Here is a 45224-nt window from a genome sequence, read left to right on the forward strand (position 1 = left end):
CCCTGGCCCTGGTGGCCACCCTGCTGGGCACCAGCGCCGGCATCGCCCTGCAGCAGACCGCCCTGGCGGGTCTGCCGGGGGGGCTCGCCGTGGCCCTGCTGTCGACGGCGCCGGTGATGGCCCTGCCCCTGGCGGCCCTGGAGGGGGACCGGCCCGGTTGGCGGGGGTTGGTGGCCGCCGCCGCCGCCCTGGCCGGGGTCAGCCTGGTGGCGGGCCTGGTGGGGGTGCCGGGGACCTGACGCGGCGGTCCGCCTCCTGGGTGGCCCAGTGGACCAGGTCAGCGAGATCGAGGGCCAGGGGCTCCCGGTGGGTGGCGGCGGCGATGGCCGCCAACTGCTCACCCACCCGGCCCATCTGGTTCAGGAAGGCGCGTGCGAAGTCGGGGTCGTCCTGGATCACCGGCTGCTGGAGGGCCCAGGCCTCAATCGCCCCGGCCGCCGGCAGCCCGCCGCTGGTGTGGCCGGCGATGGCCTGCAGGGTTCGCAGGCCATGGGCCAGGAGCCGCAGGTGGTGGCGCTCCAGGGTGGGGAGCAGGGTGGCCTCCAGCTCCTGCAGCTCGTCAGGAGTGAGCACGGCTCAGGGGCCCGGGGCGGGGCTGACGGCCAGGGGGGAGATGCGGAAGCCGCAGCTGTGGCCCCCCTCCAGGCGCCAGTGCACCCGCTCGACGGCGCAGTCGGGGAAGGTGTGGCGGATCAGGCGCAGCTCCTGGTCGCAGACCACCGGGTACTGCTCGGCGATGCGCACCACTGAACAGTGGAACTCGCTGATCACCCAGGCGGCGGTGTCGCTGGCGGCGGTGGGGTCGTCCTCGCGGCGGCATTCGGCCACGTAGCCCTCCTTGCGCCGCAGTTCCACCAGCTGTTCAAGCCGCTGGCCGAGGGGTCCGCTGCCGATCTGACGGCGGTAGTCGGCCGCCTTCTCCTCGGCCTGCTGGCGCAGCACCAGCTCCAGGGTGTCGGCTGGCAGGCTTTTGGTGAGGGTGTGGAGCAGGCCGAGGGCGAAGTTCTCGCTGCCATCGGGGAAACGGCCCTGGCCCTGGTCGGTGAGTCGCCAGCGGTTGCTGGGCCGGCCGGGGCCTTCATGGGAAGGGCTGGCTTCCACCAGACCGTCGTCCTCCAGGCTGCGCAGGTGACGGCGCATCGCCTGCACCGACACCCCCAGGGACCCCGCCAGCTGGGCTGCCGTTGCTTCGCCTTCCCGCAGCAGCACCGACAGGGCCGCTTCCCGGGTGGGATGGGCCCCATCGACAGGGCCGGCCGCGGGGGCGGGTGACTGGGCGGGGGCTCTCATGACGGGCGTCTGACCAAAACACCATGCCACGCCTGTCTGGGGAATGGGGGCTTGGCCGTGGTGTCCGCCGGGGCGTCACAATGGCCTTTCCACGCCGTCAACGGACCGCCGCGCCTTTGCCTTAGGCTCCCGCAGTAACGAAACCAAAGTGTTTCGTTATTCGATCCACCGGTGCGCGCAACCGACGCTCTGCCCATGACCGACGCCTCCACCACCACGACCCCTGCAGCCGGCGCCGACAGCCTGGAGGTGATCCGCCGTTTCGCGGAAACCTACGCCCAGCGCACCGGCACCTACTTCTGCAGCGATCCTGGGGTCACCGCCGTGGTGCTGGAGGGTCTGGCCCGGCACAAGGACGAATTGGGCGGTGCCCTCTGCCCCTGCCGCCACTACGAAGACAAAGAGGCCGAGGTGGCCCAGGCCTTCTGGAACTGCCCCTGCGTGCCGATGCGCGAACGCAAGGAATGCCACTGCATGCTCTTCCTCACCGAAGACAACCCCTTCCGAGGCGAGGAGCAGACCATCAGCCTCGAAGACATCCAGACCCTCACTGCCGGCTGAACCGGCCCCCCTTTCCCATGGCGAGCAGCGCAACCGTCGGCGATCTGGTGAGCCAGCCGTACAAATACGGCTTCGTCACCGACATCGAAACCGAGAAGATCGCCAAGGGGCTCAGTGAAGACGTGGTGCGGCTGATCTCCGCCAAGAAGAACGAGCCTCCCTTCCTGCTCGACTTCCGCCTGCGCTCGTTCCGCCAGTGGCTGCAGATGGAGGAGCCCGACTGGGCGACCCTGGGCCATCCGCCGATCGACTACCAGGAAATCATCTATTACGCGGCACCCAAGCAACAGGAGAAGAAGGCCAGCCTCGATGAGGTGGACCCGAAACTGCTGGAAACCTTCGAGAAGCTCGGCATCCCGCTGAGTGAGCAGAAGCGCCTCTCCAACGTGGCCGTGGATGCGGTGTTCGACAGCGTCTCGATCGCCACCACCTACCGGGAGAAGCTGGCCGAGCACGGCGTGATCTTCTGCTCGATCAGCGAGGCGGTGAAAGACCACGCTGATCTGATCGAGAAATACCTCGGCACGGTGGTGCCCGGCAACGACAACTACTTCGCCGCCCTCAATTCCGCCGTCTTCAGTGACGGCTCCTTCGTGTTCATCCCGAAGGGGGTGGCCTGCCCGATGGAGCTTTCCACCTACTTCCGCATCAACTCCGGCGACACCGGCCAGTTCGAGCGCACCCTGATCGTGGCCGAGGAAGGGGCTTCGGTGAGCTATCTGGAGGGCTGCACGGCGCCGATGTTCGACACCAACCAGCTGCATGCGGCGGTGGTGGAACTGGTGGCCCTCGATGATGCCTCGATCAAGTACTCCACCGTCCAGAACTGGTACGCCGGCGATGAGAACGGCAAGGGGGGCATCTACAACTTCGTCACCAAGCGGGGCCAGTGCCGCGGCGATCGCAGCTACATCAGCTGGACCCAGGTGGAAACCGGTTCGGCGATCACCTGGAAGTACCCCAGCTGCGTGCTGCAGGGGGCCGATTCGGTGGGCGAGTTCTACTCGGTGGCCCTCACCAACAACCGCCAGCAGGCCGACACCGGCACCAAGATGATCCACGTGGGGCCCCGCACCCGCTCCACGATCGTGAGCAAGGGGATCAGCGCCGGCCACTCTTCCAACAGCTACCGGGGGCTGGTGCAGCTGGGGCCCAAGGCCGTCGGCGCCCGCAACTACAGCCAGTGCGATTCGATGCTGATCGGCGACCAGGCCGCCGCCAACACCTACCCCTACATCCGCTCCCAGCAGCCGGACGCCAGCATCGAGCACGAGGCCAGCACCTGCCGCATTTCCGCCGACCAGCTCTTCTATCTGCAGAGCCGGGGAATCGCCTTCGAGGAGGCGGTGTCGATGATGGTGAGCGGCTTCTGCCGTGATGTGTTCAACCAGCTGCCGATGGAGTTCGCCGCTGAAGCCGACAAGCTCCTGGCCCTCAAGCTGGAGGGTTCGGTCGGCTGATCCCGGCCCACGGCCACCCCGGCCGGCCCACCGCTTCTTTCCCCGCCCCTTCCCTGCCCTTTTCTCCCCCGCCGTGATCCGCCCCGACGCTCCCGTACTGCTCGAGATCCGTGATCTCACGGCCCGCGTGGAGGACCAGCCCATCCTCAAGGGGGTGTCCCTGACGATCCGCGCCGGCGAGATCCATGCGGTGATGGGCCGTAACGGCAGCGGCAAGAGCACCCTCTCCAAGGTGCTGGCGGGCCACCCGGCCTACACCGTCACCGGCGGCTCTGTGCACTATCGGGGCGAGGACCTGCTGGGCCTGGAACCGGAGCTGCGGGCCCGCGCCGGCCTGTTCCTCGGCTTCCAGTACCCGGTGGAGATCCCCGGGGTGAGCAATCTCGAATTCCTGCGGGTGGCCACCAACGCTCGCCGTGCCGGCAAGGGGGAGGAGGAGCTCGACACCTTCGCCTTCGAGGATCTGGTGCGCGAGCGGCTGCTGGTGGTGCAGATGGATCCGGCCTTCCTGGAGCGCAGCGTCAACGAGGGCTTCTCCGGCGGCGAGAAGAAGCGCAACGAGATCCTGCAGATGGCCCTGCTCGAACCCCTGGTGGCGGTGCTCGATGAAACCGACTCCGGCCTCGACATCGATGCCCTGCGCATCGTGGCCGGCGGCGTGAACCACCTGGCCGGCCCCGACAACGCCACCCTGCTGATCACCCACTACCAGCGGCTGCTGGATGTGATCACCCCCGATTACGTGCACGTGATGGCGGCGGGCCGGATCCTGCGCACCGGCGGCAAGGAGCTGGCCCTGGAGCTGGAGGAGCGCGGTTACGACTGGGTCGACGCCGAACTGGCGGCGCTGGAGCGCACCCCCGCGGAGGTGGGCTGAGATGGTGGCCGCTTCGCTTTCCACCCCCACGGCCGCGGCCGGCGCCGCCCCCGGTGGCTGGATCGCCGCCCTGCTGGCGGAGGCCTCCGGTGGTGCCGATGCCCTGGCGGCCAGCCGCGAGCGGGCGGCCCAGGCCCTTGCGCAGACCCCGCTGCCGTCGCGTCGCGACGAGGCCTGGCGCTTCACCGATCTGGCGCCGCTGACTGCCCTGACGCCCACCCTGCTCAGCCCCGCCGCGGCCGCTCAGCCGCCTGTGGCAGACGGCAGCCTGCGGCTTGTGCTCGATGGCCAAAGCGATCCCCTGGCCGGGATCACCCTGCCCGCGGGCCTGGAGCCCATCAGCGGCGACGAACTGGACGCGACCCTGGGCCAGGTGCTGGCCGCCACCGGCAGCGCCGCGCTTTGGCCGGTGCTGCTCAACGGCGCCACGGCCCGTGCCGTGCTGGCCCTGCGGGTGCGCGGCACGGTTGCCACCACCCTGGAGCTGGTGAGTGACGCCGGCGACGGTGAGGGGATCCTGCCCCTGCGGCTGCTGCTGGTGCTGGAGCCCGGAGCTTCTGTAGAGGTGCTGCAGGTGCACCGCAGCAGCGGGGCCAACCTCACCAGCCTGGTGTTGGAGGCCCGCCTGGGTGAGGGCGCCGAGCTGCGCCACGGCCTGCTGGCCCCCGGCGCCGAGACAGGGTGCCTGCTGGCCACCGTGGCGGTGGAACAGGCCACGGGCAGCCGTTACAGCGGCGTGAGCGCCCATGGGGGCTGGGCCCTGGGGCGGCTGGAGCCTCGGCTGGTGCAGCGGGAGGGGGCCGCCCACAGCGCCCTGAAAGCCCTGCAGCTGGCGGATGGTCGCCAGATCAGCGACACCCACAGCCAGATGGTGTTCGCTGGCCCGGACGGGCGGCTGGAGCAATTGCACAAGGCGGTGGCCGACGGCCAGGGCCGCAGCGTGTTCAACGGCGCCGTGCAGGTGCCCCGGCTGGCCCAGCGCACCGATGCGGCCCAGCTGAGCCGCAACCTGCTGCTCTCGGATCGGGCCCGCATCGACACCAAGCCCGAGCTGGAGATCGTCGCCGACGACGTGCGCTGCGCCCATGGCGCCACCGTGAGTCGGCTGCAGCAGGACGAACTCTTCTACCTGCAGAGCCGCGGCATCGCCGCCGACCAGGCGGCCCGGCTGCTGCTGCGGGGCTTCTGCGAGGAGGTGCTGCAGGCGCTGCCCGCCGCCGCCGTGGCCTGGCAGCCCCTGGTCAGCCTGCTGGGGAAGGAGGGCCGATGACGCCGACCTCCACCAACTCCCCGATGATCGCGGCCCCACCGATGGGCGGCGCACCGGTGGTGGCCGACCTGGCGGTGCAGACGCGCCCCGATTTCCCCCTGCTGAGCCAGACGGCCTGCCTGGGGCAGCCGCTGATCTACCTGGATTACGCCGCCACCAGCCAGAAGCCCCGTCAGGTGCTGGAGGCGCTGCAGCAGTACTACAGCCTCGATAACGCCAACGTCCACCGCGGCGCTCACCAGCTGAGCGCCCGCGCCACCGACCATTTCGAGGCGGCCCGGGGCAAGGCGGCTGCCTTCATCGGTGCCGCCAGCGCCCGGGAGATCGTGTTCACCCGCAACGCCACCGAGGCGATCAACCTGGTGGCCCGCAGCTGGGGTGACGCCAACCTGCGGGAGGGTGATGAGGTGCTGCTGTCGGTGATGGAGCACCACAGCAACCTGGTGCCCTGGCAGCTGCTGGCGGCCCGCACCGGCTGCGTGCTGCGCCATGCGGGCGTCACCGCGAGCGGCGAGCTGGATCTGGAGGATCTGAAGGCCAAGCTCAGCGATCGCACCAAGCTGGTGAGCCTGGTGCATGTGAGCAACACCCTGGGCTGCCTCAATCCGATCGAGGCGGTGGCCGCGCTGGCCCATGGGGCTGGCGCCCTGCTGCTGGTGGACGCCTGCCAGAGCCTGCCCCACAAGCCGGTGGACGTGGCCGCCCTGGGGGCCGATTTCCTGGTGGGCTCGTCCCACAAACTGTGCGGCCCGACGGGCATGGGCTTCCTCTGGGCCCACGAAGCGCTGCTGGAGGCGATGCCGCCGTTCCTGGGGGGCGGCGAGATGATCCACGACGTGTACCTGGATCACAGCACCTGGGCCGATCTGCCCCACAAGTTCGAAGCCGGCACACCGGCCATCGGTGAGGCGATCGGCATGGGCGCGGCCCTCGATTACCTGCAGAACCTGGGCATGGAGCGCATCCACGCCTGGGAGCAGCAGCTCACCCGGCGCCTGTTCGAGCGGCTGCAGGCCATCGACGGGGTGCGCATCCTCGGACCCACCCCAGACCAGCAACCCGATCGGGCCGCGTTAGCGGCGTTCAGCGTGGACGGCCTGCACGCCAACGACATCGCCGCCCTGCTGGATTCGGCCGGGATCTGCATCCGCAGCGGCCACCACTGCACCCAACCCCTGCACCGCCACTACGGCCTGTCCAGTTCCGCCCGCGCCAGCCTGGGCTTCACCACCACCCCCGAAGAGATCGACCGCTTCGCCGAAGAGCTGGAGGGCACGATCGGGTTTTTGCGGGAGCACAGCTGAGGGAAGGGCGTGAGCCTGGCCCTGGCGGCCCTTCAGGTGGTGGCGGCGATCGTGATCAACCTGGTGGGAACGCACGGCTAAACGCCGTCCAGCGCGCTCGGCCGTGTGGCTTTCTCTCCTCCAGCCCTCATGCCTTTGAGGAGACGTCTTGCCGTCTTGGCTGAGTTGATCAAGGAGTTGCTGGCTCACGGGTGTTGACCAAGGCCAGTCTGAGAAGTTAAAATCCCCTGAATTTTATTTTTTGGCGGCACTGGTTAAATGATTCGTGGGGGAAGCTGGCCTGGCGTTGGGCGCATTGCGATTGGATGTTTGTTGCTCTCCCTGTTGGGAGAAGGTCCAAATGCTGCCGCTCAGGATCGTGGGAATTTGATTCAGAATGGGGGTTTTGAAACCCAGGTACCTTCCCTCCCTATCCCGCCGGATCCTCCGGGTCCGCCTACGGGGTCCTACTTCAGGCAGATTGATGCTTCACAAGTTCCCCCTTGGAGCACATCAGCTTCGGATAACAAGATAGAGCTCTGGTCTTCAGGCTTTAGTGCTTCATCTGGCGGACCTGTCTTTTCCATCGCGCCAGCTCAGGCCACTGCGGCAGGCGATGTGTTTTTCCCCGTCGGCGGCGGCAACTTCTTTGCTGAACTTAATGCCACTCGCCCAAGCACCCTTTCTCAAACAGTAACGTTGGGGAGAACAGGAGTTTTATCCTATTCCTTCTGGCATCGTGGACGGGCTGGATCCGATACGATGAAACTAGATGTGCAAGTCATGAAGAATGGAGTATGGACGACCGTGCGTTCTGATAGCTATCAGACCGGCCAGGCCTGGACGAACTACGTGCAGAAAAATATATTGATAGGTGAAGCTGGTCAGCAATTTCGTTTTGCCTACACCGCCGAGTCTACGGCGACTGGAAATCTCAGCATTGGCAACTTCATTGATAATGCAGCCTTTGGCTTGCTGGAGTTTCCCCAACCTGAGCCAGAGTTACCTGATCCCTTTGAGCCTCCCATCACTGGCGAGTTAATGCCGGATGCGGTCGTCGAGGACTTGTCCAATTCGTTCGCCGCCACTCTTTCCCCTCAAGCCATCGTTTCGGGCTTCTTCCCTCGCAACACCGATGCGGCTCCGGCGGGCATTCAGAAGATGCTCAACGATTCTGCAATGGCTGTGCTGAACAGTACATTGGATGTTGAACCTCTTCAAATTCCACTGTGTAAAGGCTCAGAGCCCAATCCACAGCGATATGTGGATTCGGAGAAAGCGATGGCCCAAGCCAAGGCTGAATGCTTAAAGCAACCGGGCCCAAAGTCTGTTCACGCCTCTGACAAGCGGTTCACATTTGCCGATCAACCGAACAACTTCTACGGAGAACGCAGGAGGCTCAGGGCCTGGGTACGGGGTTTCAGTACATCCATGACGAATATCGACAATCCAGGCCTGGGAAACTGGGTCAATCGTGCTGACAGCCGTGGTGGTGCATCACTATTTGGGCTTGAAAAGTCACTGTCTCCCAGCACTCAAATGGGTGTCTATGGTTCGGTTGGATCGTTGTCCGTCATTCAGACGGGAAATGGCGGAGGTAACTGGTCTCCCACGGCCTATGGAGTAGGCCTTTATGGCAGGTGGTCACCGAGCCCCTACTTCATCGGTGCGTTAGCAGGCTACGGCACTTTCAGTGGCAGCCAGACGCGAGGCATTCAACTGGACAGTTCTGCGCTCTCAGCATCCGGTCAAAAATCGGCAGAAAGCTTCACTGCTGCCTTGGTCACTGGAAGACGAATCAACCTGAGCCGAAACACGCTGCTGACGCCTTCTCTCAATCTGAGCTGGAGTGGGATTAACGAGCAAGGCTTTGTCGAAAGTGGTGGCGAACTCAATGCTGGCAACACGAATATCAACGTCTTCAATTTAAATTATCTTCCCAACAATACAAGTTGGACCAACCTTGATCTAGGCGTCTCAATTGCGCAAACCGTCCGTCAAGGTACAACTTTAATTGTGCCCAGTGCACGGCTGAGTTGGTTTGGGACATGGAAGACAGGTGGTCATGACCAGGCGGTGGACTACCCATTTTCCTCTCGACAAGTGGATGTCCCTGGGGCGTGGCTCAATCGCAGTGGTTTTAGAGTTGCATTGGGCCTGAATGTGGCCACCCGCAACAACCTGGCCATTTACCTCCGAGGCGTGGCCGATTTCGGCTACGACAGTCGCGAGAATGGAGCCTTGGCTGATTACGGGCTCAATGGAGGTCTGACCATCCAATTCTGAAAGGCCGGATCGATTGGTCCCGCGAAGCGCTGCTGGAGGCGATGCCCCCGTTCCTGGGGGGCGGCGAGATGATCCACGACGTGTACCTGGACCACAGCACCTGGGCCGATCTGCCCCACACGTTCGAAGCCGGCACACCGGCGATCGGTGAGGCGATCGGCATGGGCGCCGCCCTTGATGGCCTCCAGAACCTGGGCCTGGAGCGCATCCACGCCTGGGAGCAGCAGCTCGGCCGGGCCGCCCTGGCCGCGTTTTTGGTGGAGGGCCTGCATGCCAACGCCAACCCTGCACCCAGCCTCCTGCAGCTGAACAGTAGAAGAACACGTCTGCAGGTTCTGAAGCCCCCGATTCCGTGCGTTGGCGCTGACTCTTGCCGAAGGATGTCTCAGACTCACGGAATTGGATCCGTATCATTGCGAACACGTGGTTATTGGACCCGTGAACCACGGCTATCGTTGGTGAGCACTCAACAGGCGAGACCTGCATTGCAATGCTTTGGGGGGAAGTCGGTTTGAGGCCTCAGCTGGGTTCACGGAATGGAGAGGAAGATGCCCCGTGGTTCACAGAACCTCCGAATGAGTAGTTGATTTGTCCGCGTTTTTACGGTTGGCTGGGCTGCGTAAGATGTTTACGCGGCAAACTAACTTCGCGCTGGAGCCGACACCGCCTGCTAGACGAACGCCGTTCGGTAGAACGGCGGTGCGGCTCAGCGCCTAGTTAGGCCTCGTATGAATGACTTATCGCAATCAGCAGTCTGTGAACGTTTCGGAGCAGCTTATGAACCTCCGGGTGAAGATGAGCGATTGGGGATTGCTCTGGGTAGTCTCGGCAAGCTACCAGTTAACGCACTTCGCCACAAGCCAAAGGGTGGAACCTGCGGCTGGTACGTTTGGGGTGGAGAAGTATCCTCGGAAGTTGACTTTTTTGACTCACTACACATGTATCACATTTCTAGGTATCTTCCTGAGTTCATTCCCTACTTGGCTCTCGCGCCGGGATGGAGAGTGCAGTTGGCGCCAGGCCACCTTGATGTATGGTACGACCCAAGTCTTTTGGACTGAGGAACCGAGACCTAACGATGCAATCAAGCAGGCCGCGGATCTCACTCTTCGCTCAAACTAGCTTCAGCTCCGCAGCGGCTTAATGCGGGGTTGAGGTGTTGACATCCACCTAAAGTGGATAAGCTCAATAGAGGAACTGAAGTTGGCACGAGAAGGATCTTTCCGAGTCGGCAACCGAACTCTCACTTATCTTGAAATTGGTGACGATGGCGGACCACTTGTCATCCATAACCACGGTGGGCCAACGACCTCCTGGCATTGGCCGATTCCTTCGGTGCACAGCACTTCGCGGTCACCGGCTGGTCGGAAGGGGGTCCGTGGGCCCTTGCCGCCGCCGCCTACTTGGACCCTGCTCGTCTTGCCAATGTCACCAACATCGCGGGTGCCAGCTACGGAACGTTCGGAGCCAACTGGGCCGTGACGTACCAAAGCAGCGTTGATGCGCTTGGGGGGCGCTTGGCCTTGCATTTCCATCCTGGCTTCAGGCTCATGTATGAACTGCTTGGCTTGAGTGCGACCCGCTTTGAGACCAGCTATTTACAGGCTCTGAAGCAGTCGATAGGCGTCTCTGATCAAGAGGTCTTGTCAGATGAGAAGGTCTGTCAATCTTTTCTGGATGCATCACGGGAATGCTTTCGACAGGGCGCTGAGGGACTTGTCGCTGATGCCACGATGCTCTACGAAGCTTGGCCCTTCGATATGATTAGAGTGACGCGACCGGTCCACTTCTGGCAGGGAAGTGATGACAAACTGGTGCCTGAACCCATCAACAAGACTGTGGCGGACAAGACCCCCGGTGCCATTTGGCATTCCATCAGCGGCGGAGGCCACTTCATCGCCCTCAGCAATGCGAATGAGATCCTGGCTCAAGTGGCCAGCGATCTTGCCAATGTGTAAACCTGACACCACACAACCGATGGCCCATCTCGATGGGCCTTGGCATTGATCGGGCCACCATGACGCCTCGAGTACCCACAATCCCTCCAGCGCCAAGATCCATTCAGAAGGGCACGCCTCTGAAGCTCCTGCTGGGCCAAGAGGCCATTGAGTGTCTGGCGAACAATCTTCAGACTGTTGATGCAGGCTTTCCAGCCAGCCGATTCTGTGAATCCGCACGGACAGGCCTTGAACAGTTGGCCATCATGCAGCGAGGTCTGCATATCGCCAAGGCGCTTCATGCATTCCTGCCAGGGAACTACGAGGAGGCTGTGCAAGTGCTCATGGCGTCTTTGACGCCGGAGAAATCAGACACAGAAGAGTTGGGATTGGCTGGCTTTTTCTATCTTCCACACAGCTTCTTTGTCTCTGAGTATGGGCAAGATGAACAACACAACAGCGGCAATGACCCTTTTGAGACGTCGATGCTGGCTCTGCATGCCTTGACCACGCGGTTCACCTCGGAGTTTGCCATCCGCACGTTTCTGATCAAGCAGCAAGTGCGCACGTTGGAGAAGCTTGATCAGTGGATCACGGACCCGAACCCGCAGGTGAGGCGCCTCTGCGTCGAGGGGACGCGCCCAAGGCTCCCCTGGGGCAAACGCATTGCCTCGTTTGTTGCCGATCCGAAGCCAACACTTCCCATCCTGGAATTGCTGAAAGACGATCCATCCCTGTATGTTCGCCGCAGCGTTGCCAACCACCTGGGGGACATCGCCAAAGACCATCCAGCACTCGTGTATGCCACCTGTGAGCGTTGGATGCGGTCGGGTGCCTCCTCAGACCTGCGGTGGCTGATCCGCCATGCGGTTCGCTATCCAGCCAAAAATGGAGATGCACGTGCACTGAAGATACGTGCAGCAGCAAAGAGCAGCGCGTTGTAAGGAGTTCCATCATGGCCTGACCCATCATCCCAGCTATGCCATCCGAGCGATGACGTCCCTTTACTTTCTCGTCCCTCTGGTCGTTCACTACGCGTTGGTCGTGCTGCCACTCGGCGTTGGGCTTCTGGCCTTTGCACGGACACGCCCTGGCCGCAGGCGCCAGCGTTGGATCGTGGTGGCTGGCTTCTTGGCAGTCCTGGGTTGCGCACTGGTGCTGCTCCAGGGCAAAGCGGCTTTGCTGGGTGCTGCAGACGACGGCACCTGGTTCGTCGTGGTGATGGGACTGCTGCCGATCGCCCTGGGGGGCGTCAGCCTGCTGCGCTGGTCGCGGATCTGAACCTCCGAACCAGCCAGGCTGGTGACATCAGGGCCAGGTGATGCCGCAGACGATCCTTTCGACCCTCTCCCGCGCTGAACGGCTGTCGATCGCCGGCACCTACACCCTGACGCTGCTGGAGAACCTCTGCATGCTCGCCTACCCGGCGATCACCGGCTGGGCGGTCGACGGGCTGCTGAAGGGCAGCTACCGGGGCCTTTCGGCGCTGATCGCCGTGTGGCTGGTGCACCTGGTCACGGCCTTCGTGCGGCAGCGCTTCGACACCCGGGTCTTCATGGGCCTCTATGCCCGTCTCGCCGTGCTCACCGTGGCCGAGCAGAAGCGCCTCGGCCACGGCACGAGCATCGTGTCGGCGCGGGTCGAGATGATGCGCGACATGGTCGGCTTCTTTGAAGCCGACGTGCCGGCGATGTTCTCCCAGGTGGTGACCGTGGTCGGCTCGCTGGTGATGCTGTTCACCTACGACCTCCAGGCGGGCTTCATCGCGATGGCAGTGCTGCTGCCGATGGGGCTCGTCAACGCCTGGTACTGGCGGCGCGCCCTGCGCCTGCACCGCGGCCTCAACGACCAGATCGAGCGCGAAATCGCGGACATCGAGGCGGCGCGCCCGCTGCGCCTGCGGCGCCACTTCGGCCGGGTGCGTCGCTGGCAGGTGCAGCTCTCCGACAGCGAGTCGTGGACCTGGACCGTGACGGAGCTCGCCACGATTGTCGCGCTCGTGGTGCTCCTGATCGACTTCACCCGTTCGGCGGCCTTCAGCGCCGGCGCCATCTATGCCGTGCTCGCCTATGTGTTCGATTATCTCGAGGGCCTCGACAGCGCTCCGGCGCTGGTGAACAACGTCGCCCGGCTCCGCGACATCCGGGTGCGGCTCGGCAACGCAGAGGCAGCTGATTGAGCGGACTCGGCAACGCGTCTACCGTCGAGCTACTGCTCCGCTGGCTCTGGCGTGATGGACACCACCCTGCGACCACTGCTGGCGGCCCTGTTGCTGTCGGCGTCCACCGCCGCATCGGCCGGGGAGTTTCCCGTGCAGGGTGGCTACGGCTTCGATGCCCTCAAGCCGACGACCACCACATGCCATCGCATCTCGCCGCAGGAGGCGGCGAGGTTCACCCGCTGTGAGTTCTCCGCGGCTGGCTATGCCTTCGGGCTTGCCTCCCAGTACCACAAATGCGACGCCTTGCCCCGCGGTGAGGTGTTCATCTACCAGTCTCCGGCGAAGTGTCAGGCTTCTCTAGAGATCATGCAGTCCAACGGCCCCTGAACCATGGTTGTCGTCTCTGAGATCGCCCCCGACCTGTTCCGGCTGTCGATCCATGTGCCGGACTTCGATTTGCAGTTCAATCACTTCCTCGTGCGCGACGAGGAGCCGCTGCTGTTTCATGCGGGGCTCAAGGCCATGTTCCCGCTCCTGCGGGACGCCGTTGCCACGCTGATCGATCCCACCCAGCTGCGCCACATCGCCTGGAGCCATTTCGAAGCCGATGAGATCGGTGGCCTCAACCACTGGCTGGAGCAGGCGCCCCAGGCCCAGCCGGTCTGCACCCTCGTCGGCAAGCTGGTGAGCGTGGATGATTTCGCCCTCCGCCCCTCCCGTGGCATGGCGGAGGGCGACGTGCTCAGCACCGGCCAGTACCGCTTCCGTTTCCACCGCACCCCCCACCTCCCCCATGGCTGGGACGCCGGCCTGCTGTTCGAGGAGACCCGCCGCACCCTGTTCTGCTCCGATCTCTTCCACCAGTTCGGTGATGTCGCCGACGTCACCTCCTCTGATCTGATCGGGCCGGCGCGGCAGGCGATGCAGCAGATGCAGAGCGGCCCCCTGGCGGATTACATGCCCTACACCAGCCAGTCGGCCGGCCTGCTGCAGGGGCTGGCCGCGCTGCAGCCGCAGACGCTGGCCGTCATGCACGGCTCCTCGTTCGCCGGCAGTAGCGAGCAGATGATGAACGATCTGGCGGGGGTGATCCAGGAGGGCTTTGAGGGGGCCTAGGGGGTCGCTGGGGTGAGCACCGCCAGGGCCTCGGCCCGGTGCTGACCGCGCCAGGCCCAGTGCCACTGCCACCCTGCCGCCTCCGCCTCCCACACGATTGCCTCCGGGTCGGCCGGATGGTCCCACTGGCTGAGGTGCGCGATCACCTCCTGTTGCCGCTGCGGCTCCAGCGGGCTCCAGCCGTGGACGCGGGCGCTGTAGCGCCCCACGTAGGTGTCGCGGCTTTCGCCCGGGGCGCGGAACACATCGGCCCAGAGCAGCAGGCCGTCCGGGGCAATGCGGCGGCGGCAGCCCCGCAGGAAGCGCCGTTTGCCCTCCTCCTGGAGGTGGTGCACGGCGAAGCTGCTGAGGATCAGATCCACCGGAGGACCCTCCGGCTCCGCTTCGGCCCAGGCCAGCAGATCCCCCTCCAGGAACCGGCAGGGGTAGGGCACCGGGCCCAGGGCTTCGGCGGCCAGGGGCAGCACCGCCCCGTTCAGGTCGAGGCCCGTGAACGAGGCCAGCGGCAGGCGCCGCAGCAGCGGCGGCAGCAGGGACAGGTCGCCGCAGCCCAGGTCCACAGCGTGGGGGGGCGGCGCCGCTGGGCCACGCTGGGCCCGCCAGGCCTCGACGGTGTCGGCGAGGGCCGCCGTCAGGGCCCCGTGCTCCATCAGGTCGTGCTCCAGCACCTGGCGGTAGGTGCTCCAGTGGCGGGAGAAGAACGTCAGCGGAAGAAGAACGTCAGGTAAGGGATTCTGGCCGGGCAGTCGCCGCCGCTACCCGCCCAGTCGTTGGCCGAAGGCCATCGCTAGGGTCCGAACCTGGGTACCACCACAGGCAGGAGTCTCAGTTGACGGAACGGCGGATGCATCTGGTGCGCTGGGGGCTCACCACCGGCTGGCTGCTGATCATTGCTTCGCTTCTGTACGACCCGTTCACGCCCCGGTTCACCGAGCCCGACCACCCCTGGAGCCCCCTGCGCCTGCCGGACGCCTGCGTGCCGGTGCAGGGCGCCTGCCTCACAGAGGCCCCCTATCCCCTTGGCACCACGCTGTTCTGGGGCCTGGTGGTGCCGTCGGGGATCTTCATCCTGCTTGTCTTCGGCCATGAGCTGTGGCGGCGGATCTGCCCCCTCTCCTTCCTCTCCCAGATCCCCCGTGCCCTGGGGCTGCAGCGCCAGATCGCCAAGGTGAACCCCAAAACCGGCGAGAAGCGCCTGCAGCTGGCCAAGGTGCCGGCCGATTCCTGGCTGGGGAAGCATTACTCCCGGCTGCAGTTCGGCTGGCTGTTTGTGGGCCTCTGCGGCCGCATCCTCTTCTTCAACGCCGACCGCCTGGTGCTGTTCGCCTGGCTCAGCTTCACCATCGTCTGTGCGATCGCCGTGGGCTGGTTCTATGGCGGCAAGAGCTGGTGCCAGTACTTCTGCCCGATGGCGCCGGTGCAGAGCGTCTTCTCCACCCCCACCGGCCTGCTGGGCAGCAAGGCCCACATGGCCAGCACGCCGATCACCCAGTCGATGTGCCGCAGCGTGCAGCCCGATGGCAGCGAGCAGAGCGCCTGCGTGGCCTGCCAGCAGCCCTGCATCGACATCGATGCCGAGCGCACCTACTGGGCCAAGCTGCCCAGCCCCGCCTTCGCCTTCGAGCGCTACGGCTACGTGGGCCTGGTGGTGGGGTACTTCGTCTACTACTACCTCTATGCCGGCAACTGGGAGTACTACTTCTCCGGCGTCTGGCTGCGCCAGGAGGACCAGCTGGCCCAGCTGCTGCGGCCGGGCTTCTTCCTGTTCGGCCAGCCGATCGATGTGCCCAAGCTGGTGGCGGTGCCCCTGGTCCTGGGGCTGTGCACCTGGCTGGGAACGGTCGCGGGCCGGGCGGTCGAGTCGGCCCTGCGCACCCGGGTGCGGCGCCGCGGCGCCGAGCCCGACCGCGAGCGGATCCGCCACCGGGTGTTCGTGGTGGCCACCTTCCTGGTGTTCAACTTCTTCTTCCTGTTCGCCGGCCGCCCCCTGCTGCTGCTCGCACCGGCCTGGGCGCAGTACCTGTTCGACGTGACCCTGGTGGCCGTCAGCACCCTCTGGCTCTACCGGGCCTGGAGCCGCTCCCCCGAGCTCTACGGCCGCGAGAACCTGGCCGAGCGCTTCCGCAAGCAGCTCACCCGCCTCGATCTCGATGTGGGCCGCTACCTCGATGGCCGCTCCCTCGCCGACCTGGGCACCGAGGAGGTGTATGTGCTGGCCAAGGTGCTGCCCGGCTTCACCGGCCAGAAGCGGCATGAGGCCTACAAGGGCGTGGTGCGGGAGGCCCTCGAGGAGGGTTTCGTCAATGCCGCCAGCAGCCTGGAGGTGCTCAAGCAGATGCGCCTCTCCCTCGGCATCAGCGACAGCGAGCACCGCACGCTGCTTGAAGAACTCGGCGTGGAGGATCCCGGGCTGCTGGATCCAGACAGCCGCCGCAGCCTGGAGGACCAGATCCGCCTCAGCGGCTACCGCAAGTCGCTGGAGCGGCTGATGCTGGTGCAGCGCCTCGGCGAAGGCCCCGACGCCGGTCAGTCCGGGGCGGATGGCGAGGCTCTGCAGGCGCTGCGGCGCGAGTACGGCATCTCCTCGCGTGAAGAGGAGAAGGTGCTGGACGACCTCTCCCCCACGGCTGCGGCGATCCACAAGGTGGAGCTGCTGCTGGGGCGGCTGCCGGCCCTCACCGACGGCTACCGGGCCCTGCACCAGAGCGCCCTGCGTCACCAGTCCGCCGTGCTGGCCCTGCTCGACGACCGCCTGCAGCTGCGCAAGGAACTGACCCTGCGGGCGATTCTCGACGGCCTGGCCACCCTCCAGGAGGATCCGGCGGTGCCGGGCCTGGTGAAGCGCCTGCAGGCCATCGCCCCCCTGGAGCTGCCGGAGCTGCTGCGCCGGGAGGGCTGGGAGCGCCGCCTGCCGGCGGCCGTCGCCCAGACCCTCGCCCATCCCGGTGGCGAGGCCCCCTCCTGTTCCCTGGAGGTGCCCGTGGACGACACCCTCAGCTTCCTGGCCAGCCTGGCCGCCGACCCCAGCCCGACGCTCTCGTCGGCCTCCCTCTTCCTGACGGCCTGCCTCGATGGCGGCCGGGCCCGGGCCCTGGCGGCCGAGCTGGCTGTGCCCGGGGCCCCACCCCTGCTGCGCCAGACCGCCGGGACCGTGGAGGGTCTCCACGGTCCGCCGCAGTTGGCTGAATTCCCGGAGCTGGAGAAGCGCGTGTTCCTGGCCACCAGCGATTTCTTCCGCCGCAGTGATGCCGACACCCTCGATGCCCTGGCGGCCCAGGCCGATGTGCGCAGCTTCGCCAGAGGGGAGCTGATCACCGAGGCGGGCGACACCTGCCGCGAACTGCTGCTGCTGATCGAGGGCCGGGCCCGGGTCCAGCACCGGGACGGGCAGCGGACCTGGGTGGAGGATCTCCAGCCCGGACGGGTGCTCGATGAGCTCCAGGTGCTGACCCACAGCGCCTCCGAGAGCACGATCGTGGCCGAGGCCGACGGCACCCGCCTGCTGGCCGTGCCGGTGGATTCCTTCGATGCGGTGCTGGAGCGGGATCCCGATTTCGCCCGCCGGGTGCTGGAACTGGAGAGTGGCCAGCTGCAGCGGCTGATGCGTGCCGGCAGCGTCTGAAACCGGCCGGGGGAGCCTCGCTTAAGTTCCCAGCACCGCAATCCGATCCTCCCGGAGGTGCCCTTGGCGTTCACAGGCCCCGCGTCCGAGCTTCGCTTCGATTCCCCTGGCCCCGGCTTCTGGGAACTCGATCCCGTTCACTTCCCCCGGCCGGCCACCTGCTACTGGAGCGCCATCCACCCGCCGGCCTTCCAGCGCGGCACGAGCGAGTTCGCCCGTTCCTACGGAATGGTGATCGAGGCGCTCGAGATGGCGTACGTGAACGGCTTCGCCTACAAGCGGGTGACGCCGCTCGATCCTGCCGACGCCCCCGGGCGGTTCGCCCGGGCCGAGGCGGTGTTCGCCCAGAAGTATTGGCGCGAGCAGCTGCGCGACTGGAACGGGACGTTCAAGCCGGCGGCGATCCAGGCGCACCGCGCCCTGCAGGCCATCGATCCGGAGGCTCTCTCCGATGACGCCCTGGTGGCCCACCTGGGCCGTTGCCGCGACCACCACGCCCAGATGCTCTATCAGCACATGCGGTTCACGGCGGCCGCGATCGTGCCCACCGGCGACTTCCTCGCCCATGTCGGCGATTGGACCGGCCTGCCGGCGGCCCAGCTGCTCGGCCTGATGCGGGGCAGCTCACCGGTGTCGGCGGGGGCGTCGGCCGAGCTCGGAGTGCTGATTGGGGCCATCCGCCGAGATCCGCGGGCCAAGGAGCTGCTGGAGGCCCCCGGGGAGGCGGGCGCGATGCTTGCCCAGCTGCGCGGCCTGGAGGGGGGCACCGGCGAAGCGGCTAGCGCCTACCTCGATCTGGTGGGCTACCGGCTGCTGGATGGGTTCGACATCTCCAACCCCTGTGCCCTTGAGCTGCCCGACGCCCTGTGCCGCGCCATCCGGGCCGCCGTGGCCGAGCAGGCCGTTCCTTCCGATCTGCAGGACCGCATCGCCACCGTGCGCGCCGCGGTGCCGGAGGCGCACCGCAGCCAGTTCGATGAGCTGCTCGAAGAGGCCAGGCTCACCTACCCGATCCGCGATGAACGGGGGGTGTTCAGCGACATCTGGGCGTCGGGGCTGATGCGGCGGGCGACCCTGGCCGCCGGCCGGCGCCTGGCGGACCGGGGCCGTCTCCACGATCCGCTCCATCTCCTCGATGCCGACCTCGACGAGATGGCCGCCCTGCTGGGCGGCAGCGCCGACCCCGGCGCCGATGCCCTCGCCGCCCGCGCCGCCCACAGTTCCCGGGAGGCACCGGCCACGATCGGCACCCCGCCGCCCATGCCGGACCTGGCCGCTCTGCCCGCCGCCGCCGCCCGCATGATGCGTGCCACCGGCCTGGCCCTCGACGCCCTCTTCGGCAGTTCGGTGGCCCCCCACGAAGCCGATCGGCTGCGCGGTCTGGCGGCCAGCCAGGGGGTCGTTGAGGGGCCTGCCCGTCTGGTGTCCCAGGCTTCCGAGTTCGGCCGGATCCAGCGCGGCGACATCCTGGTCACCGCCTCGACCACCGAGGCCTTCAACATCCTGCTGCCCCTGCTGGGCGGCATCGTGACCGACAGCGGCGGCCTGCTCTCCCACGCGGCAATCGTGGCCCGGGAGTACGGCATCCCCGGCGTGGTGGGCACCCGCGAGGCCACCCAGCGCATCGCCGATGGGCAGCGCCTGCGGGTGGACGGCAGTGCCGGTGAGGTGACGGTGTTGGTATGAGCCGGGTCGTTCCCCTCGAAGCGGCCCTCGAGCTCTCGCGCTTTGGTGCCAAGGCCGTGGGCCTGGGGCAGGCCCTTCGCGACGGCCTGCCGGTGCCCAGTGGATTCGCCCTCGCCGCCGATCTGGTGGAGGCGGTGGCCGGCGGCGACGATGACGCCATCGCTGAGGTGCTGGTGGCGGTGGGCGGCCTGGACGGTCCCCTGGCGGTCCGCTCCTCCGCCATCGATGAGGACGGCGTCGCCGCCAGCTTCGCCGGCCAGCACCTGACCCTGCTCAACGTCCCCTCGCTGGAGGCGCTGGCCGAGGCGCTGCGGGCTGTGTGGTGGTCGGCGAACTCCGATGCCGCCATCAGCTACCGCAAGCGGGTCGGCCTGTTCAGCCGCCCCAGCGTCGGCGTCGTCGTCCAGACGCTGCTCTCCCCTGTCAGTGCCGGGGTGATGTTCACGCGCCATCCCGTGACCGGTGCGGACGAGCGGGTGATCGAGGCGAGCTGGGGCCTGGGGGAGGCGGTGGTGGCGGGCCTGGTGATCCCCGACCACATCTGCCTCGATCGGGCCGGGCAGGTGCGGGAGTGCCGGCCGGGCTACAAGGCCGTGGCGATCCGTCCGCTGGCCGGTGGCGGCACCCAGGAGGAAAAACTTCCGCCCGAGCTGGTGGAGCAGCTCTGCCTCGATGAGGCCCAGCTGCTGGCCCTGAACCGCCTCGCCCTGCGCTGCGAAGAGGTCTACGGCCCCGGACGTGACTTGGAGTGGGCGTTTGCCGATGGCACCTTGGTTCTGCTTCAGTGCCGAGCCATCACGAAGGCCGGACCCTGATGCGCGGTGCCCCCGTCGAAGTGCTGCAGCGCGTGCCGCTGTTCGCCGATCTGAGCCTCGAGGAGCTGCAGCAGATCGCCCTGCTGTTCAAGGAACGGGACTTTGAGGCCGGCGAAACGATCATCCAGGAGGGCTCCGGTGGCTCCGCCTTCTATGTGATCGAAGCGGGCGAAGCGACGGTTTCGATCCATGGCACACCCCACTCCACGCTCGGCGCCGGTGACTTCTTCGGCGAGATCGCCCTGATCGACGACGGCACCCGCATGGCCACGATCACCGCCGCCAGCCGCCTCGATTGCTATGGCCTCACCTACTGGGACTTCCGCCCCCTGGTGGAGGCCAACGGCGTGATCGGCTGGAAGTTGCTGCAGCGCATGGCGATGATGCTGCGTGATGCCCGGGGGGGCTAGTCAGCCTGCTCCCCTGAGCGCGCACCTTTGACCTCACTGGTGGGCTTCCTCGATGGCCTTGTCGCGCTGATCCTGGGCGGCATTGACCTGATCCACGGCCTGTCTGGCCTTGTTCATTGGAGCCAGCAGCGGCGATTCCGCCGGAGCAGGCGCCACGACCTTCGCGGGCGGAGCGGAACCGCAGGCGCCCAGCAGACCGACCAGAAGGCTGAGTCCAACAAGGGCAGGCCGTGACTTCACCAGGTACGGCCAACGATGTGGGGAAAATCTATCGCCCTGGTTCGGCCCTTCCCTGCCGGCAGGGATGATCGGAACCATCGTTCTGCTTCTTCCACGACCATGAACATCGACGGCAGGCCCTGGCGCACCATCTGGCTGGAGGACGGTGGCCGCTCGGTCGGCGTGATCGACCAGACCCTGCTGCCGCACCGCTTCGTCACCCGCTCGCTCACCACCGTCGAGGAGGCGGCCGAGGCGATCGTCACCATGGTGGTGCGGGGTGCGCCCCTGATCGGCGTCACCGGGGCCTACGGCCTGATGCTGGCCCTGCAGGCCGATCCCTCCGACGGCGCCCTGGCCGCGGCCTTCGATCGCCTCGATGCCACCCGTCCCACCGCCATCAACCTGCGCTGGGCCCTGGAGCGGGTGCTGCAGCGGGTCCTGCCCCTGGCGCCGGAGCAGCGCGCCGAGGCGGCGCAGGCCGAGGCGGCCGCCATCGCCGAGGAGGACGTGGCCATGTGCGAGGCGATCGGCGACCACGGCCTGCGCCTGTTTCAGGAGATCGCGGCCCGGCGCCCCGAGGAACGACGCGGCCAGCCCCTGAACGTGCTCACCCACTGCAATGCCGGTTGGCTGGCCACGGTCGACTGGGGCACGGCCCTGGCGCCGATCTACAAGGCCCACCGCGCCGGCCTGCCGATCCATGTGTGGGTCGATGAGACCCGGCCCCGCAACCAGGGGGCCAGCCTGACGGCCTTCGAGCTGGGCCGCGAAGGGGTGCCCCACACCGTGATCGTCGACAACGCCGGCGGGCATCTCATGCAGCACGGCCTGGTGGATGCGGTGATCGTCGGCACCGACCGCACCACCCGCTCAGGCGATGTCTGCAACAAGATCGGCACCTACCTCAAGGCCCTGGCCGCCCACGACAACGGCGTGCCCTTCTACGTGGCCCTGCCGGCCTCCACCATCGACTGGACCATCGCCGACGGGGTGAACGAGATCCCGATCGAGGCCCGCTCCCCCCTGGAGGTGACCCGCATCGCCGGCAAGCCCGCGGCAGGGGAGCCCACCAGCGTGCAGCTGGTGCCCGACGGCAGCGAGGGCTTCAACCCGGCCTTTGATGTCACCCCCGCCCGGCTGGTGACGGCCCTGATCACGGAGCGGGGCGTGGCCCCGGCCAGCGAGGAGGGGCTCAAAGCCCTTTACGCCCACCCCGTGGCCCCGCGCTGAGCACGGTTCAGAGCGAGGGCCGCAGCAGGCTGATCGGTCCGCCGGCGCCGTCCGGCCGGACCGTCAGGGTGGTGTAGGTCCAGGTGCCGGCGCTCTGGCGGGCCTCCACGTAGAGGGTGCCGCTGCCTTTGGACCCCTGCAGGGGGATGGCCAGATTGGCCTGGCCCGTGCCACCGGAGAGATTGACGCTGCCGGACACCAGCAAGCCCCCGTTGATCGGCGTGCCCAGCCGGCTGATGACCACGGGATCCTTCTGGGCCTTGGCCAGGGCCTGCTGGTACGGCGTGGACGACTTGATCAGGCCGAACACGAGGCCCACGATCAGGGCGATGAAGCCGGCCAGGCCGGCCACCCCCGTGAGACAGCCGGCCGGCACCAGCCATTTCCAGTTGCGGGCCCACCAATTGGGGGCCGGCTTGCTGTCCATGGGGTGACTCTGGTCCGCGACCCCTCAGAGCCCTTCGAAGCGGACGTTGAGGTTGAGCTGGTTGGGGCCGATGGCGGTGGCCTGCAGCACCAGGGCGGCGGACTTGCCGTCGGCGGTGCCATCCACCTTGGTGCCGGAGGGAGGATCCAGCACCAGGTTGAAGCCCCAGGGGCCCACCACGGTGTTGATCTTGCGCTCGCTATAGCCCTGCTTGGCCAGTGACGCCTTCACCTTGGCGAGCAGCTCCTCGGGTTTGCCGGGCAGCTGGGTGTTGAGGCTGGTCTGGCCGATCGCATTGGCGGCGAACAGGCTGGCGGCAGGCTTGGGCAGCGGCAGCGCCAGGCCCTTGAGCAGCGATCCGGCCGGGGTGGCCAGGGCGGCTCCGCCGACCAGGGCGCCGGCCCCCACCAGCACAGAGGTGGAGAGGGCCAGCAGACGGGGACGCCAGTGCATGGCTTGTTCTTCGCGGCAGCAGGGCAACCGTACCCCGATTCTGGAAGCACATCCCGACGTGGCTGAACACACAGGGCCCTAGCGGGGCCATCCTTTAAACATCGGTATATCGGTCGCCTTTGCGTTCAATGTTCCCGCAGACCTCCCGCCCCGCCCGGCGCCTGCTGCTCTCGGTCGCGGCAGGAGCCGCCACCGCCACGGCCATCACCACCAGCTTCGCCCTCGGCAATGCCTCGATCTCCCAGGCCCTGGCTGCCCCTGCTGCGCCGGCCAGCACGGGGGTGACAACCCTGGCTCCGGGGGGCACCAGCTTCCAGGTGTTCTCGCCTGAGGAGGCCGCTGCCGCCGCCAGCTCGGGCCGCTGGAAGGTGCTTGACGTGCGCCCGGTGCCGCCCCTCTCTTACATCGGTGGCCATGTGCCCGGCGCCGTCCATCTCTCGGAGCAGGCCTTCCGCGGACCCAACGGCCGCCTGCCCTTCCAGATCTGGACCCCCACCAAGCTGGCCAGCCTGCTGAGCCAGGCGGGCATCTCCAACAGGGATTCAGTGCTCGTCTATTCCGACGGCACTGACGTGCTGGGCACTTCTCTGGTCTCCTACATCCTCGAGAAGAGCGGCGTGCGCCAGGTGGCGATCGTCAATGGCGGCCTGAGTGGGTACAAGGCGGCCTCCCAGCCCACCACCAAGGCCTTCCCCACGTTCCAATTCGGCAGCTTCCGGCCCACCACGGTCAAGGGTCTGGCCATTCCCCTGAACGAGCTGGCGCCCCTGATCGGCAAGAGCAACGTGGTGATCATCGACCCACGGCCCAAGGCCCAGTTCGAGGGCACCGACCAGACCTTCATCCGCAACGGCCACATCCCCGGCGCCAAGAACATCCCCTGGCAGACGTTCACCGAAGCCAACAACGCCGATGAGGCCAGAAAGAATCCCCACAAGCTCAAGTCCGTTGAAGAGATCAAGGCCCTGCTGGTCAGCCGTGGCATCACTCCCGACAAGGAGGTGATCGTCTCCTGCAGTACCGGTCGGGAAGCCAGCCTCCAGTTCCTCACCCTGAAGCATCTGCTCAAGTACCCCAAGGTGCGGATCTATGAAGGCTCCTGGACCGAATACAGCGCCTCCACGCTGCCGATCGCCGTGGGGCCTGAGGGCAGCCCAGCCCAGATCAGCAGCCGCTGAATTCCCTTCCCCCACCCATCGCCATGCTGATTTTCAACAGGCGCTTCTGGGCGCTCACCAGCCTGCTGCTGCTATTGCTCGCCCCAGCCGCCGCCCTGGCCTGTGACACCGGCAGCGACACCCCTGCCCCCGCCGCCAAGTCGAAGAAGCGTTGAAACAGCCGCTTTCCACAGCTCTGGTTGTGGCCCCGGCCGAGGCGGTCGGGGTGGTCCTGGTGGCCCGGCAACCGGCTTCGGCCCTTGTCTGGGGCCTGGGATGCGGCCTCGGCCATGGGCTGGTCCGCTCCAATTTCGGTTTCGCCTCCGGCTACCGCCGGCTGCTGGAGCGGCGGGATCCCGGTCCGGTCTTCGCCCAGTTGCTGCTGGTGGCGCTGCTGGTGATCGCCATGGCCCTGGTGCTCGCCTTCGAGCCCCTCACCGGCCTGCGGCCGAAGCTGCTGGCCACCCCCCTCTCCCTGCCGTTCCTGGCCGGGGCCTTCCTGTTCGGCATCGGCATGGAGCGGGCCCGGGGCTGCGGCTGCGGCACCCTGGCAGCGGCCTCCCGGGGCGGGGGCGGTGTGCTGGCCGCCCTGGTCGGTCTGGTGATCGGTGCCTTCCTGGGCACCCTGCACGCCCCTCAGCTGGCCGCCCTTGGCCTGCCCCGCCTCCCCTCACCCTCCGGTCTCGAGCTGTTCGGTCTGACGGGGTCTGTGGTGCTGCAGCTGGCCTGGATCGCCCTGATCGCCGTCCTGCTTTGGCGCTGGAGCGGCCAGGTCCCGTGGAGCGGCGAAAGCCGCGCGCTCTACGGCGGCGCCGTGGCCGTGGCTTTGCTGGCCACGGGCCTGTTGCTGGTCACAGCGGAGCCCTGGAAGGTGCTCTGGGGCCTGGCCCTCAGTGGCGCCCACGTGGCCCAGGCCCTGGGCTGGGATCCCCAGACCAGCCTGTTCTGGTCGAGCCCCCGGGGCCAGGCGCTGCTGGTGGGGCCGGACGCCTGGCTGTTCAACGACGCCGTGCTGGTTGATCTGGGCCTGCTCTACGGCGCCGTGGCCACCGCCATCGGCCAGGGCCGCTTCCGCTGGCGGGGGGAGGGGCCCCAGGCCGGGCCGGAACTCGCCCGGCGCGGCTTCGGCGGCCTGTTGATGGGCTACGGCGGGCTGCTGGCCTCGGGTTGCAACGTCAACGCCTTCCTGGGCGGGGTGATGAGCTTCAGCCTGCACGGCTGGATCTGGCTGGCGGTGGCCTTGGCGGGCTTCGCCGCCTCGTTGCGGCTGCGCCTGGCGCCCTGGGCCGAACCGCGTCCAGACTGAGTCGCCGCCGCCGCTCCGCCGCCATGGCCCAGGCCCAGCCCGCCGCCGCCCCGCCCCCCAACTGGGTGGCCTCGCGCCATCCCCTCGGCTGGCTGATCGACCGGCTGCTGGCCGTCGAGCCGCTGCGGCTGCTGCTGTTTCTGCAGGCCCGTCAGCTGATCATCCGCACCGCCGAGCGCCGCGGCATCGCCTGGCGGGCCCGGCGCGAGGAGCTCCTGCAGCAGGCCGAGCCGCTGCTGGCCAGAAGCACCGATGCGGCCACCGACACGCCGCCCTACTACCGGGCCCGGTTCCACGCCTACCAGCAGGGGAACCTCTGCTGGCAGGCGGCGGGCGAGGCGGAGCAGGCCACTGATGCCATGGCGCTGCGGGTGTGGCCAGAGGAATCCCTCCAGCCCCAGCAGGCCCAGGCGCGGTTGCGGGCGGCGATCTTCGCGGCGATCGAACCGAGCCTCAGCGGCCCGGTCCACAGCGCCCTCGACATCGGCTGCTCGGTGGGTGTCGGCACCCTGGCCCTCAAGGACTGGCTGGAGCGGCGCGAGGGCACCGACGTGGCCGTCGACGGCCTCGACCTGTCCCCCCAGATGCTGGCGGTGGCCAGGGTCCGGGATCCCGAGGGCCGCATCCGGCGCTGGCACCACGCCGCCGCCGAGGCCACCGGCCTGCCGGCGGCCAGCATCGACCTGATCACCCTCCAGTTCGTCTGCCACGAGCTGCCTGCCGAGGCCACCCGGGCGGTGCTTCGGGAGGCGGCCCGGCTGCTGCGGCCCGGCGGGGTGGTGGCCCTGGTGGATCAGGACCCCGATTCGGACGTGATCCGCCGGCTGCCGGCGCCGATCGCCACCCTGCTCAAGAGCACCGAGCCCTACCTGGAGGCGTACTTCAGCCTCGATCTGCCGGAAGCCCTCGAGCAGGCCGGCTTCAAAGAGGTGCTCAGCCAGGCCTGCGACCCCCGCCACCGGGTGCTGGTGGCCGTGCGCTAAGGGCCCGCGGGGGGTCCCGGCGCCGCCTCAGGCTCAGCCCCAGCCGGCCAGGGCCAGCTTGCCGATTGTGCTCCCGGCCGCCAGCTGGGCGTGGGCGATCGCCAGGTTGGCGGCGTTGATGGGGCTGAGGGTCCTGCTCAGCGTGGGGCGCAGCTCCCCCCGATCGAAATGGTCGGCGAGCCGGTCCAGGATCCGCCCCTGTTCCCCCATGTCGGGGGTCTGGAACTGGGAGCGGGTGAACATGAACTCCCAGGCGAAGCGCACGCTCTTGGCCTTGAGGATGTTGAGGTCGAGGGGCCGGCGGTTGCCCACGATCGCCACGATCGATCCCAGCGGGGCGATGAGCGCCGCCATCACCTCCCAGTAGGCGTCGGTGTCGCTGAAATTGGCGATCAGATCCACCGCCTCGAAGCCCAGGGCGGCCAGCTGGGGGGCCAGGGGCCGGTGGTGGTCGACGACGTGGTCGGCCCCCAGTTCCCGCACCCAGGCGGCACTCTCGGGGCGCGAGGCGCTGGCAATCACCACCGCCCCGGCCCGGCGGGCCAGCTGGATGGCGATCGAGCCCACCCCGCCGGCGCCGCCGAGGATCAGCAAGCTGCGGCCCCGCCCCCGTTCACCGCTCGGGTCGAGATCGAGGCGCTCGAACAGGGCCTCCCAGGCCGTCAGGCCCGTCAGCGGCACGGCGGCCGCCTCGGCCCAGGAGAGGCGCGCCGGTTTGCGGCCCACCAGGCGCTCGTCCACCAGCACGGCTTCGGCGTTGCAGCCAGAGCGGCCCACGTCGCCGGCGAACATCACCGGATCCCCCACCCGGAAGCGGCTCACCCGCTCCCCGGTCGCCGCCACCACCCCGGCGGCGTCCCAGCCCAGCTGCCGGGGTGGATCCCCTGTGCCCACGCCGGCCCGCAGCTTGGTGTCGATCGGGTTCACCGCCACCGCCTCGATCCGCACCAGCAGGTCGTGGGGGCCGGGGATGGGCACCGGCAACTCCCTGTCGACCAAAGCGGGGGTGGCGAGAATCGCTCTCATGGCGGCGGGTTCAGTAGCGGCAGTAGCCCACGTCTCCCTTCAGGGGCGGTTTGCAGGGGAAGCGCAGCGGCACGAAGATCCGGTTGCCGTTGGCCTCGTTGGTGAGGGTGATGTTGCCCTGGACGAACAGCTCCCGGCGCCAGAGTCCCCCCAGCCGGTCGCGCAGCAGGTCGCTGCCATTGGCGTCCTTGCCCTTGCCGGACACCTCGCGGTAGGTCATCGACTGGCCGTCCTTCCAGCGGATCTTCAGGCCGCCGGGGATCTGCGCATCCACGCAGGCCAGGGGCTTGTCGTTGTACGCGCAGTCCTTCCACCCATCGCGGGGGATCTGGGGTGGGACCGTCTGGGCCGGGGCGGGGACCGCCACCCCGACCCCCACCGCCAGGATCAGGGTTAGCCACGCCAGGCAGGCCCACGGCTTCAAGTCCTCGCGGCGGCAATGGATGGGCACAGGCAGTCCCTGGGAGATCGCTCCCCGTAGTCTCCCCCCAGAGACCCGTTTCGCCCCATGGCCGTGCAACACCGCTGGTCGGACGCCGCCGCCCGTGAAGCGATCGCCCGCTACGGCGAGCAGGGGGTGAATGAAGACCTGGCCCTGCGCACCTACTCGGCCCGGCTGCTGGGGGCCGACCCGGAGCTGGTGCTGCACGGCGGCGGCAACACCTCGGTGAAAACCACCGTTCACGGGTTGCTCGGGGAAGCGATCCGGGTGCTGTGCGTCAAGGGATCGGGCTGGGACCTGGGCTCGATCGAGCCGCCGGGCCATCCGGCGGTGCGGCTCGAGCCCCTGCAGGCTCTGCGGGTCCTGGAGTCCCTCAGCGACGAGGCGATGGTGGCGGCCCAGCGCCAGAACCTGATCGATCCGGCCGCCCCCAACCCCTCGGTGGAGGCGCTGCTGCATGCCTTCCTGCCCCACACCTTCGTCGATCACACCCATTCGATCGCCCTGCTGGCCCTGGCCGACCAGCCCGATGCGGCCGAGGTCTGCCGCGAGGTCTACGGCGATCGGGTGGCCCTGGTGCCCTACGTGATGCCCGGTTTCGCCCTGGCCAAGGCGGCGGCCCTGGCCTACGAGGCCGCGGCGGCCGGCGGCAGCGAACCCGAGGGCATGGTCCTGCTGCAGCACGGCCTGTTCTCCTTCGGCGCCAGCGCCGAACAGAGCTACGACCGGATGATCGACCTGGTGCGGCGGGCCGAGGAGCGCCTGGCCCGGGGCGAACGCACGTTGCACGCCGTGGCCGTGCCGGAGCGCCCCGCCCCTGCAGCGGCGGTGCTGCCGGTGCTGCGGGGCGCCCTGGGCCGGGCCGCCGTCGCCGCCGGCGTTCGTCCCCACTGGATCCTGGCGCTGCGCGACACCCCCCTGGCCCGCGCCGTCAGCGACGACGCCCGGCTGCCGGACTGGGCCGGCCGGGGCGTCGCCACCCCCGACCACGTCATCCGCACCAAGGCCCGGCCCCTGGTGCTGCCGCCCCTGCCGTCCGGCGGCGACGGCCACGCCCTGGCCGCCTGGGGCCAGGCCCTTGAGCAGGCCCTGGAGGCCTACGCCACCGACTACCGCGCCTACGTCCAGCGCCAGAACGCCGCCGCCGGGGGCGTCAAGAAGGCGCTCGATCCCCTGCCGCGGGTGGCGGCGATCCCCGGCCTGGGGCTGGTGGGGATCGGCAAGTCGGCCGCCGAGGCGGCCACCGTGGCCGACATCGCCGAAGCCTGGGCCCAGACCCTGCTGGCGGCCGAAGCGATCGGCCGCTTCGCGCCGGTGGGCGAGGCCGACACCTTTGCCATGGAGTACTGGAGCCTGGAGCAGGCCAAGCTCGGCAAGGCGGCCGAGAAGCCCCTGGCCCGCCAGGTGGTGCTGGTCACCGGTGCTGCTGGTGCCATCGGGGCGGCGACCGCCCGGGCCTTCGCCGCCGCCGGGGCCGACGTGGCGGTGCTCGATCTGGAGCAGGAGGCCGCGGCGGTGGTGGCCGCCGCCTGCGGCAAGTGGGCCCTGGCCGTGGCCTGTGACGTCACCGACCCGGCGGCGGTGCAGGCCGCCGTCGCGGCGGTGGCGGCCCACTTCGGCGGCCTCGACATCGTGGTCAGTAATGCCGGTGCCGCCTGGACCGGACCGATGGCCACCCTGGCCGACGCCGACCTGCGGGCCAGCTTCGAGCTCAACTTCTTCGCCCACCAGAGCGTCGCCCAGGCGACCCTTGCGGTGTTCCGCGCCCAAGGCCTGGGCGGCCAGCTGCTGTTCAACGTCAGCAAGCAGGCCCTCAACCCCGGCCCCAACTTCGGCGCCTACGGCATCAGCAAGGCGGCCCTGCTGGCCCTTGTGCGCCAGTACGCCCTCGAGGAAGGCGAGGCGGGCGTGCGGGTGAACGCCATCAACGCCGACCGCATCCGCTCCGGCCTGCTCGACGACACGATGATCAAGGAGCGCTCCGCCGCCCGCGGCCTCAGCGAGGAGCTCTACATGGCCGGCAACCTGCTGGGCGCCGAGGTGCGCGCCAGCGATGTGGCCGACGCCTTCGTCGCCCTGGCCCTGATGCAGCGCACCACCGGCGCCGTGCTCACCGTCGATGGCGGCAACGTGGCAGCGATGGTGCGCTGAGCGCGCCTCCCGGCGCGACGGTCCGGTGGGTGCCCGATTTCGGGAAGGTTGGCCCGATGCGTTCAGGGGATGTTGCGTTTCTCCCCTCGGCGGTTTGGTCTGGGAATTCATGCCAGATTCAAACCAGCTTCATCGGTGTAATCGAGCGGAATTAGTCCAAGCCCGTCAACCGAACTGGTGGGTTTTTGCGTCTTTATTGGGTCTCCCCTTTCCCAGCGCTCCCCATGACGGATTCCTTCCAGCGGATTGTGCGCCGGGTGATTCCAACCACCCCGGTTCGCCGGGCTTCCCCTAGGGAAGGGTTCGACACCTTCCAGCTCGGACCGCTGCTGGAGCGGCTTGCACCCAGGAAAGAGGTGGAGCTGCGGGTCAGGGTGCGCCGTCCCGATGACCATCTCGTCTTTGATCTGCTCTTCGACAACCTGCGCATCGTGCCGGGGGCCGGTGAGGCAGGCGCTGAACTGGTTCGTCTCGATCCGGCACGGCGTGGCCTGCTGATCGTCGAGTTCCCTTCCCAGAGCTTCGGCGAAGAGGCCTACCTAGAGAAGGCTGCTGTTGATGGCACTTTGGCCGACGACCTTCCACGCAATAGGGATGGGTCAAAACCGAATGGCCCCACCGTCGTCAAGAACAGACCACCTCCCCCGTTACCAGAGCCTGCAGACCCTTTGCGGCCCTTGCCCACGGCAAAGGTGCGAATGGCCGGTCCCAGCCGGCTTGCCTATGTGATGCCTGCGGAGCTTCGGGCGCTTCCGTTCACCCTAGAGGCGGTGCTCAAGGCGATGCGGGAATGGCCCCTCAACCTCGACATCAATGCCAGGCCCGATGAGGCCTATGGCTTCTCCCAGCTTCCCAAGGATGCCCGCGCTCTCCAGAGCGCGCTGGTGGCCAGGGTGGCCAACGAGCGGCGGTCAGCGGTCGATCGCGCCCTCACCAGCAGCGCCCGGCGTGTGGCGGCACTAGGGGCCGGCGGGCTAGGACTGGATCAGGACAACGGCGGTTCCAGTGCGTTGGGCACGGCTGTCTGGGAAGCGATCCGCACCGAATCGGTTGCCCTGGCCGCCCAGCATCCCGAACTGGGCGACGGTGATCTGCACGCCGCCACCCTGGGAACGCTGGCGCTGCGATCGGCGGCCGAACTCGCCCAGCTGAACCAGGGACTGTTGGGCGGCCGGGACGGTGCCGCTCTGGTCACCGACCTGCCCTATGTATCCCTGCTGCTGGGCCAACCCCATCCCCTGGCACGCACCACCACAGCTCTGGAGCTGCCCTATCGGTTGATGCTCTCCCCGATTGGCACAGCCCGCTGGCAGCATGCCCTCCAGCCAGCCACCCAGCGCGGCCGTACCGAGCTCTGGCACACCCGCCTGGGCGACCCCGTTCCCGAAGGGGGTCGAGATACCCCGTCCCGCATTCGGGCGCTCTGGTCCCCCGATTTTGATTCGGTCGGCCAGGTGGATCCGCCGCGGCCGTTCCGTATGAGCCTCGATGCCCAGGACCGCCAATTCCTGGTGAAGTTGATGGGGGAGTGGAACCAGAAGCGGGCCGATGGCGCCGGAGCCTATCTGCCCCGTTCCAGCGAGGCGAAACGCCTGCATCTCTCCTCCCTGGGCGCCCTGCTGGACGCCGGCGGTGACTGGGATCCCCGACCCAATGGAGTGGATCTTGAGCAATGGCGGCACCTCGCCACCCTGGGCCGCGACCACTACGTGCGTGTGGTCTATTCGGGTTTTCTGATGTGGTGCGGCCATGCCGCCTCGCTTGTGAAGGTGACTGAGCGCAAGTTTGAGTCATTGACGAAGGACAGCAACAATCGGGTAGCCGTGTTGCGCCAGCGGTTTTTCATCATCGTGCGCGAACGAGTGCGTCACTACGACGGCAGTCGCCACCGGTTCAAGGGCCGCAACTTCCCCTTCCAAACGGTTGAGGTGCTGACGCAAGTCACGCCGAATCTGAACAAACCGACGAAGCTCGAAACGGCTGAGGGAAAGAAGATCTATGACAAGTCCAATGGGGTTGACATCACAGAGCGGATGGCCTTCTTCCCCATGATTGGTGGTCTGACTGGCACAAAGTTCCGTTTTGAGATCGTGGCTACCGATCGTGATGGCCAGCGGGTTGGCTTTTCCATGCCGCTGTTGTTTGTCAGTGAGGTCGTCAACACCGACCGCAGCACGCTCCTGCTCGATGCCTACAATGCTGAAGACAGGGATTCGGTGCGTCGGGCCGAGCTCAACGGCGCCAGTGTGGGGTTCGACGCCATCAATCCGCGGGAGACCCAACTGGCGACGCGCTCAATGAGTTTCCGCGTCGGCGCACTGGCGCCGACAGACAAACTCTTGGCGACAGCGCCCAACTTTTCACCGGAGATGGAGCGGGCCGATGTCTGTGTGCCAGCCCTTCAGAAACTTCTGGGCCGCGACGATGCCATCGCCATGCGCTACCCGGAGGTGGTGCGTGACGCCCTCAGCAACCCCGGCGAACTGTTCCTTTCGGTGGCGGACTCGCCCTACCCCCTCGATTTTGGTGGCGCCGGCAAATCGCAGACCGATGCCATCGGTGGCCTGGCCGCACCGACGATGGCGGTGCTCGGGCTCTCGAAGCGATCCGGCCCAGTTTCTGCGCAGCTCCAGCCAGGTGGCCCCCCGGAGCAGCAGATTGCGAACGCACTCACCAACGCCATCGCTAATCGCTTCGATCCCAAGGATTTCTTCCCCAAGGAAGCCACCTTAATCGGTGGGATCACCCTGAATGAACTGATCACTGGGGTGGTTCCCCTCAACCACCCGACGGCGCCCCGGTTTATCACCCGCACTCTGCCTGCGGAGGGGGCCCCTCCCGAGGCTCCCCCCAGTCGGCTGGAGGCGTCGTTCAGCTGGGTCAGCCCTGTGCCCGAGCCGGTCACGCCCCAACTGTTGGTCCCGAATGCTGATGGCATCAGCGGCACCCGATTGATGCTGTCAGGCAGCACCACCGTCCCCTTGGATGGCTCGATGGCGCCATCACGCGCAGCCAGGGCGGAACTCAACAACTTCAAACTCAATCTGTTCGGTTGCATCATTCTCTGGTTCGATCAGCTGAGCTTCGACAGCCGGCCGGGTCAGAAGCCTGATGTGTCGGTGCGGATGCATGAGAAGAAGCCAGGTGATCAGTTTGAGCCTGTGATGTTCGGCGGACCTCTGGAGTTCGTCAACGATCTGCGTCGCTTCATCCCCAGCAACGGCTTCTCCGATCCGCCCGCTCTCAGCGTTACCCCCAGTGGCATCTCTGCCAGCTATTCCCTGGGCCTGCCGAGCATCTCGTTGGGGATCTTCAGCCTCAGCAACATTTCGATCGGAGCTGGATTCAGCCTCCCCTTCGACAACCGTCCCGTCTCGGTGCGCTTCAACTTCGCTGAGCGGCAGCGGCCCTTCAGCCTTACCGTCTCGCTGCTGGGTGGTGGTGGCTTTTTTGCTATCGCGGTGGGAGCCAAGGGGGTGCAGGAAATCGAGGCTGCGCTCGAATTCGGTGCTGCCATCGCCCTCTCCCTGGTGGTGGCCTCGGGGATGGTGGAGATCAAGGCCGGTGTCTACTTCAGCTGGAAGGACGATGGCGCCAGTCCGAAACGCGTTGTCCTGGCGGGCTATGTGCGCATCCACGGCGAGCTCACGATCGTCGCCATCTTCTCTGCTTCGCTCACTTTCAACCTGCAGCTGGCCTACGAGAAGCAGGGTGACCAATCGATCGTCTATGGAGAAGCGGAGCTGATCGTTGAAGTGGAAGTGCTCTTCCTGAGCTTTGATGTGGCCGTGCGTTGTCGCCGCGAGTTTGGCGGTGGCACGGCCGATCCGAAGTTTCTTGACCTGATCCCCGACCAGCCCTCCTGGGATCTCTATTGCGGGGCCTTCGCCTCGGAGGTGGCGTGATGGTGAAACAGACCCTGCTCTGGACCTGCCTGCCGAACGGGATCAGCGATGCTGGCCTGCGTGTCTCTGTGCTGGTGACCCCGCGGCTGGATGCGGACCTTGCTCCACCCACGCTGGCCAGTTTCAGCGACTGGTCCGACTGGCCCGCCGCCCTGGCTCAGTTGACGTTTGTCTTTTACGCCGATGGTCAGCCAGTCGCGAAGACCTCCGTTCTTGATGCCGCCAATGTTTCGCGTCTGGACAACAGCCTGGGGGCGCCGAATTCAGCCGACTGGCAGGCCCTGTTACGCTCCAATTCTGTCGTGGAACGCTATGCAGCCAATACGGATCTTCAAGAGAGTGAGGTGCTGGCCTACAGCGCCACTGATGTCCATGATCGGATCAAGGATCTCTATGTTGATCTGGCAAGGCGTTGCAGCGATGCCCTGCCCAGGATCGGCCGAGATCTGCTCGATGATCCTCTCTGGCAAACATTCATCGATGCGGTGGAGCAGGTCGACCGCTGGGGTACTAAAACCCAGCGGGAAGACATCCTGCCGTTCGAGAGAGAAAGGGATACCCAGATCGAGAATCGCCTGGCGGGGGTCAACCCACTGATGGCTGGAAGCCGAGCCGGTTCTTCAGCGTTCTCCAGGGATCAGATCATCCGACATCTGGCCCGTTTTGAGCTGTTCCACACACCGCCGCTGCAGCCCAAACCATTGGAGTCCAGGGATCGGCAAGACGACCGACGGATCAGCTCTGTCACTCAGGAGTTTGAGCGGCCTCCTGTCCCCACGGCCAAGGAGCTGGCGCGCACCATGCATTTCCACCGGGTCGTGGCCGCGATGAACGCCTACCCCACCCTCCAGCGTCGCCTTGGCCTGGTGACGGATTTCGTGCTGGATCGCCGGGCCTTTCCTATCAACGCCGATTTCAGATTGCATGTTGAAGTGGACGACTCAGTCGGGGTGCTGGTGGGCCGGCAGAGGGACATCTCGCCACGCACCCAGGTGACCCTTACGGAGCGCGACTTCTTCGCCCGCTCCCGTGTCCTTCCCCCCCCCAATGACACCGAGATTCGTCTCGACCGGGGCCTGCTCGATCTCTACAGCCAGCCGGATCGCTATGCCGTTTTGCAGGCCGATGTGGACGGCGCCGGTCTGAAGCTGATGAACTTCGCCCGCACCCTGGCGGGATACCGCAGCCAGAAGAAGGGGGATTCGCTCCTGCTCCAGGATGATGTGTCGCGCCAGGAAAAGCGGGCGGGGGCGCCGGCCCTACGCACCGCGGGTTTGATGTTGGTGCGCAAGGACCGTGCCCAGACACTGAAGGGCAGACTCGCGGCTGGCAAGCAGCTACAGATGGACGCCGATGGCCCGGGCTTCGCTGAACTGTGGGCGGAAGATCTGGTGCGTGGCTATCGCATCGATGTCTGGGATCAGCAGACCGGGATCTGGCGCTCCCTCTGCGAACGCACTGCCACTTATACCCTCGCTGGGGAACAGCCGGTGGCTCCGAAGGCAGGCAAGGAGGAAGCCACCGTGCAGTTGGCCGCCACCCGCTCCCCCGACCCCGCGTACAACCAGAAGCTGCTCTATTTGCACGAAACCCTGATCACCTGGACAGGCTGGAGCCTGGCGGCCCCAGCGCCGGGCCTGGCGATCGGCGTCGATGTGGGGACCCCGGCGGGCGGCAAGCCCGCGTTCACAGAACAGGCGGGGGAGCTGCCTGGGTTGGAGTTTCGTTCCCTTTTCAATGCAGTCCCAGGCTCCCTGCCGCGGCTTCGCTATGGCCGCAGCTACGCCCTGCGTGCCCGGGCAGTGGACCTGGCGGGCCAGTCCCTGCTCCCTCAGGAGAACAACATCGGGCCGGAGCGACCGGTTGATGAGGCCAGACCCTTCCTCCGGTTTGAGCCGGTGGCGGCACCGGCCCTGGCCCTGTTTCGCCCCGCTCAGGGCAGCACCGAGCGCCCGGCGGAGGGGGAGTCGATGGCGCGGCTCGCCATCCGCAGTTTCAACGACGTCTTTGACGACCCAGCCCCATCGGGTGAGCTGGCACGCCGTCACGCCGTGCCGCCCCAGTCCACCGTGCGAGAAGCGGAACTGCATGGAGTGCTCGATCAGGGAGGCCTTGTCGATGCCGCCACGTTCCAGATGCTGGCCGTTGAGATGGATCGGGATGCCAGCGATCCGGCTGCGGCCCTAGTGGAAGAAACATTCGCTCTCAAAGGGGCCCTGGACACCACCGCCGTCGACACGACGTTTTCGGTGTGGCGGGAGGGCGCAAGCCTGAGCTATCTGCCCGATCCGATGGCTTTCAGGGTGTCGGCCTGGTTTCTCGGCCATCCCACGATCCCGCCGGAGACCACGATTCGAATCCCCCTGTATCCGCCTGGAACACGCTGGCCCCAGGCTCAGACCTTCCGCATCGAGCTCGTTGACGTTGGGGCCGACGCTCTGGCCCAGCCAGCGTTCGATGCGACCACCCGGGTGCTGCGGATCCCTTTGGCGAAGGGGGAGAGGGCCACCCTGCGTCTGGCGATGGCGCCGCGCAAGCGTGATCTGTTTGAGCGGATGGGGCTTTGGCAATGGCTTGATCCGGCCACGCAGCAGCAGATCGAGGAAACCGCGATCGACGGACGTTGTTGGTTGTTCTCGCCCTGGCAGGACATCGACCTGGTGCACGCGGTCCAGCGGCCCTTGATCCGGCCCATCATCTTGCGGCTCGAGGTGAGCCGATCCACCGGCGAAACCAGAGTTCTGCCCAGGATCCTGACAACCTGCAGCCTCAAGAGCACCGACCGACTCGATCTGCTGGCTCAGTGGCACGAGCCCCAGGACGATCCAGCCAGTCCCGCACCCCTGGATCTCCTGCGCGACGACCTGGCTTTCCAGGTCAAGGTGACGGATTCCGAGGATTACGTCCCCCGCTCCCAGCCCCCGCCGGACCACAGCCTCCCTGCCGATGAGCACAAAGGACCGGACGTGATCGGGCTCAACGCAAATGTGGACCTGTTCGCCAGCAAACACCACGAGTTCAACGACACCCGCTACCGCCGCATCGAGTACCGCCTCAAGGCCACCTCGCGGTTCCGCGAATACCTGCCCCCCCGCCTCCTGCTCGAGCCGGATCCTGCCCTCGCTCCCGACGGACCCTTTCAGCAAGTGGAGCAGAACCTGCTGGTGGAGGGCCCAACATCGGTCACCTGGATCCCCAGTTCGGCGCCACCGCCCCCACCCCAGATTCTCTATGTGGTGCCCACCTTCGGTTGGGTCCGTGGCCGCGACGGGGACGGAACCATCCGTAGTTGGCGCCGAGGCGGGGGCCTGCGGATCTATCTCGACCGCCCGTGGAACGTCAGTGGCTATGGAGAAATGCTGGCGGTCGTGCTGCCACCCGCCGAGTTTCGCGCCGACCCGGAGAGCCAACCGACCGAGAAGCCCTACACCAAGTTCGTCACCCAATGGGGCAACGATCCGATCTGGCAATCCCCCTTTGTCGCTGGCGCCGCCCCTGATCGTCGTCGCTTCCCCCTGGCACGCTGGCAGCCAGATCCTGCCGGGGGCTGGTTGCCGAACGGAGCACCCACCTCCGAAGCGGACCAGAGCCCCGGGCCGTTCCCGGTGGGCGATCGATCGGTCGCTGAGCTGAGGCTTACCAATGACGGCCTACCGGTGGAGATCGCACCGCACGATGTGGCCTTCGACCCGGAACGGCAGCTCTGGTTTTGCGACATCGAGATGGACCAGGGTTCGTCCTATTGGCCCTTCGTACGTCTGGCCCTGGCCCGGTATCAACCGTGCTCCACAACTGGCGCGCACCTGTCCGAAGTGGAGTTCGCCGATTTCATGCAACTCACGGCCGACCGCTGGCTCACCGTGCGTCCGGAACAGGAGGGTCGCGTTCGCTTCGTGACTGTGTACGGGCCGGGTTTCACCGATTCCGGTGGCGCCCAGGTGGCCCGTTCCGAAATCGATCCTCTCTCGCGAACGGCCACGTCATACGCGGCCGTCACCAAGACCTCAGTCATTAATGTCTGGCTGGAGCTCCTCGAGCCCGCTCTCGGGGAGGATTTCGGCTGGGAGCGTGTTTCCGGTGCCGATGGAACAGCCCTGCCTGCGGGCACCGCCGCTCCAGGGCTTGAGCCCCAGGTGCGGATGCGCGAACGGTTGACTCCCGAGCAGGGCTTGCGTGCCTTGGCCCTGAAGCGGGACGGAGACTTCGCCAATCTGCTGATCGAGGGTCTGGCCGAGCGGATCGTGCTTCGCCCACCGCTGTGGGACGGGCGGCTGGACATCCCGGAGGGTCTTGATGGGAGGTTGCGGCTGGTGGTCGCGGAATACGAGGAGTACCCGGTTGATGGCCCACCGAAGCAAGACGGTGTGAAACAGGTGCTCTCCGGCCGGCGGTTGGTGTTCGTTGAGCACGTTCCCCTCACGGAGTGATTCTCCGGCGGAGGCTGATCTCCACCGACGCTGGATCCAGGCCCGCTCCGCCGCCCGTTGCATCAGCTCGCAACTCTGCCTGGCCGACAACCTGCTGAGGGTGAAGCTGCGCCAGCGACGTGGCGGCGACGTGGCGGCGATGGTGCGGCAGGGGGCCTGTTCAGCCCGCCGCCTTCGCCCGCGCCGCCAGCCACAGCCCCAGCCCACTCCAGAGCACCACCAAGCCCAGGCAGAGGCCGGTCCAGGCCGGCAGGCCCCAGCCGTCCACCACCAGGGGGGCCACCACGGTGATCACGCCCCCTGCCAGCAGGGGCTGGAGCAGCAGCTGCTTGATCGAGAACGCCGTCACCGCCTGGCTGCGGTCGCCTGGGTCGGCCATGCGCAGCAGCAGCAGGCCGCTGGCGGCCACCCCCGTGGCCTGGCCGAACTCGATGATCGCCCGCTCGAACCAGTCGGGCGGCAGGATCCTGGGGGCCAGCAGCAGGATCACCCCCAGGTTCCAGAGCAGACCCGCCAGCGCCAGCACCGTCAGGGGGATCCAGTCGTGGGCCAGCAGGCTCAGATCCAGGCAGGCGGTGGCGGCGGTGATCAGCAGATCGGCCGAGATGGTGCCGGTCTGGCCCTGGATGGCGGTCGAGACCCACTGGGTCTGGCCGCTCTTTTCCAGGATCAGGCGCACCAGCAGGGAGCCCACCAGGGCCAGGGGGAACACCGGCAGGGCGTCGATCACCAGGGCGAACACCCCGCCGCTGGCGTCGGCGACGAAGCGCAGCGCCGCCAGTGCCCCGCAGCCGAACAGCACTGCCACCCCCGCCAGCCCCAGGTTCACGGCCCAGTCGGCGATCTGCCGCCACAGGGCCGGCACCTCCACGGTGCCCGCCTCAAGGGACAGATCCAGCGGCACCTCCTGCAGGGGCGGGGTCTGCTCCTCAAGGATCGCCACCGCCTCCTCGATCAGCATGGCCTCGGGGAACTTCAGCCAGCCCCGGGCCCGCCCCAGTACCACCAGCAGCCCCCCCACCACCGTCGACACCAGCAGTCCCACGGTGGCCATCGCCAGCCCCAGGGCCTGGGCCCCCTCCAGCCCCAGCCGCTCGTAGGTGGGCCCCATGGCGGCGGCCGAGCCGTGGCCGCCTTCGTAGGCCACCTCGATCAGGCAGGCCATGACCGGGCTCACCCCCAGCCAGGGCTGCAGCACCAGCAGCACCGCCAGGCCCCCCACCAGGAACTGGCCGAAGGCCAGGGTGAGCGCCAGCAGCACCTGGGCCGAGAGGGGGCGCCACAGGCCCCCCAGCTTCGGCAGCGGCTTGCCCAGCAGCAGGGTGGCGAACACCAGGGTCAGCAGGGGCAGGGGCAGCTGGTCCCAGAGGTCGATCACCCGCTGGGGCAGCAGGGGCACCAGCCCGGCCGGAGCCACCACCAGCCCCAGGCCGCCGGCCAGCAGGGCCTCCGGCAGACCCCAGCGCTTCATGCCCAGCAGCCCGCCGATACCGCTGCCAATCAGCAGCAGCACGGTCAGGGCGGCCAGGGCCAGGGCCAGCCACTCCACGCCCTCCACTAGCCCCGGCATGAGCGCGGCGATCACAGGCGGAACTGGCGGCGGAAGAAAGCTTCGGTGGCTTCCAGCACCGAGGTGCGCACGCCGCTGTCGCGGAAGCCGTGGCCCTCTCCTTCGAACAGGTGCAGTTCCGTCTCCAGTCCGCCTCGGCGCAGGGCTTCCACCATCTGCTCACTCTGACGCGCCGGCACCACCCGGTCGTCCAGGCCATGGAAGAACACCACCGGCACCGTGATCCGCTGCGCATGCCGCAGCGGTGAACGCGCCTCGTAGACGGCCCGGGCCTCGGGCCAGGGGCCAATCAGGGATTCGGTGTAGCGGGCCTCGAAGCGGTGATCCACCTCGAGCAGGGCCTCCGGATCGGCCACCGGGTAGCGGCAGGCTCCGGCCCCGAAGTCATCGGTGAAGCACAGGGCCGCCAGCACGGTGAAACCGCCGGCGCTGCCCCCTTCGAAGGCCACCCGGGCCGGGTCGGCCTTGCCCGCCGCCACCAGGGCCCTGGCGGCGGCGGCGCAGTCGGCCACATCCACCACGCCCCACTGGCCGTCGAGCCGCTGCCGGTAGGCCCGCCCGAAGCCGGTGGACCCGCCGTAGTTCACATCCACCACGCCCCAGCCGCGGCTGGTCCAGAACTGGATGGCCAGGTTCAGCCCCGTGCCGGCCATGGCGGTGGGGCCGCTGTGGCCCTTCACCAGCAGGGGGGCATCGGCGCGGCTGCCGCCCCGGGGCGGGTAGTACCAGGCGTGGGTGGGCTGGTCGCCATGACCTTCGAACCAGAGCGGCTCCGGTCGGCTGATCGCCTCGGCCGCCAGGGGCAGCGGTGCGGCCGGCGTGTGCTGCCAGGTGCCGCTGGCCGTGTCCAGCTCCAGCAGCCCCTGGCCGATCCCGGGGGCCCCCGCCACAGCCACCAACCGGCCCGCTTCCGCCGTCAGGGCCGCCAGCTCATCGAAGGGCAGGGGGATCGGCTCGAAGCGGCCGCCTTCGGCCCCCAGCCGGCCCAGCTCCCAGCGCCCCTGGCGGCAGACCGCCGCCAGCAGCTGCGTGCCGTCCCAGGCCAGGGTGCGCAGGCCGTAGACCCATTGCGGGCTGGCGAATTCCGCCTCCATGGGGCAGAGCGGGTGCCATCGGGGCGGGGTGTCCGCTTCCAGGGAGGCCACCTCGGCAAGCCGTTCCAGGTTCCACCAGCCGCTGCGGTCGTTGGCCACCACCAGGGAGCCGTCGTCGAGCCAGAGGGGCTGGAACACAGAGATCCCCTGGGGATCCCCCGCCGCCGAGCCGGCGATGGGCCGGGCTTGCTGCAGCTGCCCCGCCGCATCGATGGCGGCGAGCCAGAGCTGGCTGCGCTCCCAGGGCATGAAGGGCTGCTGCCAGGCCACCCAGGCCAGGTGGCCGCCGCCTGGGGCCAGCACGGCGTAGCCGCAGAAGTCCGCCGGCTGGTGCAGCAGCTCCGGTTCGCCCCCCGCCAGGGGCACCGCCACCAGCCGGTCAACGCCGTCCTGTTCCATCACGCCGATCCAGCGCTGGCGAGGCTGGTCGATCAAGCCATCGGCGAAGGCCCGCGGCCGCTCCGGGTCGGGTGGGGCGGTCAGTCGGCGGGGCGCCGCGGTTGCTAAGGGTTCGCCGCCGCCGGCCAGGCTGAGCTGCCAGAGGCAGCGGTCGCCGTCGTGGACGAACACCAGCTGATCGCCCGCCACCGCATAGGCCCCGCCGCCGTACTCATGCACGCGGGTGCGCAGGGTCCAGGGCCCAGGGGTCAGATCCACGGCAGCGGCGCCGGGGCCGCGTCCCATCAAGGTGGTGCGCCCCTGCTCGTCGGGGCGCTGCTCCAGCCAGAACAAGCGCCCCCCGTCCAGCCGCGGTTCGGCGACGCTGGTGGCCCTGCCCACCGCCACCGCGGCGGGCAGGGGCTCCAATTCTTTGCACGACGGCGCCCCCACCCGAGCCCTCCGCAGGCTGCTTCTAGAATCGATCCATCGTTTCAGGTGACGTCTTGGCCCGCAGCTTCGCCCAGATGGCACGGTCCGCCGAACAGGGTGGCCACTCCGTGTTGGTGCCGAAGGTGCCGGTGGAACGCCCCTCCCTCGAGATCCACACGCTGGGGTCGAAGGAGCTGCGGGCCTCGGCCCGGCGCATCAGCAAGGTGGATGCCTCCGTCCGGGATCTGGCCCGCGACATGCTGCGCAGCATGTACACCGCCAAGGGGATTGGCCTGGCGGCCCCCCAGGTGGGTGTCCATCGCCAGTTGCTGGTGATCGATCTGGATCTGGAGGAGGCCGCCACTCCGCCCCTTGTGCTGATCAACCCCGAGATCACCGCCGCCGGCGCCTCCTTCAACACCTACGAGGAGGGCTGTCTCAGCATCCCCGGGGTCTATCTCGACGTGGTGCGTCCGTCCGTGGTGGAGGTGGCCTACCGCGACGAGACGGGTCGCCCCCGCCGCATCAAGGCCGATGGTCTGCTGGCCCGCTGCATCCAGCACGAGATGGATCACCTCCAAGGTGTGCTGTTCGTTGATCGGGTCACCGACGAGCTCAGCCTCAACGACGGCCTGCAGCAGCAGGGTTTCCTCCGCTCCGACGTCCAGTCGATTCGCTGATCTCCATGCCGATGAAACCCCTGGCCGGCCTCTTCCTGGGCCTGGCCTGCCTGCTCGGCATCGCCGCCACCGGATCGATCTTCGAGCTTTCCTACGGCGACCCTGATCTCGGTGTCCAGGCCACCCGCTGGATCCTGGCCGGCAGCCTGCCGGGCACCGTGCTGGCCCTGCTGGTGGCGATCCGCATCAACAAGCCCGCCTGAGCCCCCCCAGCGCGCTGCGCCCCCGCTGCGACCCCTCGGCCGGCCCGACAACCGGCCGTCCGACTGTGCCTATGGGCTGGTTTCCGGTGGTTACCGTTCATACGATTTAGGCCGCTTCGATCAACGCCGTGACCCTTTCCGTTCTCCCCCGCGCAGGCCTGGCGGCCCTGACGGCGCTGGCGACAACCCTGGCCACTGCAGCCCCCGCTCCGGTCCGCGCCTCCGCCTTGTTCGCCGCCGCCGAGGTGGACCAGCAGAACTTCCTGATGGTGGCTGCCCCCATCGGCAGCAAGGGCGAAAAAGCCCAGCTCAACATCTACGAACAGCTCAAGCCCGTGCGGCCCTGCTTTGAGGTGGGTGAGGGCACGCCGGCCCCGGTGAATCCCCTGCTGGCCACCTTCGATTTCACCGGCATCTGCAACCGCTATATCGACGCCAACGGCTACTCGGTTCGGGTGGGGGGCCAGGATCTGGCCACCTCCTACCGGCTGATGGTGACCCGCAGCGCCGGCGACATGCTGCTGCTGGCCTTCCCCACGAAGGCTGGCGCCGGCCCGGAGATGGTGGTGGCCCGCACCCGTGGCAGCGCCCCCGGCTTCCTGAAGCTGCAACTGGAGCCCGGTTGGCGACTGATGCGGCGCCAGTTCGGCGGCCGCAACCTCGGCCACCTCTACGTCTATGCCGACAGCTGGCCGGGGACGGCGGCGACAGCCGCCCAGCCCCAGCCCACCAAGGTGGAGGCCGCCCAGCCCCCCACCGCAGCGGTGCCCGTCAAGGAGGCCGCTCCTGCGGCGGTCCGGCGGCCCTTGGCCCCGCCGGCCGTTCCCCCCGCCACCAAGCTCTGAGGCGGAGGGCCGAAGCCCCACTTGCTAGGGTGCAACGCTGCGCACGTCTCAGCAGTACTTCATGACCCAGGTCACCGTCGGCGAAAACGAAGGCATCGAATCGGCCCTGCGCCGCTTCAAACGCCAAGTGTCCAAGGCGGGCATCTTTGCCGATCTGAAGCGGCTGCGCCACCACGAAACCCCCACCGAGAAGTACAAGCGCAAGGCTCAGCAGCGCCGCCGTCGCCGCTGATCCCCGTTCGGGCTTCTTCCATTCAGGTGCTTCTACCTGTTGCCTGGCCCCCCGACCGTGATCAGGCTGAAGGGGCCATCGCTGCAGGGTCCATGGGCCATCCGGTCGCCTCAACGGCAGGCCAGTCAAGGTCTGCCTCCGTTCTTCAAAGGATCAGCCACTGGCTGGCCGAGACCATCAATCACGCCTGGGGTAATCCTGCTGAGGAAGCCCAGAACCGGCCGCCGTCGATCGGTGTGCAGCCCTACAGCGGCGACTCAGCCCGCCGCCGCTGACCGGAGCGTTCGCTCACGTCACCTGATCGAAGGATCGGTAGCTGAGGGCCTCGGCAATCGCAGCACCTGACACCCTGGCCTCACTGGCCAGATCGGCAATCGTGCGGGCTACCCGCAGCACCCGCTCCGCCCCCCTGGCGGACAGGCGCCGCTGGCTGATGGCCCGCTCCCAGAGAGCCAGGGCGTCCGGCTCCGGGGTCACGATCGCGGCCAGGGCAGGACCATCCAGCTGGCCGTTGGCCGCCCCTTCCGGATTCCGCTGGCCCATCCGCCTCCGGGCCGCGGCCACCCGTTTCGCCACCACCGAGCTGGCTTCGCCCCCAGCGGGCCTTTGCTGCCCGGCCTCCCGGTAGGCCCCGCCCAGGTCGTGGGCCTCGGGGCGCCGCATCACCACCTGCAGATCGATCCGGTCCAGCAGCGGCCCTGAAAGCCTTCCCCAGTGGCGGCGCCGTTGGGCTTCACCGCAGCGGCAGCTCTCGCTGGGATCGCCGTACCAGCCGCAGGGGCAGGGGTTGGTGGCGGCCACCAGGAGCACCCGGCAGGGAAAGCGGCAGCGCTGTTGGGCCCGGCTGATCCACAGCTCCCCTTCCTCGAGGGGCTGGCGCAGCTGGTCGAGCACCTCACGGCGGAACTCCGCCAGCTCATCGAGGAACAGCACACCATGGTGGGCCAGGCTCAGCTCCCCGGGCCGGGGCAGGGCGCCGCCACCGACCAGGGCGGCGGCGGAGCAGCCGTGGTGGGGGCTGCGGAAGGGGCGTTGCCGCCGCAGGCCGGCCCCCTCCCCCAGCAGTCCAGCCAGGGAATGGAGCTGGGTGACCTCCAGGGCCTCCTGGTGCCCCAGGGGCGGCAGCAGCGGTGGCAGCCGCCGGGCCAGCATCGTCTTGCCGCTGCCGGGCGCCCCCACCAGCAGCAGATGGTGGCCCCCGGCTGCGGCGATCTCCAGGGCCCGCCGGCCATGGGCCTGGCCGCGCACCTCGGCCAGGTCGGGCCCTGCGGCCGCCGCCGCTGGCAG

Annotated in this window: 39 protein-coding genes and 2 pseudogenes; 30 read left to right on the top strand and 11 right to left on the bottom strand. The window is 67.7% G+C overall.

Features of this window, described 5'->3' with window-relative positions:
• A pseudogene (locus tag KQ305_RS11020) lies at window positions 1-239 on the top strand (EamA family transporter); the annotation flags it as partial.
• Here KQ305_RS11020 and KQ305_RS11025 read toward each other — a convergent pair.
• Window positions 199-573 carry a hypothetical protein gene (locus tag KQ305_RS11025; RefSeq protein WP_259725457.1) on the bottom strand — a complete coding sequence of 125 codons (375 nt, stop codon included), beginning with the start codon at window positions 571-573 and terminating at the stop codon, window positions 199-201. The pseudogene KQ305_RS11020 and the gene KQ305_RS11025 overlap by 41 nt on opposite strands.
• Window positions 574-576: 3 nt before the next feature.
• Entirely contained in the window at window positions 577-1290 is a 714-nt protein-coding gene (gene sufR, locus KQ305_RS11030; protein ID WP_259725458.1) for an iron-sulfur cluster biosynthesis transcriptional regulator SufR, read from the bottom strand.
• Window positions 1291-1485: 195 nt separating this feature from the next.
• On the opposite strand from sufR, the gene KQ305_RS11035 reads away from it, so the two are divergent.
• The 13 genes and pseudogenes from KQ305_RS11035 (at window position 1486) to KQ305_RS11095 (ending at window position 14241) form a co-directional block, all read left to right on the top strand.
• Entirely contained in the window at window positions 1486-1851 is a 366-nt protein-coding gene (locus KQ305_RS11035) for a ferredoxin-thioredoxin reductase catalytic domain-containing protein (RefSeq protein ID WP_259725459.1), read from the top strand.
• A 17-nt stretch (window positions 1852-1868) separates the two neighbouring features.
• Window positions 1869-3311 (top strand): Fe-S cluster assembly protein SufB, encoded by a 1443-nt coding sequence (gene sufB, locus KQ305_RS11040; protein ID WP_259725460.1) that lies wholly within the window; start codon window positions 1869-1871, stop codon window positions 3309-3311.
• A 73-nt stretch (window positions 3312-3384) separates the two neighbouring features.
• On the top strand, window positions 3385-4188 hold the full coding sequence (sufC, locus tag KQ305_RS11045) for a Fe-S cluster assembly ATPase SufC (RefSeq protein ID WP_259725461.1): 804 nt from the start codon (window positions 3385-3387) through the stop codon (window positions 4186-4188).
• A gap of 1 nt (window position 4189) precedes the next feature.
• Window positions 4190-5458, top strand: a complete 1269-nt coding sequence (gene sufD / locus KQ305_RS11050; RefSeq protein ID WP_259725462.1) for a Fe-S cluster assembly protein SufD — start codon at window positions 4190-4192, stop codon at window positions 5456-5458.
• Window positions 5459-5481: 23 nt separating this feature from the next.
• Complete coding sequence (locus KQ305_RS11055) at window positions 5482-6762, top strand: SufS family cysteine desulfurase (protein ID WP_259725489.1); 1281 nt, start codon at window positions 5482-5484, stop codon at window positions 6760-6762.
• A gap of 309 nt (window positions 6763-7071) precedes the next feature.
• Entirely contained in the window at window positions 7072-9027 is a 1956-nt protein-coding gene (locus KQ305_RS11060) for an autotransporter outer membrane beta-barrel domain-containing protein (protein ID WP_259725463.1), read from the top strand.
• A gap of 14 nt (window positions 9028-9041) precedes the next feature.
• Window positions 9042-9305, top strand: a pseudogene (locus KQ305_RS11065) (aminotransferase class V-fold PLP-dependent enzyme); the annotation flags it as partial.
• 1035 nt (window positions 9306-10340) lie between these two features.
• On the top strand, window positions 10341-10985 hold the full coding sequence (locus KQ305_RS11070) for an alpha/beta hydrolase (protein ID WP_259725490.1): 645 nt from the start codon (window positions 10341-10343) through the stop codon (window positions 10983-10985).
• A gap of 32 nt (window positions 10986-11017) precedes the next feature.
• Entirely contained in the window at window positions 11018-11908 is an 891-nt protein-coding gene (locus KQ305_RS11075) for a DNA alkylation repair protein (RefSeq protein ID WP_259725464.1), read from the top strand.
• Window positions 11909-12095: 187 nt separating this feature from the next.
• Complete coding sequence (locus tag KQ305_RS11080; protein ID WP_259725465.1) at window positions 12096-12245, top strand: hypothetical protein; 150 nt, start codon at window positions 12096-12098, stop codon at window positions 12243-12245.
• 40 nt (window positions 12246-12285) lie between these two features.
• A complete protein-coding gene (locus KQ305_RS11085) occupies window positions 12286-13143 on the top strand; it encodes an ABC transporter six-transmembrane domain-containing protein (RefSeq protein WP_259725466.1) in 858 nt (285 codons plus the stop codon).
• A gap of 54 nt (window positions 13144-13197) precedes the next feature.
• Window positions 13198-13512 carry a hypothetical protein gene (locus tag KQ305_RS11090; RefSeq protein ID WP_259725467.1) on the top strand — a complete coding sequence of 105 codons (315 nt, stop codon included), beginning with the start codon at window positions 13198-13200 and terminating at the stop codon, window positions 13510-13512.
• A gap of 3 nt (window positions 13513-13515) precedes the next feature.
• Entirely contained in the window at window positions 13516-14241 is a 726-nt protein-coding gene (locus KQ305_RS11095; RefSeq protein WP_259725468.1) for an MBL fold metallo-hydrolase, read from the top strand.
• Here the strand turns inward: KQ305_RS11095 and KQ305_RS11100 are convergent.
• Window positions 14238-14909 carry a class I SAM-dependent methyltransferase gene (locus KQ305_RS11100; protein WP_311134347.1) on the bottom strand — a complete coding sequence of 224 codons (672 nt, stop codon included), beginning with the start codon at window positions 14907-14909 and terminating at the stop codon, window positions 14238-14240. The two genes, KQ305_RS11095 and KQ305_RS11100, sit on opposite strands and share 4 nt — an antisense overlap.
• A gap of 161 nt (window positions 14910-15070) precedes the next feature.
• On the opposite strand from KQ305_RS11100, the gene KQ305_RS11105 reads away from it, so the two are divergent.
• The 4 genes from KQ305_RS11105 (at window position 15071) to KQ305_RS11120 (ending at window position 20774) form a co-directional block, all read left to right on the top strand.
• Window positions 15071-17863 (top strand): cyclic nucleotide-binding domain-containing protein, encoded by a 2793-nt coding sequence (locus tag KQ305_RS11105; RefSeq protein WP_259725469.1) that lies wholly within the window; start codon window positions 15071-15073, stop codon window positions 17861-17863.
• Between the two features lie 63 nt (window positions 17864-17926).
• Window positions 17927-19549, top strand: a complete 1623-nt coding sequence (locus KQ305_RS11110) for a PEP-utilizing enzyme (protein ID WP_259725470.1) — start codon at window positions 17927-17929, stop codon at window positions 19547-19549.
• On the top strand, window positions 19546-20364 hold the full coding sequence (locus KQ305_RS11115) for a PEP/pyruvate-binding domain-containing protein (RefSeq protein WP_259725471.1): 819 nt from the start codon (window positions 19546-19548) through the stop codon (window positions 20362-20364). The genes KQ305_RS11110 and KQ305_RS11115 overlap by 4 nt, the downstream gene beginning before the upstream one ends.
• Window positions 20364-20774, top strand: a complete 411-nt coding sequence (locus tag KQ305_RS11120) for a cyclic nucleotide-binding domain-containing protein (protein WP_259725472.1) — start codon at window positions 20364-20366, stop codon at window positions 20772-20774. Before KQ305_RS11115 ends, KQ305_RS11120 begins: the two co-directional genes overlap by 1 nt.
• A 33-nt stretch (window positions 20775-20807) precedes the next feature.
• Here the strand turns inward: KQ305_RS11120 and KQ305_RS11125 are convergent, their stop codons facing one another.
• Complete coding sequence (locus tag KQ305_RS11125) at window positions 20808-21092, bottom strand: hypothetical protein (RefSeq protein ID WP_259725473.1); 285 nt, start codon at window positions 21090-21092, stop codon at window positions 20808-20810.
• Window positions 21093-21113: 21 nt separating this feature from the next.
• On the opposite strand from KQ305_RS11125, the gene mtnA reads away from it, so the two are divergent.
• Entirely contained in the window at window positions 21114-22226 is a 1113-nt protein-coding gene (gene mtnA / locus KQ305_RS11130) for an S-methyl-5-thioribose-1-phosphate isomerase (protein ID WP_259725474.1), read from the top strand.
• Between the two features lie 7 nt (window positions 22227-22233).
• On the opposite strand, the gene KQ305_RS11135 is transcribed toward mtnA, so the two are convergent.
• The gene (locus KQ305_RS11135; RefSeq protein ID WP_259725475.1) at window positions 22234-22653 is read right to left on the bottom strand and encodes a cytochrome c oxidase assembly factor 1 family protein; all 420 of its coding nucleotides are present in this window, start codon (window positions 22651-22653) and stop codon (window positions 22234-22236) included.
• A gap of 24 nt (window positions 22654-22677) precedes the next feature.
• Window positions 22678-23106, bottom strand: a complete 429-nt coding sequence (locus tag KQ305_RS11140) for a hypothetical protein (RefSeq protein WP_259725476.1) — start codon at window positions 23104-23106, stop codon at window positions 22678-22680.
• A 128-nt stretch (window positions 23107-23234) separates the two neighbouring features.
• Between KQ305_RS11140 and KQ305_RS11145 the strand changes: the two genes are divergently transcribed.
• From KQ305_RS11145 to KQ305_RS11160, 4 genes are read left to right on the top strand one after another with little or no spacing between them, the layout of a single operon-like run.
• A complete protein-coding gene (locus tag KQ305_RS11145; RefSeq protein ID WP_259725477.1) occupies window positions 23235-24284 on the top strand; it encodes a sulfurtransferase in 1050 nt (349 codons plus the stop codon).
• A gap of 23 nt (window positions 24285-24307) precedes the next feature.
• Window positions 24308-24439 carry a hypothetical protein gene (locus KQ305_RS11150; protein WP_259725478.1) on the top strand — a complete coding sequence of 44 codons (132 nt, stop codon included), beginning with the start codon at window positions 24308-24310 and terminating at the stop codon, window positions 24437-24439.
• Window positions 24436-25569: a YeeE/YedE family protein gene (locus KQ305_RS11155; protein ID WP_259725479.1), complete on the top strand. Its 1134-nt coding sequence runs from the start codon at window positions 24436-24438 to the stop codon at window positions 25567-25569. Before KQ305_RS11150 ends, KQ305_RS11155 begins: the two co-directional genes overlap by 4 nt.
• 23 nt (window positions 25570-25592) lie before the next feature.
• A complete protein-coding gene (locus KQ305_RS11160; protein WP_259725480.1) occupies window positions 25593-26552 on the top strand; it encodes a class I SAM-dependent methyltransferase in 960 nt (319 codons plus the stop codon).
• A gap of 33 nt (window positions 26553-26585) precedes the next feature.
• On the opposite strand, the gene KQ305_RS11165 is transcribed toward KQ305_RS11160, so the two are convergent.
• Window positions 26586-27578, bottom strand: coding sequence for a zinc-binding alcohol dehydrogenase family protein (locus tag KQ305_RS11165; protein ID WP_259725481.1), 993 nt, complete (start codon window positions 27576-27578; stop codon window positions 26586-26588).
• A gap of 10 nt (window positions 27579-27588) precedes the next feature.
• Window positions 27589-28002, bottom strand: a complete 414-nt coding sequence (locus tag KQ305_RS11170) for a hypothetical protein (RefSeq protein ID WP_259725482.1) — start codon at window positions 28000-28002, stop codon at window positions 27589-27591.
• Window positions 28003-28086: 84 nt separating this feature from the next.
• On the opposite strand from KQ305_RS11170, the gene KQ305_RS11175 reads away from it, so the two are divergent.
• The 3 genes from KQ305_RS11175 (at window position 28087) to KQ305_RS11185 (ending at window position 38503) form a co-directional block, all read left to right on the top strand.
• Window positions 28087-30171 (top strand): bifunctional aldolase/short-chain dehydrogenase, encoded by a 2085-nt coding sequence (locus tag KQ305_RS11175; RefSeq protein ID WP_259725483.1) that lies wholly within the window; start codon window positions 28087-28089, stop codon window positions 30169-30171.
• A gap of 224 nt (window positions 30172-30395) precedes the next feature.
• Window positions 30396-34076: a hypothetical protein gene (locus tag KQ305_RS11180; protein ID WP_259725484.1), complete on the top strand. Its 3681-nt coding sequence runs from the start codon at window positions 30396-30398 to the stop codon at window positions 34074-34076.
• Window positions 34076-38503, top strand: a complete 4428-nt coding sequence (locus KQ305_RS11185) for a hypothetical protein (RefSeq protein WP_259725485.1) — start codon at window positions 34076-34078, stop codon at window positions 38501-38503. The genes KQ305_RS11180 and KQ305_RS11185 overlap by 1 nt, the downstream gene beginning before the upstream one ends.
• A 160-nt stretch (window positions 38504-38663) precedes the next feature.
• Here the strand turns inward: KQ305_RS11185 and KQ305_RS11190 are convergent, their stop codons facing one another.
• On the bottom strand, window positions 38664-40088 hold the full coding sequence (locus KQ305_RS11190; RefSeq protein ID WP_259725486.1) for a sodium/glutamate symporter: 1425 nt from the start codon (window positions 40086-40088) through the stop codon (window positions 38664-38666).
• On the bottom strand, window positions 40085-41965 hold the full coding sequence (locus KQ305_RS11195; RefSeq protein WP_259725492.1) for a S9 family peptidase: 1881 nt from the start codon (window positions 41963-41965) through the stop codon (window positions 40085-40087). Before KQ305_RS11195 ends, KQ305_RS11190 begins: the two co-directional genes overlap by 4 nt.
• Before the next feature lie 86 nt (window positions 41966-42051).
• On the opposite strand from KQ305_RS11195, the gene def reads away from it, so the two are divergent.
• From def to rpsU, 4 genes are all read left to right on the top strand, one after another.
• Window positions 42052-42657, top strand: a complete 606-nt coding sequence (def, locus tag KQ305_RS11200; RefSeq protein WP_259725487.1) for a peptide deformylase — start codon at window positions 42052-42054, stop codon at window positions 42655-42657.
• A gap of 5 nt (window positions 42658-42662) precedes the next feature.
• A complete protein-coding gene (locus tag KQ305_RS11205) occupies window positions 42663-42860 on the top strand; it encodes a hypothetical protein (RefSeq protein ID WP_015109112.1) in 198 nt (65 codons plus the stop codon).
• Between the two features lie 128 nt (window positions 42861-42988).
• Entirely contained in the window at window positions 42989-43705 is a 717-nt protein-coding gene (locus KQ305_RS11210) for a DUF3747 domain-containing protein (RefSeq protein ID WP_311134348.1), read from the top strand.
• Window positions 43706-43766: 61 nt separating this feature from the next.
• The gene (gene rpsU / locus KQ305_RS11215; RefSeq protein WP_006172073.1) at window positions 43767-43937 is read left to right on the top strand and encodes a 30S ribosomal protein S21; all 171 of its coding nucleotides are present in this window, start codon (window positions 43767-43769) and stop codon (window positions 43935-43937) included.
• Between the two features lie 288 nt (window positions 43938-44225).
• On the opposite strand, the gene KQ305_RS11220 is transcribed toward rpsU, so the two are convergent.
• Window positions 44226-45224 (bottom strand): YifB family Mg chelatase-like AAA ATPase (locus tag KQ305_RS11220; RefSeq protein WP_259725488.1); only part of this gene is annotated, 999 nt, incomplete at its 5' end.

Origin of the sequence: Synechococcus sp. CS-1332 (assembly GCF_025127995.1) — a bacterium.
Lineage (GTDB): Bacteria > Cyanobacteriota > Cyanobacteriia > PCC-6307 > Cyanobiaceae > Cyanobium.

What these genes read in the sequence shown, in the direction of transcription:
- KQ305_RS11115 (WP_259725471.1), top strand. Translation starts at nt 19,546, where the DNA reads ATGAGCCGGGTCGTTCCCCTCGAAGCGGCCCTCGAGCTCTCGCGCTTT.
- KQ305_RS11175 (WP_259725483.1), top strand. Translation starts at nt 28,087, where the DNA reads ATGGCCGTGCAACACCGCTGGTCGGACGCCGCCGCCCGTGAAGCGATC.
- KQ305_RS11160 (WP_259725480.1), top strand. Translation starts at nt 25,593, where the DNA reads ATGGCCCAGGCCCAGCCCGCCGCCGCCCCGCCCCCCAACTGGGTGGCC.
- KQ305_RS11145 (WP_259725477.1), top strand. Translation starts at nt 23,235, where the DNA reads ATGTTCCCGCAGACCTCCCGCCCCGCCCGGCGCCTGCTGCTCTCGGTC.
- KQ305_RS11125 (WP_259725473.1), bottom strand. Translation starts at nt 21,092, where the DNA reads ATGGTTCCGATCATCCCTGCCGGCAGGGAAGGGCCGAACCAGGGCGAT.
- rpsU (WP_006172073.1), top strand. Translation starts at nt 43,767, where the DNA reads ATGACCCAGGTCACCGTCGGCGAAAACGAAGGCATCGAATCGGCCCTG.
- KQ305_RS11090 (WP_259725467.1), top strand. Translation starts at nt 13,198, where the DNA reads ATGGACACCACCCTGCGACCACTGCTGGCGGCCCTGTTGCTGTCGGCG.
- KQ305_RS11085 (WP_259725466.1), top strand. Translation starts at nt 12,286, where the DNA reads ATGCCGCAGACGATCCTTTCGACCCTCTCCCGCGCTGAACGGCTGTCG.
- mtnA (WP_259725474.1), top strand. Translation starts at nt 21,114, where the DNA reads ATGAACATCGACGGCAGGCCCTGGCGCACCATCTGGCTGGAGGACGGT.
- sufD (WP_259725462.1), top strand. Translation starts at nt 4,190, where the DNA reads ATGGTGGCCGCTTCGCTTTCCACCCCCACGGCCGCGGCCGGCGCCGCC.
- KQ305_RS11165 (WP_259725481.1), bottom strand. Translation starts at nt 27,578, where the DNA reads ATGAGAGCGATTCTCGCCACCCCCGCTTTGGTCGACAGGGAGTTGCCG.
- KQ305_RS11180 (WP_259725484.1), top strand. Translation starts at nt 30,396, where the DNA reads ATGACGGATTCCTTCCAGCGGATTGTGCGCCGGGTGATTCCAACCACC.
- sufR (WP_259725458.1), bottom strand. Translation starts at nt 1,290, where the DNA reads ATGAGAGCCCCCGCCCAGTCACCCGCCCCCGCGGCCGGCCCTGTCGAT.
- KQ305_RS11150 (WP_259725478.1), top strand. Translation starts at nt 24,308, where the DNA reads ATGCTGATTTTCAACAGGCGCTTCTGGGCGCTCACCAGCCTGCTGCTG.
- KQ305_RS11135 (WP_259725475.1), bottom strand. Translation starts at nt 22,653, where the DNA reads ATGGACAGCAAGCCGGCCCCCAATTGGTGGGCCCGCAACTGGAAATGG.
- KQ305_RS11120 (WP_259725472.1), top strand. Translation starts at nt 20,364, where the DNA reads ATGCGCGGTGCCCCCGTCGAAGTGCTGCAGCGCGTGCCGCTGTTCGCC.
- KQ305_RS11055 (WP_259725489.1), top strand. Translation starts at nt 5,482, where the DNA reads ATGATCGCGGCCCCACCGATGGGCGGCGCACCGGTGGTGGCCGACCTG.
- KQ305_RS11075 (WP_259725464.1), top strand. Translation starts at nt 11,018, where the DNA reads ATGGGCCTTGGCATTGATCGGGCCACCATGACGCCTCGAGTACCCACA.
- KQ305_RS11035 (WP_259725459.1), top strand. Translation starts at nt 1,486, where the DNA reads ATGACCGACGCCTCCACCACCACGACCCCTGCAGCCGGCGCCGACAGC.
- KQ305_RS11095 (WP_259725468.1), top strand. Translation starts at nt 13,516, where the DNA reads ATGGTTGTCGTCTCTGAGATCGCCCCCGACCTGTTCCGGCTGTCGATC.
- KQ305_RS11205 (WP_015109112.1), top strand. Translation starts at nt 42,663, where the DNA reads ATGCCGATGAAACCCCTGGCCGGCCTCTTCCTGGGCCTGGCCTGCCTG.
- sufB (WP_259725460.1), top strand. Translation starts at nt 1,869, where the DNA reads ATGGCGAGCAGCGCAACCGTCGGCGATCTGGTGAGCCAGCCGTACAAA.
- KQ305_RS11185 (WP_259725485.1), top strand. Translation starts at nt 34,076, where the DNA reads ATGGTGAAACAGACCCTGCTCTGGACCTGCCTGCCGAACGGGATCAGC.
- KQ305_RS11140 (WP_259725476.1), bottom strand. Translation starts at nt 23,106, where the DNA reads ATGCACTGGCGTCCCCGTCTGCTGGCCCTCTCCACCTCTGTGCTGGTG.